Origin of the sequence: Streptomyces sp. NPDC001852 (genome assembly GCF_042891825.1) — a bacterium.
In the GTDB taxonomy this organism is placed as follows: Bacteria; Actinomycetota; Actinomycetes; order Streptomycetales; family Streptomycetaceae; genus Streptomyces.
In genome coordinates this window covers 1-57,671 of record NZ_JBIATN010000030.1, presented here as the reverse complement: position 1 = coordinate 57,671, position 57,671 = coordinate 1, and the positions used below count along the sequence as shown (strand labels likewise).

The window sequence follows — 57,671 nt, the reverse complement described above, 5'->3', positions numbered from 1 at the left end:
GCGGCGACGCAGCTCGCGGCCTGGGCCTCGCTGATGTCGATGCCGATCACCTCGCGGCCCGCCTTGGCGAGGACCTCGGTGATGCCGGTGCCCATGGTGCCGAGGCCGACGACGGCGATCGTCTTGAGCGGGGACAGGCTTGAGTCGGAAAGGGGAGTGGCCATCGCGGGACTCCAGGAATGAGGGTGACGACGAGGAGAACGCGCCGGGTGCGCCGAGGGGCGCACCACGGAGCGGAAAGGGATGCGGGTGTTGCCGGGCTGCGAGCGCACACGCCCGGTGCCGCCGGGTGCCACGGGCGTGGCACACGCCCGCGATCGGCAATCGGCAGGGAATCCGACCGGCCCTGTCCCGGAGCCGGGTCGTACTGCGGTACACGTACGTACCGAACCGACTTCGCCTGCTACGGCTGCGTCACCAAACCGTGGCCGGCGGAAAGCGCGAGTGGGTAACTCGCTCGTCTGAGCTTAACCCGCGGGTAACGAGCACGCCAGACCTGAGTCCGACCGGAGTTTGTGATGTAGCTCCCTCGAGCCCCGCCACCCGCCTACGCTGGACTTCGTGGACGAAGAGTTGCGATCGCTCACGGAGCGCTTACGGCAGGAGTCGCGCGGCTCGGTGGCGTTCGACCGGCTGCTGGTGACCGAGGACCACGACGAACTCGCGGAGGTGCTCACCGCACCCGGACAGCCGCTGTGGGCCAGGGAACTGGCCGCGTTCCGGCTCGGCCTCGCCGGCGACCGGCGCGCCTTCGAGTCCCTGGTGCTCCTGCTCAACCACCGCGACCCCCCGCGCTGTGCCTCCGCCGCCCATGCCCTCGCCCGCCTCGGCGACCCCCGCACGGCCCGCGCCGCGGCGGCCCTGGCCACCAACGAACTCCGCGTCGCCTACGCCCTGCACCCGGTACGGCTCCTGACCGACCTGCGCGCTCCCGAGTCCGTGCCCGCCCTGATCACCACCCTGGAACGCCGGCTGCGCCCGCACGACCCCTACCGCCGCGTCGCCCTGGCCTGCGTCGAGGGACTCGGCACCCTCGGCGACGCCCGGGCCCGCCGCGTCCTGAAGGAGGCCCTGGCCCACCCCTCCCTGGCGGAGGCGGCGGTGCGGGCGCTGGCGCGGATCCCGGAGCCCAGGGAGGTGACCTGACCGGGGTCAGCCGGTCAGTTCCTTCACATAGCGCACCTCCGGCACGGGCACCCCGTCCACGTCGAAGGGCTCCTCCGCGCCGTCGGACCGGAATCCGGCGCGCTCGTAGAAGCGACGGGCGGCGGCGTTCTCCTTCAGGACCCACAGGAGGACGCGGGGGTACGAGGAGCACTGCTCGACCGACGCCGACAGCAACGCCCCTCCGCACCCACGGCCGAGGTGCGCCGGATCCACGTAGATCGCGTACAACTCCGCGTCCGCCGTGCGCACTTCACCGTCCCGGTACGGCCCGAACGCCGCCCACCCGAGGACCTCTCCCGCCCGCTCGGCGACCAGGTGGACGACGGAGCCGTCCCCCTGGTCGAACCGGGCCCGGCGCCGCTCGGCGTCCGCGGCGACGCCGAGTCCGTCGAGGTACGCCTGCGGCATCAGTCCCCGATAGGCGTGCTGCCAGCCACGGATGCGGATCTCGGAGACCCGGTCGCAGTCGGCGAGGTCCATCGGGCGGACATACGTCAGCGGTTCGTCCATGCCCGCACCCTAGTGCTCCATGCCCGCACCCTAGTGCGGCGCCCGCCGGACCGGGACGTCGCAGGGCACGAGGGCGGTCGTCCGGCCGGATCCCGGAGGACCGCCACCTGACGGTGAAACCCCTGCCCGCCTAGTCGCTCACCACCGCGAGTGCCTCGATCTCCATCAGGAACTCCGGGGCCACCAGGGCGGCCACCTGGACCGCGGAGGACGCCGGGAGGCGGTCGTCGGGTATGTGGGTCGCGCGGGCCGCGCGGATGGCCGGGAGGTGGGCCGTGTCGGTGACGAAGTACGTCAGTTTCACCACGTGTTCGAAGCCGGCGCCGGCCGCGGCCAGGCAGCGCTCCAGGTTCTCGAAGACCTGGCGGGCCTGGGCCGCGGGGTCGCCCTCGCCGACCAGCTTGCCGTTCCCGTCCAGGGGGAGCTGGCCGGAGACGGCGACGAAGCGGCCGGTCGCCGAGACGACGTGGCTGTACTGGGCCGCGGGGGCCACACCGTCGGGGGCGGGGATGCGCGTCGGTTCGGTCATGGCTCCATGGTGGACCGTCCCACTGACAACGCCCCGGACGGCGACGGCGTGACGGGCCCCCGGCGCCCGCAGGAGCCGTCGGCGCCCGCCGAGGCTACCGGCGCAAGCCCAGCAGGCCGTGCAGGGCCGAGCCGCGGGACGACGTCGACGCCGCCTTCGCCGCCAGTGGTTTCGGGTCGGGCGACTTCGCGCAGACCGCGTCGGCGCCACCCGAACCCGCGCCGCGCGGCACCCTGCCGTCCGTCAGATACGCCGCGAGGTACTTGTCCAGGCAGGCGTTCCCGCTCAGTGTGATGCCGTGGTTGCCGCCGCCCTCCTCGACCACCAGGCTGGACCGGGCGAGCAGCCGGTGCACCGCGACCCCGCCGGGGTACGGCGTGGCCGCGTCGTCCGTCGCCTGGAAGAGCAGCGCCGGCGGCAGTCCGGTGTTGGCGATGTTCACCGGCCGGCGCCTGGCGGCCGGCCAGAACGCGCACGGCGCGTTGTACCAGGCGTTGTTCCAGGCCATGAAGGGCGCCTTGCCGTAGACCCGCCAGGTGTCGGCGCGCCACCGGTTCCAGCTGCCGGGCCAGGAGGCGTCACGGCACTGCACCGCCGCATAGATGCTGTACCCGTTGTCCCCCGAGCCGCCCACGGCACCGAAGTTCTGGTACGCCTCCACCAGCGGCCCGGTCTTGCCCTCGCGCACGTACGCCGCGAACGCCTCGGCGAGGTAGGGCCAGTAACCGTCGTAGTAGCCGCCGGGGATGAAGGTGTCCTCCAACTCGGCGGCACCCACCTTGCCTTCGGCCGGCTTCTTCGCCAGCGCCGCCCGCATCGCGTACCACCCGGCCTCGATCTCCGCGGGATCCTTGCCGAGGTGGTACGTGGAGTCGTACCGGGCGATCCAGGCCATCAGCGCGCGATGGCGGTCGTTGAAGGCGTACTCCTGGGCGAGGTTGTCCTGGTACCAGACGCCGGTCGGGTCGACGATCGAGTCCAGCACCAGGCGACGCACCCGCTGCGGATACAGCCTCGCGTAGACCGCGCCGAGGTAGGTGCCGTAGGAGTAGCCGAAGTAGCTGATCCTCCGCGCGCCGAGCGCCCGGCGGACGGCGTCCATGTCCCGCGCGGCGCTCACCGTGTCCATGTACGGCAGCAGGTCGGCGTACTTGCGGCCGCAGGCGGCGGCGAAGGACTTCGCGCGTGCCAGGTTGGTCCGCTCCAGCGCGGCCGTGGCGGGCACGGTGTCCGGGCGCACCGTCCTGAAGTGGCCCGGCGCGCAGTTCAGGGCCGGGCTGCTCCTGCCCACCCCGCGCGGGTCGAAGCCGATGACGTCGTACTGCGCGGCCACGTCACGGGGCAGGGCCGAGGCGACGAAACCGGCGAGCGTCAGTCCGCTGCCACCGGGCCCGCCGGGGTTGACCAGCAGCGGTCCCTGGGAGGTCTTCGCGGTGTGCGGGACGCGGGAGAGGGCGAGCGTGATCTGCCGTCCCGACGGGTGCGCCTGGTCCAACGGGACCTTCAACAAGGCGCACTGGAGCGTCGGATAGTCGCCGGTGCCGCACTTCTTCCAGCTGAGGTGTGCCGACGGCGCGGCCCCCGCGGGAACGGCGGTGACCGAGCCGGCCAGTACGGCGGCGGCTGCGCACAGCACGGCTGCGCGTGTTCTCATGCGTTCTCCCGGGACGGAGGTGTCGACGGACCGCGAGGGTCACATCTTTCGCCGGATCGTCCCGGAATCGGTGCTCTGAAGACCGCGTTATAGGCATAGTTGACCCGTTTGGGTTCTCACAGGAGCGTGAGCTGGGTCGGTTCGGCCGCGGCCGGGGGCTCGGCCGGCCGGGCCGGGCGGATCCGGCGGGCCAGGCCCGGACGGGTGGGCCCGATGCCGTACTCCTCGGCCAGCTCGTGCACCTGACGGGTGATCCGGCGCTGGTACCACTTGGGCGCGTAGGCGCCCTCCGCGTACAGCCGTTCGTAGCGCCGCACCAGGTGCGGATGGTGCTGCCCGAGCCAGGCCATGAACCACTCCCGCGCGCCGGGCCGCAGATGCAGCACCAGGGGGGTGACGGAGGTGGCCCCGGCCGCCGCGATCGCCCGTACCGTGGCCCGCAGCCGTTCCGGGTGGTCGCTCAGGAACGGGATGACCGGCGCCATCAGCACCCCGCAGCCGATGCCGTGCTCGCCCAGGGTGCGCACCACCTCCAGGCGGCGTTCCGGCGCGGGCGTGCCCGGCTCCACCGTGCGCCACAGCTCGGGGTCGAGGAAGCCGATGGAGACGGAGATGCCGATGTCCGTCACCTCGGCCGCGCGGACCAGCAGGTCCAGGTCGCGCAGGATCAGGGTGCCCTTGGTCAGGATCGAGAACGGGTTGGCGTGCTCGGTGAGGGCGGAGATGATGCCCGGCATCAGGCGGTAGCGGCCCTCCGCGCGCTGGTAGCAGTCGACGTTCGTGCCCATCGCCACGTGGTCTCCCTGCCAGCGGCGGGAGGCGAGCTGGCGGCGCAGCACCTCGGGTGCGTTCACCTTGACCACGATCTGGGTGTCGAAGCCGATGCCGGTGTCGAGGTCCAGATAGCTGTGCGTCTTCCTGGCGAAACAGTAGACGCATGCGTGCGTGCAGCCCCGGTACGGATTGACGGTCCACTCGAACGGCATGCGCGAGGCGCCCGGCACCCGGTTGAGCACCGAACGCGCCCGGACCTCGTGGAAGGTGATCCCGCGGAACTCGGGCGTGTCGAACGTGCGGGTGGTGACGGCGTCCGCGCCGAACAGCGCCGCCTCGGCGGCCCGGCCGTGTTCGCTCTCGCCCGTGAGGTTCTCCCAGCGCATGACGCCTCCTCGGTAGCACTGCCGCACACAATAGAACATCTGTTCCCATGATCGTGCGACCGGCCGTGCGACCAGCCGCGACCAGCCGGGCGATCCGGCCCTGGCCCGGTCGTGCGACCTCGTTGGCCACCCCGATTTGGGCGGCCGGGCACCGGGGTGGTTGGCTTTCCCCAACCCCGAGAAACACGGTCCTGGAGGAACGCAATGGCGCAGGTCGAGGCCACTACGGAGCGGGTCGTCGCGGCGGACGCGGAGAAGGTGTTCGACGCCCTCGCCGACTACCGCGGCACGCGGCAGAAGCTGCTGTCCGAGCACTTCAGCGAGTACGAGGTCCGCGAGGGCGGCGACGGCGAGGGCACCCTCGTGCACTGGAAGCTCCAGGCCACCAGCAAGCGGGTGCGCGACTGCCTCCTGGAGGTCAGTGAGCCCACCGACGGCGAGCTGGTCGAGAAGGACCGCAACTCCTCCATGGTCACCACGTGGCGCGTCACCCCCGCCGGCGAGGGGAGGTCCCGGGTCGTCGTCACCACCACCTGGAAGGGCGCGGGCGGCATCGGCGGCTTCTTCGAGAAGACCTTCGCGCCCAAGGGTCTCGGCCGGATCTACGACGCCGTGCTCGCCAGGCTCGCCGCCGAGGTCGAGAAGTAGGCCCAAACCCTGCACGGTGAAGGGGTGTTGGCCTTCCGGTTGGCCCCTTCACCGGTTCGAGTGGATATCCATCCCGTCCGGAACGATGCCGTAACTCACCGCAGTTGTTCACAGTTGACGCTTAACGCGGGAAATGTGACAGGTGCGACGAGGGGAGCGGTACGTGGGCGGGACGACTCTGATGCGGGACGAGCCGCTCACGGCGCCCCCCGGGGCACCCGCGGCCCCACCGGCCGGGAGTGCCGGACTCGGCGCGCGCCGCGTGGGGCTGGTGTTCTTCGGGCTGATGCTCGCCCTGCTCCTCGCGGCGCTCGACCAGATGATCGTCGCGACCGCGCTGCCCAAGATCGTCGGTGAACTGCACGGCCTGGACCGGATGTCCTGGGCGATCACCGCCTACCTGCTCACCTCCACCATCGGCCTGCCGCTCTACGGCAAGCTCGGCGACCTCGTCGGCCGCAAGGGCGTCTTCCAGTTCGCCATCGCCGTCTTCGTCCTCGGCTCCGCACTCGCCGGCCGGGCGCAGACCATGGACCAGCTGATCGCCTTCCGCGCGATCCAGGGCGTGGGCGCGGGCGGGCTCATGATCGGCGTGCAGGCGATCATCGCCGACATCGTGCCGCCCCGGCAGCGCGGCCGCTACATGGGCCTGATCGGCGCCGCCTTCGGCGTCGCCTCCGTCGCCGGGCCGCTGCTCGGCGGGTACTTCACCGATCACCTCTCCTGGCGCTGGTGCTTCTACGTCAACGTCCCCTTCGGCCTGGTCACCCTCGCCGTCGTCACCGTGGTGCTGAAGCTGCCCAGGCCGACCGGCCGCGGGCGCTTCGACGTCCTCGGCGCGCTGCTGCTTGCCGCCGCCTCCACCTGCCTGGTCCTGCTCACCAGTTGGGGTGGCACCGAGTACGCCTGGGGCTCCCGGCAGATCCTCGGTCTCGGCGCCGGCGCGCTCGCCGCCGTGGTCCTCTTCCTCGTCGCCGAGCGCTTCGCCGCCGAACCCCTCATCCCGCTCAGGCTGTTCCGCGACTCCGTGTTCAACGTCAGCGCCCTGGTGGGGCTCGTGATCGGCATCGCCCTGTTCGGCGCCGCCAGCTATCTGCCGACCTTCCTGCAGATGGTCGACGGGGCCAGTGCCACCGGGTCCGGGCTGCTGATGCTGCCCATGATGGCCGGGATCGTCGGCGCCTCCGTCATCGGCGGGCAGCTCATCAGCCACACCGGCCGCTACAAGATCTTCCCCGTGCTCGGCGGCGCCGTCTCCGCCGTCGGCATGTGGCTGCTGTCCCGGCTCGCAGTGGACACCCCCCGGCTGCACTACAGCATCTGGATGGCCGTACTCGGGGCCGGCATCGGCATGGTGATGCCCGTGCTGGTCCTCGCCGTGCAGAACTCCGTACGGCCCGCCGACCTCGGCACCGCCACCAGCGCCAACAACTACTTCCGGCAGATCGGCGGCAGCGTCGGCGCCGCGGTCTTCGGCACCCTCTTCGCGGACCGGCTGACCTCCTCGCTGCACAAGGAGCTGCCCCCGCACGCGGGCGCGGCGCTGCCCGACCCCGAGTCCCTCACCCCGCAGCTCGTGCACGCGCTGCCCCCGGCCCTGCGCGACGCCTACATCCGCGCCTACGCCGACGCGATGCCCCGGATCTTCCTCCACCTCGTCCCGGTGCTCGTCCTCGGCCTGGTCATCGCCTTCTTCCTCAAGGAGAAACCTCTGGTGTCCCACCACACCGCCGAAACAGAGCCCGAGACCGTGAACCCCCCGATCCCGCAGGCCCGTTCGCCGCACGCCGCCGCCGGCATCCCCGTCTGCGGCACGGTCCAGCACTCCGACGGCACCGTGGTGCCCCGCGCGGCGCTCACCCTCATCGACGTCGCCGGGCAGCAGATCGGGCGCGGCGCGAGCGGCGAGGACGGACGCTACGCGCTCAGCACGCCGGGCTCGGGGTCGTACGTGCTGATCGCCGCTGCCGGCGGCCATCAGCCGCAGGCCGTCACCGTCACCGTCGGCGAGCGGCCCGTCGAACTCGACGTGGTCCTCGGCGGCGCCGGACGCCTCGCCGGCAGCGTGCTCACCGCCGACGGCAGCCCCGTGCGCGAAGCCACCGTCACCCTCACCAACGTGCACGGCGAGGTCGTCGCCGCCACCCGCAGCGGCCGCGAGGGCGGCTACGTCATCTCCGAACTGGTCGCCGGCGAGTACACCCTCGCCGCCAGCGCCCCCGCCTTCCGCCCGGCCGCGCTCCCGGTCACCGTGCAGGCCGCCCGGGAGACCCGGCAGGACGTCGAGCTCGCGGGCGGCGCCGTGCTGCGGGGCACGGTCCGGGCGAGCGGCGGACGCCCCGTGGAGGACGCGCGCGTGACGCTCCTGGACGCCGCCGGCAACGTCGTCGACACCCTCACCACCTCGGCGGACGGAACCTTCCGGTTCGTCGACCTCTCCTCCGGCGAGTACACCGTCATCGCCGCCGGATACCCGCCGGTCGCCACCGTGCTGCAGGTCGCGGGCGGCGGCCGCACCGAACGCGACCTGCAGCTCGGTCACGAGGACTGAGCGCGCGTCAGGGGCGAGGTGCCCATAGGGCGCTGAGCTGCGCGCCGGTGCGATCCGGTGCAACCAATTCCAGGATTGCCACACATCGCGACCGACGGTCGCCGTACCGTGGTGACGGGCGGCACAGATCGTTTGCGTACCGTGGGGAGAGAGGGCCGGGGCCATGGACCGTGGCAGCGAGCGGGACACACCTCCCGGGCGCGGCGCCGGCGGCGCGGCGGGTCGGATTCCGCTGGCCGTGGTCGTCGTCGACCGCGACGGCCTGGTGTCCCACTGGAGCAGCGGCGCGCGCCGTCTGTTCGGCGTCGGCCGGGAGGAAGCCGTGGGGCGTGCCGCGGCCGACCTGCTGCCCGTCTCCGGCGCCCTCCCCGAGGATCTGCACGGCAGCGCGATGCCGGACGCCTACGAGGAGTACGACGGACTCGGCCCCGACCTGGAGGCCTCCCTCGGCGGGCACACCGCCTACGCCACCGCCGGCCGCGCCCGCCTGATCCCGCACGGCCAGGAGCCCGACGGCGAGCGGCTCGACGTGCTGTGGTGGGCCTACCCACTGGTCGGCCCCGGACCGTCCCGGCTGCTGGTGCTCGCCGCCGACGCCGGCCGGCTGCGCGAGGAACGCGGCTACGACGACGAGACCGCCGAACGCATCTCGCCCGGCTTCGCCCGCCACACCGAGCTGCCCGCCTCCGACGAACTCGAACGCCGGCTGCCCGAGATCCTGCCCAACATGGGCCCGGGGCTGAGCGGCCGTATCGTCTCCCAGGTGCTGGAACTGGGCTATCCGGTCCTGGAGTTCAGCCAGTCCGACCGGGTGCCCGTCACCCCGTACTGGGGCGTGCCCCGCCGCCCGGGACGCACCCGCGCCGAGGCCGTCGTACCCCAGCAGCGGGTGGCCCCGGTCGTCGTCCCGGCCGGAGCCGAGCAGGATCTCGAGTACGCCGCCGTGCGCGAGCGGCTGGAGTTCCTGAACGAGGTCAGCTCCCGCATCGGCTCCTCCCTCGACCTCGGTGAGACCATCCGCGAGGTCACCAGCGCCGCCGTCCCCCGGTTCGCCGACTTCGCCGGCACCCACCTGCGCGCGGCCGTCCTCGCCGGTGAGGGCTTCCCGGACGGCCCGCCGGACGCGCAGACCGTGATGTTCCGCGTGTGGGTGGAGCACAACGACGAACCGGGCCGCTGGGACGACACCGTGCCGGTCGGCGAGGCCTTCGCCTTCCCCGAGCACACCCCGTTCTACAAGTGCATGGTCACGGGCGAACCGGTGCTCGTCCCACGGGTCACCGAGGAGCTGTCCAACCGCATCGCCGGCGAGTTCGAGAAGCGCGACCTCAGGCCGCTCATCGGCGGCCGGTCCCTGCTGATCGTGCCGCTCAAGGCGCGCAACGTCGTCCTCGGCTTCATGGTGCTGATGCGCCGCCCCGACCGGCCCGGGTTCGACGACATGGACCGCACCACCGGCGCCGAACTCGCCGCCCGCGCGGGCCTCGTGCTCGACAACGCCCGTATGTACACCTACCAGGAGAACGTCGCCGACACACTGCAGGACAGCATGCTCCCGCAGGTCACGCCGCGGATGGCCGGCTGTGACATCGCCACCCGGTATCTGCCGGGCACCCGGCTCGGGCGGATCGGCGGCGACTGGTTCGACACCATCAAGCTGCCCGGCTCGCGCACCGCCCTCGTGGTCGGCGACGTCATGGGCCACGGCCTCAACTCGGCCGCGATGATGGGCCAGTTGCGCACCGCCGTGCAGACCATGGCCACCATGGAGACCCCGCCCGCCCAGCTCCTGCGCAACCTGGACGACCTGGCCCGCCGGCTCGGCGACAACTACCTCGCCACCTGTCTGTACGCGGTCTACGACCCGATCCGCGGCGAGTTGCACCTGGCCAACGCCGGGCACATCCCGCCCGTGCTGGTCCGCGCCGAGGACGGCAGCAGCGAACTCCTCGACCTGCCCACCGGCGCCCCCATAGGCGTCGGCGGCGTGCCGTTCGAGGCGACCCGGGTCGAGGTCTCGCCCGGCGACCGGCTGCTGCTGTGCACCGACGGCCTGGTCGAGGTGCGCGGCTCCGACATCGGTGAGGGCCTCGCCGCGCTCTGCGAATCCGCCGCCCACCCCGCCGCCTCCATGGACGACGCCTGCGACACCATCATCCGCGCCCTGAACACGCGCGGGGGCCGCAAGGACGACGTCGCCCTGCTCATGGCCCGCCTCAACGGCATCCCCGCCGACCACGTCGCCGAATGGCGGCTCGACGCCGACCCGCGCGAGGTCGGCCGGGCCCGCCGCCTGGTCCGCGAACGGCTCCTCGAGTGGGGTCTGCCGCAGGCTGTGGAGGTAGCGGAGCTGCTGGTCAGCGAGGTCGTCACCAACGCCGTACGGCATGCCGTGAGGGAGCCGGTCGGGCTGCGCGTGGTCCGTACCGACGCCCTGCTGTTCGAGGTCACCGACGACGAACCGGGGCTGCCCGAGATGCTCGGCGCCGATCCCTGCGACGAGTCGGGACGCGGCCTGCGGGTGGTCAGCCGGCTGGCCCGGGAGTGGGGTGCCAGCGCCACCGGGCACCGCAAGACCGTCTGGTTCGAACAGGCTCTCGCCGGAAGAGGATGACCAGGGGGCGTGCGGGCTTGCGGCGTGCGCCCCCGGAAGTTGTCCGGGGTCCGTACATCCGGTGAAGGTGCCTTCAGCCCCTTGCCCCGCTCCGGGCCCTCGCGATATCCCGATCACGGAACCGAACCGTGGGGAGATGCGCATGAACGTCTCGGACAAATACCGCAGCAACTGGGAGAGTTACTGGAGCGAGACCTCCGACGAGGCGGGCGAGGCGATCTGGGACTGTGATCCCGCCCTGTCCGCCGAACCGCACACCGCCCTCCTCCTGCCCCACGCGGACCCGGCCCGCACCATCGTCGACCTCGGCTGCGGCAACGGCACCCAGACCCGCTACCTCGCCACCCGGTTCGCCCACGCCGTCGGCGTCGACCTCTCGCACGCCGCCGTCGAGCACGCCCGGCGGGCCACGCAGGACGACGCCGTGGAGTTCCAGCAGCTCGACCTCACCGACACAGGTGCCGTGCGCGCCCTGCACGAGCGTCTCGGCGACGTCAACGTCTACCTGCGGGCCGTCATCCACCAGAGCGAACCCGAAGCGCGGCCCGCGGTCGCCGCCGCCGTCGCCGAGCTCATCGGCAGCGAGGGCCGCGCCTTCGTCGTCGAACTCACCTCGGGCTCCCGGGACGTGCTCAGGCGCGCCGCAACCCAGGCGGGCGGCCCGGGGCCCAAACTGCAGCGCGTCTTCCAGCACGGGCTCAAGCCGGCCGATGCCGACGACCAGGAGATCCCGCGCCTGCTCGGCGAGGCCGGTCTGAAGGTCCTCGCCGAGGGCGAGACGTTCCTGCCGCAGACCGAGGACCTGGCCGACGGCACCCGCATCGACCTGCCGGCCCGCTGGTTCGTCCTCGCCGGCGCGTAGACCCCACGCCCGTGGGAACGGACGGGCCCCCGGCCCCTCCTTCGGGAGCGGCCGGGGGCCCGTGGCGGTTGGGGTGCCGGTCAGTGCAGGGCGCTGACCTCGGTCGCCGAGAGGGTCCGCGGGTAGACGTGGACGTCGGCGACGGAACCGGGGAACGCCAGGTACGGGGTCGGGGCAGAGGCGCTGTTGACGCAGCCGCCGACGGTCAGGGGCAGGGACGAGTCGTACTGGGGGCTGAGGTTCTTCGCCGTTCCCATCAGGGTGCCGTCCTGGTAGAGGGACATCGTGCCGGTGCTGGAGTCTCCGGCGACGGGTGCCTGGTAGGTGGCGACCAGGTGGGTCCAGACCCCGACGACGCCGGTACCGGCGCCGCCCTCCGCCGTGGGGAAGTCGGAGCTCGGATCGTTGCTGGTGGTGGTCTGGAACATCCAGCCCTTGTTGCTGTTGTCGTAGGAGAGGTAGAACGCCTGGTGCGTGGTGGTTCCCTGGCATATCGCCGCGGTTCCCAGCGCTGTGTTGATCTTCACCCAGGCCGAGACGGTGTAGTCACCGAGTGTGTTCACCGCGCTCTGCTTGCTCTTGAGGAAGCCGGTGCTGCCGTCGAAGGCGACGCTGCCGGACAGCCCGCTCGGCGCGTCCGCGCCGAAGGTGGCACTGCCGGCGGCGGTCAGCGGGTTCAAGGAGCCGGTGTCGATGCCGTCCGTGGACAGCTTCCACTCGTCCTCGGGCATGCCCTTGTCCCAGCCGGCCGGGACGATCACGCTGTTCGCGCCGGCCTCGCTCGCGGTCATCGCGTACGGGTAGACCTGCACGTCGGAGATGGAGCCGGGGAAGGCGTTGTACGGCGAGGTCGCGTCGGGGCTGTTGACACAGCCGCCGACAGTCAGGGGCATGGAGGAGTCGTACTGAGGCGTGGGGTTGACCGCGGTGCCCATCAGGGTGCCGTTCTGGTAGATCGACATCACTCCGGTGCTGTCGTCTCCGTCGACGGGAGCGGTGTAGGTGACCAGCAGGTGCGTCCAGGTGCCGACGACACCGGTGCCCGCGTCTCCTTCCGCGGTGGGGAAGTCGGAGTTGGCGTCATTGGTGGTCGTGGTCTGGAACATCCAGCCCTTGTTGCCCCGGTCGTACCCGACGTAGAACGCCTGGTGCTGACTGGTTCCCTCGCAGATGGCCGTGGCGGGATTGTCGGCCGAGTCGAGCTTCACCCACGCGGAGAGGGTGTAGTCGGCGAGGGTGTTGACCGCGGTGTGGTCGCTCTCCAGGAATCCGGTGCTGCCGTCGAAGTGGGTGGCCGTGGCCGGTGCGTTGATCGCGTCGGGTCCGGCCGCGTCGAAGGTCGCCCCGCCGACCGCGGTGAACGGGTTGTCCCCACGTGCGTCGGAGCCGTCGGTGGCCAGCTCCCACGCGTTCTCGGGGTTGTCGCCGGCGGTGGCCTCCGGGACGATCAGGTTAGGCGCGATGCTGACGACCTGGGTGTTGGTGTCGTTGAGGTACCGGGTGCCGAGGTCGGCGTAGTACGCGTCGGACGGGTCGCCGCCCGAGAGGTCCGCCGCCTTCACGGTCGAGGAGGTGGCCGTGCCGTCGGTGGAGACCGCCGAGGCGAAGTCGATCACCTGCGTCGGGAAGTTCTGCAGCAGGTCGCTGTTCACCTGCTCTCGCGCGGACTCCTGGGTCGCGGTTCCCGGGTGGGCGGCGGTGAACGGCGGGATGGTGGTGAGGTAGACGGTGATGTTGGAGTTCTGCGTGACCGGCTGCCCGTTGACGTAGGCCTGTCCGTCGTCGGTCGCGTACGAGCTCAGCTCGCTGTTGAGCGCGGCCAGTCCGTTCTCGACCTTCGTGGCACAGGTGTTGGCGTCGCTGGTGCAGTTGAGCAGGTCGGTGGCGCCGGTGGAGACGAGAACGGTACGCACGTTCCCCTGGGCCAGCACACTGCGGTCCACGGGATTGAGCGCGTTGGTCGGGGTGTCGCCGCTGGTCTGCGGCAGCAGGTTGCTGTTCAGGCTGGTGCTGTTGGTGCCGGCATTGAGTACGCCGTAGTCCACGGTGCCGTCCCCGTTGGGGTCGCCCACGATGGCGTCGGTGACGGCGTCGCTGAGGTGGTGCCGGCCGTCGCCGCTCGCTGTGTCCCCGTTGACGCTCTGGTCGCCGTAGAGGACCAGCGAGCCGGTGGGGGCGGAGGTGGGCGTGGTGACGTCGATGCTGGCCAGGTACGGCAGACCGGTGTACGTCGTCTGGGTGAACCTGGTGGCCGCGGTGTCACCGGTGCGGTTGGCCGCGTCGCTGACCCACACCGGCGTCCGGGCCGTGGCATGACCGGGCATGGCGGACACCGAGCCGTGTGCGAGGAGGCTGACCAGGACGGTCGCCTGCTGGTCGACGTGCAGGGTGACCGGGTCGCTGGTGACGTCGCCGCCCGCCGGGATGGTGACGGAAGCCGCGCCGCCGAAGGCCAGTGGCACCGGTGCCGCGGCCGCCGTGGCGCCGCCCGCGGTGCCGTCCTGCAGGGCGACGGAGACCGCGTCGAAGGTCACCGGGCTGGTGCCCGTGGCGTTGGACAGGTGGATGCGCACACCGTCCCCCGCGTCGGTGCCGATACTGACATGGGCCGGTATGCGGAGCGTCTGCCCGTTGACGGTGGCGGTGGTGCCGCCGGACTGCTGCACCTTGGCGGTGTCCGGTACGGAGGACCAGGTGCCGACCCAGTGCTTGTCGCCGGCGACGCTCAGCGGCCGCACGCCCATCCCGAGAATGTGCAGGCTGGGCTGTCCGGACTGGACGCCGTTGGTGAACAGCGGCAGGGAGATGCTGCTGACGACCGAGCCGGGGCAGGCCAGCGGAACGCTGATCGCGTAGATCTTCGGGCCGCTGCTGGGGCTGGTCTGGGTGTTGTCCTTGTGGTTCTCGTGGACGAGGGTCAGCGTGGCCGCGGAGGCCGGTCCGCTGATCCAGTCGGGCACGGTGTCCAGCTGGTAGGACTGGTCGGCGGGGTTGCCGTCGGGATCCAGGCAGTTGTTCTTGCCATAGGTGATGGTGCCCGTGGCACCCTTGGCCGCGCCGCCGGTGGCGAAGGCGAGGAAGACCACGGCGTCACCGGTGTTCACCACACCGCTGCCCGGCACCGTGAGCGTCTGTCCGGAGGCGAGCATGTTGTCGTAGGTACCGGTGCCGAACTTCGGCAGCGTGATGGCGGCCCCGTCGACGGTGACCGTCTTCCCGCTCTGCCAGCCCGATGTGCCCGTCAGATCGGCCGAGTTGATGCTGTTGCCGTAACCGTCCGCGTCGGCCGGGCCGGTCGTGGTGGTGAAGGTGCTGGTGGCCGTGTTGTTCTGGCAGCTGCCGGTCGAGTTGATCGCGCAGGACAGTGCCGGCGCGAGCCGCAGTACGTCGATGCCCGCCTGGTAGCCGGTGGACGCGGTGTTCTTGCCGCTCAGGCTGAGCGTCAGGGTGTGCACCCCCTGCTTGAGGGTGAGCAGCTGACCACTCGAGTCCCTGGGGATGCCCAGGTCCATGTACCGCGTGGTGACGTAGGAGCTGTATGCGTCGAAGTCGCTGATCAGGGTGGCCTGGGTGGACTTGCCCGCGTCCAGGACCAGGCTGTAGACGCCGTAGTCCTTGGCCTTGGTCAGGTTGGCCCCGAAGCTCCAGGGGCCGTCCTTGGGGACGTCGAAGCCGAAGGTGGCGCTGTCGCCGCTGATCACCTTCGAGGTGCTGCTCTTGTTGGCCAGCATGGCCTGGTAGCCGTCGGCGAACTCGTAGCCGCTGCCGGCGGCCTGGGTGATCAGCTGACCGCCCTTGGTGGCGGTGGTCGCCCTGGGCACGACGGTGGTCGTGCCGTCGCTGTTGGTCGCCGTCCAGCCGTTGACCATCTTGTCGCCGTAGGCGTACGTCGGTGTGCTGGTGCCGGCGTAGAAGGCGTAGGCGGTCTGGGTGACGGACGTCGAGCCGGCCTGGTCGACGGCCTTGGCGTACAGGGTGTGCGGTCCTGCCGTGCCCGGGGCGACTTTGGGGGAGGCGCTGCCGTTGACGACCGAGGTGCCGGTACCGGCGGCGTTGTCGGAGGTCACGTAGTACACATGGCCCGCTGTGATCTTCGTGCTCGACGTCACGTGTGTGACATTGGTGCTGGTGTACACCGTGTTGCCGAGCGTCGCGTCCAGCGAGAACAGGTAACCGGTGATGTTGTTCGTGTGGTTGTTGCTGAGCGTGAACGTGCCCGTGTCACCGAACGCGGCGCCGATCTGATTGGCCGGGAACTGACTGGAGGTCACCGTCGGCGCGGGCGGTGCGCTGGTGTCCACGGTGAAGGTCTGGGTCTTGGTCCAGACGCCGGAGCCGCTGTTCGTCCAGTAGCCGGCCGCGTTCTGCGCGGTGGCCTTCCACGTGTAGGTGCCGTCCGGCAGGCTCGGGGTGGTCCAGTCGCTGCCGTTGGTGTTGTACCGGGGACGCTTCTTGGAGTCCGTGCCGGGACCGTAGCCCGTACCGACCAGGGTGCCGGAGGAGTTGTAGACGTCGTACAGGATGTGCACCAGCTCACTGCCGCCGGCCAGGTCGGGGTCGACCGCACGTGCGGACAGGGTGGGGGTGTGGGTGGTGGTCATCGTCTTGCCCATGCTCACCGTGGACGGCTTGAGGGCCGGGGTGCCGGTGCCGTTCTTGAGCTTGGGCCGGTAGGTGTAGGTGACCGACATGGTCGCGCCGCCGCCGTAGGCGAGCTGCTTCCACTGGTGCGGGTCGTTCATGTCGGGGGATTGGACCATCAGCGTCATGCTCTTCCAGCCGCCGGCCGCCGCGCTCTTCGCCCGTGACGTCACGTCGAACTCGAGCGACGGCGGGCTGACCCAGGAATTGGAACCATCGGTGACCGGGCAGGTGCCGGCTTCGTGGCTCTTGGGATCGGTGCCGAGCGAGCCGGTACGGCCTCCGGGCTCGTGGCCCCAGTACAGTGACGAGGAGCTCCACCCGGCGGGGCGGTCGGTGCCGTAGACGGTGGCCGGGGTGTCGTCACAGGAGGCTGCGGAGAGCTGCTTCACGTACAACGACGCCTGGGTGACGACCGCGCCCTTGATACCGCTGGTATTCATCTGGTAGTAGGTGCGGGCTCGTTCGCCGTTGCCGGGGTAGGAGTTGTCCCATCCTTCGCGGGCGTTGGTGGAACCCGACGTGGACGTCGAGTTGTAGACGTTCCAGCCGTTGTCGGAGATCCGCGCCCAGTCCAGCTGGGACGGTCTGCCGCTCCACTCCGGGTCCACGTACACGGGGTAGGCGGTGCTCTTGGCGGTGAGCAACTCCTTGTCCAGGCCCAGGAGTTGTCTGCCTTGCCGTAGGGTCACGCGGACCTGGGAGCGGTGCTCGCCGACCTTCGCCGCCGCCTGGTGCTCGACCTGGGCGGCGGAGGCGTTCGTGGTGGGGGCCAAGGGCTTGCCAGGGGCCTTGTGGCCGGCGCTGTCCCACATGAGCGCGGTGTCGCTGTGGAAGACCGTCCTGCCCGTGCGCTTGTCCGTGGCCTGGGCACCGCCGTCGCGGGTGCCGGTCAGCGTGAGGTTGGCGGAGGTGGTGTTGAGCGCGAGGCTCCGCAGGCGCGGATCGGCCGCCGCCTTCGGCGACTTGATCACGAGGATCGAGGAGTATCCGGAGGCGTCCGCGGTCAGCTGCAGGTCGACCTGGGGCAGCACGTCCGGGTAGGTGGCGGTGTCACCGGAGACCACCGGCTTCGGCAGTGCGTCCGGCCAGGAGAATCCCAGCCTGTCCTTGCCGCTGTGCATCGTGACCAGCGCACCGGAGCCGCCGCCGGAGAAGGCCACGTCGGTCACGGCGGCCTTGGGCGCCCAGCTTCCGTCCGCCTGCCGCACCAGTGTGGTGTCGATCGGCACCCACTTCCCGTGCTGTCGCGTGCGCTCGGGCATCGAGGAGTCGGTCAGCGTGAAGGTGCCGTTGGGGTTGGCCACCACCAGTGTCCCGACGTCGGTCAGTTGATCGACCGTCACCGGCTTGCCGGTCGCCTTCGCCCGGGCGGACGCGGCCTCCGTGGGGTTGAGGCGCCTCGGGGAGCCGGAGCGCGGCCCGTGCGACTTCGACTGGGACGCGTGGGCGGGGGCGGCGGTTGCCGCGTGGGCCGTCACAGTGGCGGTCAGGGAACCCGCGGCCAGAGCCGCGACCACGGTGAAGGCGATGGGTCTGGACGCGGGCCGTCTGGACGCGCGCGGAGGTGTGCGGAAGGCGGACATCGGCGTTGGGAATCCTTCGCATGTCTCAGGCGGTCCCCCCGTGGGTCCGCGCCGCTGTGCATTCTCGGCACCTACCGAGGCGGGGTCGATCGTCTGGTGCCGCATCGAGGTCCGTTTTTGACGGATGCGCGTCAAGTTGGGTTCCCGCCTAGGTGATTCCTTTGCCGTTCGTGTGGAGACCCTTTGCAGGTTGTGTCGATCTCAGGCCCTAGCGTGAAGCTTCCACGGGGGATTCGGACGGCTGCGCCTCCCCTTTGACGTGCCCTCAATTGCCTTTGCTCTCAGGCAAATTGAGTGTCCATGGTTCGGGGAGGGGAACGCACACCATGGTGCGAAGAACGGGGTTTCGTCGTACGACACTGGCCGCGGCCGGTGCTCTTCTCGCGGCGTTGCTGCCCACAGGTGTGGCCACGGCGGCCACCCCGGCACAGCACCACGTGTCGGCTCCCGCTGTGCCCCACGACAAGCGGATCCCCTTCACCCGCAGGACGCCCAAGCAGGTGCCCCCGCACAAGGGCTTCAAGCACTACGACCCCACCGCACACGCCGAGTTGCCCGCACCGGGCAGCGCAGTGGTCACCCTGCCCGTCGCGGCCGCCACCACACGACTGACCGCCGAGGCGACCCGGGTGCGGGCCGGAAGGACGCCCGTCCTGCTGGGCGCCGGCGTGGGCGTGCGGCCGCAGGCGACCGCCGTCACCGGAGCACAGCGCGTGCGGGTGACCGTGCTGGACCAGAAGACCGCACGTGCCGCCGGCGTCCACGGCCTGCTCTTCACCCTGCGGCGCACCGGCCCCGGCAGCGGGAACGTCTCGTTGCGGGTGGACGACTCCTCGTTCCGTTACGCCTTCGGCGGTGACTTCGCCGCGCGCCTGCACCTGGTCCAGCTGCCCGCGTGCGCGCTGACCACGCCAAAGCTGGCCAAGTGCCAGGCCGGGACCGCGGTGCGGACCGCACCCGGAACGCCGCTCTCCGCGCAGGTCTCCGTGCCCGCGGCAGCGCCCGCCGGTCCGGGAGCCGGCGTCCCCGCCCGCTCGGCGACGGCGTCGTCCACCGGCATGGTGGTCATGGCGGCGACCTCCGGCACGTCGGGCTCCTCCGGCGACTACTCGGCGACCAGCCTGTCGCCGGGTGGCTCCTGGTCGACCTCGGGGAACACCGGTGCCTTCACCTACAGCTACCCCATCTCGGTGCCCCCCGCGATCGGCGGCGCGGCACCGAACGTCGGTCTGTCCTACAGCTCCTCCACCCAGGACGCGCGCACCGAGGGCACCAACAACCAGTCCTCCTGGCTGGGAGACGGCTGGAGCACCACCGAGAACTACATCGAGCGCACCTACAAGCCCTGCAAGGACGACTCCTCCTCCGGAGCCCCGGACAACGACGGCGACGAGTGCTGGGCGGGACAGATCCTCACCCTCTCGCTCAATGGCAAGTCCACCGACATCGTCTACGACGACGCCACCAAGACCCTCCACCCCGCCGAAGACGACTCCACCACCAAGATCGAGGACCTGACCGGTGCCACGAACGGCACCGACAACAAGGAGTACTTCAAGGTCACCGAGGCCGGGACGCAGTACTTCTTCGGCCTGAACCGGCTGCCGGGGTGGTCCAGCGGCAAGGACGAGACCAAGTCCGCGTGGACCGAGCCCGTCTACCACGCGCACAGCGGGGTGTCGGCGTGTCCGGACACCACGACCTTCGCGGACACGGCCTGCACGCTGGGCTACCGGTTCAACCTGGACTACGTGGTGGACGCGCACGGCAACGCCACCGCCTGGTACTACAGCCCGGAGACCGGCTACTACGGCGCCGACACGAAGGACACCGCCGTCGCCTACACGCGCGGCGGCACCCTGTCCCGGATCGACTACGGCATGACGTCCTCGACGATCTACTCCGGCACCGCACCGGAGCAGATCCTCTTCGACACCGCCGAGCGCTGCATCCCGGGCACCCCTTCGGGCAACACGTGCGCGGACAGCCAGTTCGACGCGGCCGACGCCGCCTACTGGCCGGACGTGCCGATCGATCTGAACTGCACATCGGGCTCCAGCTGCACCAACCACAGTCCCAGCTTCTGGTCCCGTAGGCGCCTGACCGCCATCACCACGCAGATCCAGACCGGCGGGGTCACCAGGCAGGTCGACAAGTACACCTTCACCCAGTCCTTCCCCGACGGCGGCGACCACGCCCCCACACTCTGGCTGGACTCGGTCCAGCACACCGGCCTGGACACCCAGGGCGGTGCGTCGGGCAGCGCTTCGACACCGGCGGTGAGTTTCGACCCGCCGCTGCAGCTGCCCAACCGGGTCGGCACGATCCCGCAGATGCCGCTGATGTACCACGACCGGATCCAGACGGTCACCACCGAGACGGGCGCCGAGACGACGGTCACCTACGACCGGCCCGACTGCGCCGGCGCCCCGGCCAGCGACCCGAACGACCCCACCGACGCGGCGGCCCGGACCTTCGCCTCCACCAACACCCTGTCCTGCTTCCCGGTGTACTGGACCCCCGACGGGCAGCCGGCGCCGTGGATGGACTGGTTCTACAAGTACAAGGTCGCGTCGGTCGTCACCACCGACCCGCACAACTCCTACCAGGACGGCACCCAGCCGGAGCTGGAGACCGACTACGCATACAAGGGCAACCCCGGCTGGCACTACGACGACAACGAGGTCGTCAAGGCCAAGAACCGCACCTGGGGTCAGTTCCGCGGCTACCCGGAGGTGGACGTCACCACCGGAGACCCGAACGTCTTCCACTACACCGACGGCGCCAAGGTCCACGACCAGAAGACGCTCGCGAAGACGTACTACTTCCTGGGCATGAACGGCGACACGCTGCCCGGCGGCAAGACCCGTTCGGTGCCGGATCTGACCAGCCAGGACGGTGCGACCTCGGTCGCGGACGACGACGCGCTGGCCGGACAGACCTTCGAGACCGACACCTACTCCGCCTCCGGCGGCAGCCTGAGCAAGGCCGTCGTGAACGTGCCCACCATCATCGGTCCCACGGCCGGCCGCAACCGCAGCGGTCTGCCGGACCTGACGGCCCAAATGGTGCGTCCCACCAAGACGCTGACCCGCGAGGCCGTGTCGTACGGCTGGCGCAGGACCGAGAGCGACACCTTCTACGACCGGACGCTGGGCAAATCGACCACCGGCATGCCGGTGCAGGTCGACGACCGGGGCGAGACCACCGACAGCGCCAACGTCTCGAAGTGCACCTACACCCGCTACCTCACCGGCAGCCCCAGCACCCTGGTTCTGCCCGCGGAGGTCATCTCCACCTCTCAGGACTGCTCCGGTGCCGGCGCCACCCCGAGCGGCACCCTGCTCTCCGACGTCCGTACCTCCTACGACCACAACGCCTTCACCTACGACGGCGACGGCCAGCAGAACCCGGCACTTCCCAAGATCGGCGACGCCACGCTGGACCAGCAGGCGTCGGCCGCCAGCGGTGCCACCGCCACCGCGTTCGTGGACCAGGCCGCCACCACCTACGACTCCTACGGTCGCACCACCAAGGCCACCCGTACCCCCCACTCGGTGTCCCCCGACGGCAAGAGCCTCGCCCAGACCGTCTTCACCTCCTACACCCCCGCCACCGGCGCGCTCCCCACAAGCAGCACCACCATCACCCAGGTCACACCCGGTGTGGACTGCTCCACGGTGACCGTGTCGTCCAAGGACTGCCAGCTCGCGAGCAACACCCTGGACCCGGCACGGGGGCTGCCCACGGCCAAGACGGACGCAGCAGGCCTGCTCACCTCGCTCACCTACGACGCGCTCGGCCGGATGACCGGTGTATGGCTGCCCAACGAGATCAAGGCCAACGGCGCCCCGGCGAACACGACCTACACCTACGCCCTGTCTCAGTCGGCCCCCTCGGTGGTCTCCACCAACGCATTGCTGGACAACGGGGGTTACGGGACCAGCACGGCCCTGTACGACGCGATGCTGCGCCCGCTGCAGGTACAGGCGACCGCGGAGAACTCCACCACGACGGTCTCCGACACCGAATACGACTCGCACGGCTGGACGGTCGCCACCAACAACGCCTACAACGTGGCCGGCAGCCCCGGCAACAGCCTGATATCGGTCTCGCAGGTCTCCATCCCCGACACCACCGTCACGGACTACGACGGACAGGGCCGGGCCGACCTGGTGACCGAGGAACACGACGGGGTCAAGACCTGGACGACGGCCACCGCCTACACCGGGGACAGGACCACCGTCCTGCCGCCCAAGGGCGGGGTCGCCACCACCACGGTCGTCAACGCGCGCGGTCAGACCACCGAGCTCGACCAGTACACCGCCGCACCCACCCTGAGCGGGTCCGCGGCGGCGGGCTTCACCGCCACCGGCGGCAGCCCCTCAGCCACCACGTACGGCTACAACGGCGCCGGACAGCAGACCCGGGTCACCGGTCCCGACAAGGCCGTGTGGACCTTCGGCTACGACCTGCTGGGCCACAAGAAGTCCCAGAGCGACCCGGACGCGGGCGGCAGCAGCTACGGCTACGACGACGCGGGCAACCTGACGTCCACCACGGACGCCAAGCAGGTCGAGCTCGACTACACCTACGACCTGCTGGGCCGCAAGCTGACGGCCACCGACAAGTCCAAGTCGGACTTCGAGTTCGCCTCCTGGACCTACGACACCCTCCGGATCGGCCTGCCGACCTCGTCGACCCGCTACGTCCAGGGCACGACCGGCGGGTACACGGTGGCCGCCACCGGCTACACCACGCTCGGCAAACCGACCGGCACCAAGATCACGCTGCCGGCGTCGGAGGCCCCGCTGCCCTCGACGTACACCACGACCTACACGTACACCACCAACGACCAGCTGCCGAAGACCCAGACGGACCCGCGCACCCAGGGCCTGAACAGCGAGACCATCACCTACGGCCGGGACGCACTGGGCAACCCGACGACCACGGCCAGCAGCATCGGCACCTACGTCGGCGCGACCGTCTACACCGACTACGGTGAACTCTCCCGGGTCACCTTCGGCCCGTCGACGAACCCCGCCTGGGCGACCTACAGCTATGACGACCAGACCCGGCGACCGACCGACCGTCTCGTGGAGCGGACCCAGGCCCCCGGCCCGACGGTGGACGACACCACGTACACCTACGACGCCGTCGGCAACCCCACCTCCACCACCGACCAGCAGTCGGAGACCGGCAACACCGTCACCGACCAGCAGTGCTACGGCTACGACACGCTCGACCGGCTGACCGACGCCTGGACCGCCAAGGACAACTGCGCGGCCAACCCGCCGACGAGCAGCACCCTGTCCACCACGGCCGGCTCGTACTGGCAGTCCTTCAGCTACGACGCCATCGGCAACCGCAAGCAGAGCGTCGACCACGCCATCGGCGGATCGGGCACCACCAGCACCACGACCTACACCGACGGCTGCACCACCGGCTGCAACTCCACCGGCGCCCAGCCGCACACCCTCACCGCCACCACGGGCGGCACCAACCCGACGAGGTTCGGCTACGACGAAGACGGCAACCTGCACACCCGCACCCCCAGCACCGGACCGGGCCAGACCCTGAACTGGGACGACGAAGACCATCTGACCGAGGTCGACACCGGCGGCACCAGCCCCACCACCACCAAGTACCTCTACGACGCCGACGGCAGCCAGCTCATCCGCCGCGACCCCGGCCAGACCACACTCTTCGCCGGGGACACCGAGATCGTCGTCAACACCAGCGTGACCCCCAACGTTCTGCTCGGCGCCGTCCGCACCTACAGCCACGGCGGCTCGGGTACCCCGGTGGCACTCCACTCCAGCCTCACGGGCGGGGGCACGAAGTATCTCTTCAACGACCCGCACGGCACCGCTTCCCTGGCGATGGACACCACCACCCAGCAGGTCGCCCGACAGCAGTACACCCCCTACGGCCAGCCCCGTTCCAGCGCCAACACCGCCGGCTGGCCCGACCCCACCCACTCCTACCTGGGCAGGCCACAGGACACCTCCACCGGCTACACCGACATCGGCGCCCGCAAGTACGACCCCGCCCTGGGCAGCTTCATCAGCGTCGATCCCGTACTCGAAGCCGCCAGCCCCCAGCAACTGGGCGGTTACACCTACGCCGCCGACAACCCCGTCACCGGCAGCGACCCCACCGGCCTCGAATCGTGCTACCCGTCCAGCTACTGCTCCGGCAGCAACGGCACGTACGGCGACTACCACTCCGAGAACGACCCGGAATCCGGCAACTACAAGGGCTCCAGCCACTACTGCGACACGCACTGGTGCAACCCTGACGTCAACAACACGCACTACTGCGACGGATGCCACGGCCTCGGTCCGGCCCCTGTTCCGATCCCGCCGCTGAAAACCGTCCAGATGTTCCAGCCGAAGTACCCGAGCGTGGCGCAGATGGCGGACCAGGGCGACTACAACCCGCTGTACACCTATGCGGTCAATGTCGAGCTCTACTTCCGCGGGAGGTGCAGTCAGGACATGACCCAGGGCGGGTGCCTGGAACTCTCGCACTTCTACCACACCTGGGCGGATGTCCACGACATACCTGAGAACCCCTGCGCGGCGGGCACGCTCTGCGACATGGCGCCGTTGGTTCTGTCCGTGGCCGGCCTCGAGGAGGGGTGCAGTTTCAGTCCCGACACCCCCGTCCTCATGGAGGAGGGAAAGACCAAACCCATCGGAAAGATCAAATCCGGTGACAAGGTCGAAGCCGCAGATCCCGAAACCGGCAAACACAAGGGTACGCGCACCGTCCAGCACGTGTGGATCAACCACGATGACGACCTGCTCGACCTCACCATCCGAGCCAAGGACGGCCACACCGCCACCCTCCACACCACCGCCAACCACCCCTTCTGGAACGACACCACCCACAAGTGGGTCCAGGCCGGCAACCTTCACCGCGGAGATGCTCTCAACACAGCCGCCAACGGCCACGTATATGTCGTCGCCACCCGCCACACACCGGGCACCGCCAACCGCTGGAACCTCACGGTCCAGCAACTGCACACGTACTATGTACTCGCTGGGGCCACGCCGGTTCTCGTCCATAACTCAAACGGGCTTTGTGGAGTAACCTCAGCTATCCACGATGACCCGTATCTCGTGAAGGCGGCAGAGGCGGCCGGAAAGAATCAGCGAATCCAGAAGGAAATGGACGATCTGGTCATGCAGTTCCGGGGTGGTAACACGAACCCTGGTCTCGGAAATAAGTCCCTTGCGGGCACGGACGTTTCCTATCTGCGAGGCCGCAACGGCGGTCGCGTCTTCTTCCGGAATACCGACGATGGAATGCAGATCGTCGGTAAGGCAGATAAGTCGAATGAGTCCAAGGTCATTAGTCGCCTAACGGAGATGTACGGAAACTAGGTATGTACGAGATCAGCGAAGAAGGCCTGACCCTCCAGGTGGAGCTGGGTGAGGATGCGCCAGATGAGATCGAGAATGCAGATGGTTGGATCCTGCTCCCCGGTGGGGAAAGATGGTCTGTGACCTTCTTGACCTACCTAGAACTGGGTCGAATCCTGGATAGATGGCAGGCGACTGGCGAATGCCTTAGCGGATCGTATTTCGCCTGCCCTGATTTGGTGTTGACTCGCCGTCCAGGGGTTCGTGAAATGTTCGCAGCTGTGCGTGAAATGGTTGCTAACGGCGACCATGAAATGTCCCTCAAGCGAGTCGAGTAACTGCGGCACAGGGAATCCTGTTCCTGAGCACCTTTCGCAAGAAGGCCCTTGCTCGTGGCAAGGAGAGGCCCCGCCGAAAAGGGGCGGCCGAGGATGCCTGACTCTTCGAACGCCGGCGCGCCAGTACGCAACTCCTCCTGGGGGCGCTACCGCTTCCGCGAATACCACATGACCACCGTCCCTGCCCCCCTGGCGCTGCCAACGTTCGAGGCGGTCTGCGTCACCGGCGAAGAGCACAACTGTGGTGCCACGTCAGGCACGCTGCACACCTCAAACGAGCTGACCCGTTGGATCGCCGGACCCTGCGCCCAGAGCCGCCACCAGCTCTAAGAGCAGACCGTCCGCGCTCTCGTCCGTGCCGAGCCTGGCGCGTGGCAGTAGAGTCCCCGCTGCACTGACACCGGGCCAGCGGCAGGCGACCGCGTGGCCGTCGCTCCTGACGGCAGTAGCGACGGCAACACTCACTGATTTCCACGCACAACCACGGACACCAGTGGAACGCAAATCACGTGCTGACCTGCGAAGAAGCAGGTAGAGGGGTGCCGCGTAGCACACGTGCTATGTACTGGCTGGACACACGCCAGTTCTGGTACATAACAATGGCTGCGAGCTTTTCCCCAATACGATGCCGGGAGCTCTCGACAGAGAACTGGCTCTGGCGGACAGGCTGGGCGTGACACCCGCCAGCCCTGGAACTGCTGGGTTTGATTCCGCAATCAGTTCTGGGGCCATTAAGTGGGCAGTCCGAGAGGACGGGAGCCTCGTGATCATGCCGAAGTTTGTCAATGGCCAAGAGATCTCGCACTCGGTTCTGACCCGAGGGGCTCCGGTGCGGGCGGCTGGTGAGGCCGATATCGCAGGATCGGCGGGGGACGGCTACTTTGGACTGGATATCAACAACCACAGTGGTCACTTCCTGCCGTCGAGTGAGAGCCTGGAAATCGGCAAGGAAGCGTTTGCGGCAGCGGGGGTTGACTTCGGATGAACAGCTTCGATGATCTGACGTCGCTCGACCTGCGATCTCTCGCTGAGGTCCTGGCCTCGCACGCTCCCACCCAGGCTGAGCTGGTGTCCGGCCAGTGGCTAGGTGTTGTCGAGCTGCTGACGATGCGCCTGACTGACGGTTTCGGCGACCTGCCGACGGAGCTCTGGGGTACGTGCTCGGAGGCATTCGGGTACGCCCTCGATACCGCCGTCGCCTCGGGTGCAATCGATTACCGCGAGAGCGTGATCCGCCGCCTGAATCTTTCACTAACCCTGCTTCAGAAGGTTCCGCCGAACATCGAATTTGATTTTCTAAATCCGGCCTACCTGATCGACCTTTTGCTTCGGGAGGTTCCGATGTCGGCCGAAGAAGCGCGGACCCTATCGGTCGATTGGCGCAGTCTCGACATTTCGCAGATCAGACTTCTGCGAGGCGTCAAGAATCTCGTATCGCCCGGCCTGGCGATCTCTAGTCTGGTCTCTGGAGAAGAATTTGATCCGCGTTTGAAAGCGTGGGAGGAAATTCTTCCATCACTCCCTTGAGTGAGTAGCCAGGAGGCCCCACCGGATGAGAATTCCGGTGGGGCTTCCTGCGGATCACCGGAGGCGCGGAGAAGGCAGGACGCGTCCGCCCGACGATCGCCAGGCCGACGGCGAGGCGACGGCAGGGAGTTGGCCAGCCACTCGTTCACATTCCGGGCAGGAACACGGCCTGCCCGAGTTGCCGGGCCAGCGTACGGCTCCCTGACCATGCCGGACCCCAACCCGCGCAGGACACCGGCCAAAGCCCACTCCACCAACCTCACGCACGCAGCATGCGAGGCGAATCCAGAATGCTGCCGACAAGACAGCTCAGACGATCATTGTGGTAGGAAGTCGTCAAGAACTCCCTGCCTCAGGGGATGGGTGATGGAGAGGGCGGAAGTGGGCGTGGCCGGGACTTCTACCAGAGCTACAATCCAAACGCCAAGCGGTACACGGAATTGGACAGGGATAGGCCTTACGTGGTCTTCGAGCCCAGGGGGTAGGTGACGTGACCGAATTGCGGGCCTCAGAACGGATGATCAACGAGGTGGCCCAGGGGTTGCACAGTCTGGAGGAAGGCGTGGCGTGGTTCTCCGCGCTCGCTCCAGAAGAGCAGAAGTCCGTTCTGCATGAGATCGCCCTCTACCTGATGCAGGCGCATGTCACTGTGGAAGACGGGCGTAAGGGCCTCGAGAAATCAGGGGTGAAGGCGACCATGACTCCCGCGGTTCTCATTGTTCGGGAGCCGATCCTCGAACAAATAGGGAAGATTGAAAGGTTGCCGCAGCAGGAATACTTGAAGGCGTTCCGTGTCCTCATGTCCACGTTCGTGGTGGCTGATACGCGACGAAGAGAAACGGAGTGCCGAGGAACTTGTAGCCACGCCTGGCACAACCTCTCGTAGGCGCCGACGTCACCGGCGCACCGAAGGGTGGATTGCCGAGGATTCCTGAGCTCACTCGGGTGCGCATCGGGAGCCCCCGTCGCGTCGGCTTCCGTTCTCATGGTCGTCGGCTGGAGTGCGATGACCGGCAGCTCGCCCAGGTCAGGGAGATCGTCGAGCGGGACGATCCCGACCGGACGTACCGGGGCTCGGATGCGCGCTCGGTCCGTCGGCATGAGCGAGTGGCAGGTCCGCGACGGCACCGTGGTGATCCGGGCCGCGAGCGAGGCGTATCAGTTCCTCGACGAGTAGAGCGTTGTCTCCGAGCGGGTGGAGCCGGGAACACCACGCGGCGGCGCGGACCGTAGCCCGGTTCGCGCTCGGCGCGTAACGTGACACGGCATGAAGATCCTCATCAGTGCCGACATGGAGGGGGCCACCGGCGTCACCTGGCCGGCCGACGTGCTGCCGGGGACGCCGCAGTGGGAGCGGTGCCGGTCGATGTTCACCTCGGACGTGAACGCCGCCGTGGAGGGCTTCTTCGACGGCGGCGCCGACCAGGTGCTCGTCAACGAGGCCCACTGGACCATGCGCAACCTGCTGCTGGAGCGGCTCGACGAGCGGACCGAGATGCTCACCGGGCGGCACAAGACGCTGTCGATGGTGGAGGGCGTGCAGCACGGCGACGTCGACGGCATCGCGTTCGTCGGCTACCACGCGGGCGCCGGCATGGAGGGCGTCCTCGCCCACACCTACCTCGCCAACCAGATCACCGGGGTGTGGCTGAACGACGTCCGCGCCAGCGAGGGGCTGCTCAACGCGCATGTCGTCGCCGAGTACGGCGTCCCCGTCGTCCTCGTCACCGGGGACGACGTGGCCTGCGAGGACGCGCTCGGGTACGCGCCGGAGGCCCTGAAGGTCGCGGTGAAGGACCATGTGTCCCGGTATGCGGCCGTGTGCCGGACACCTGCGCGCACCGCCGCCGACATCCGCGCCGCCGCCAAGGAGGCCGCCCGGCTCGCGGTGCGTCATGCACCCGTTGAGGCCGGGCCGTTCACCGTCGCCGTCGAGTTCGACGCCGAGCACCTGGCGATGGCCGCGACCGTCGTGCCCGGGGTCGCGCGGATCGGGGAGCGGAAGGTGGCGTACACCAGCGCCACGATGTACGAGGGGATCCGGACGTTCAAGGCGGTCACGACGATCGTCTCCGCCGCCGTGGAGGAGCAGTATGGCTGACCAGCAGGCCGACGAGACGGCCCTGGCCGAGGTCGTGGAGTTCACCTCCGGGCTCATCCGCATCGACACCACCAACCGGGGCGGCGGGGACTGCCGGGAGCGGCCCGCCGCGGAGTACGCGGCCGAGCGGCTGGCCGGGGCCGGACTGGAACCGGTGCTGCTGGAGCGGACACCGGGACGCACCAACGTCGTCGCGCGGATCGAGGGCACCGACCCGTCCGCCGACGCGCTGCTGGTGCACGGTCACCTCGACGTGGTGCCCGCGGAGGCCGCCGACTGGAGTGTGCACCCGTTCTCGGGGGAGATCCGGGACGGGGTGGTGTGGGGGCGGGGCGCCGTCGACATGAAGAACATGGACGCGATGATCCTCGCGGTCGTCCGGTCCTGGGCCCGGCAGGGCGTACGGCCCCGCCGGGACCTCGTCATCGCGTTCACCGCCGACGAGGAGGCCAGCGCCGAGGACGGCTCCGGGTTCCTCGCCGACCGGCATCCGGAGCTGTTCGAGGGCTGCACCGAGGGCATCAGCGAGTCCGGCGCCTTCACCTTCCACGACGGCGCCGGCCGGCAGTTCTACCCCATCGCGGCGGGGGAGCGGGGCACCTGCTGGCTGAAGCTCACCGCGCGCGGCCGGGCCGGGCACGGCTCCAAGGTGAACAGGGAGAACGCGGTGACCCGGCTCGCCGCCGCCGTCGCCCGCATCGGCCAGCACGAGTGGCGCCCGAGACTCACCCCGACCGTACGGGCCTCGCTCACCGAACTGGCCGCCGTGTACGGCATCGAGCCCGACTTCACGGACGTGGACCGGCTGCTGGAGAAGCTCGGCCCCGCGGCCGCGCTGGTCGAGGCGACCGTCCGCAACAGTGCCAACCCGACCATGCTGGACGCCGGTTACAAGCTGAACGTGGTTCCCGGCGAGGCGGTCGCCTACGTGGACGGGCGCTGTCTGCCGGGCGCCGAGGAGGAGTTCACCGCCACCCTCGACATGCTGACCGGCCCGGACGTGAGCTGGGAGTTCGCGCACCGGGAGGTGGCCCTCGAGGCGCCGGTGGACTCGCCGACGTACGCGAAGATGCGGGCCGCCGTCGAGGCGTTCGCTCCCGACGGGCACGTGGTGCCGTACTGCATGTCGGGCGGCACGGACGCCAAGCAGTTCTCCCGGCTCGGCATCACCGGATACGGTTTCGCCCCGCTGAAGCTGCCCGAGGGTCTGGACTACCAGGCGCTGTTCCACGGCGTGGACGAGCGTGTGCCGGCCGAGGCGTTGCACTTCGGCGTCCGGGTGCTGGACCGCTTCCTGCGGACGGCCTAGGGGATGGGGGACAAGGTGCTCAAGACGCCGTACGGATCCTGGCCGTCGCCGGTCCACGCGGCCCTCGCCGCCGCGCACGACGGCCGGCCGGAGCGGACGGGCTTCGTCGGGGACGAGACCTGGTGGACCGAACCCCGGCCGGCCGAGGGCGGCCGCCGGGCCCTGGTACGACGCCGGGCCGACGGCAGCGAGGAGTCGGTCCTGCCCGCGCCCTGGAACGTGCGCAGCCGGGTCATCGAGTACGGTGGCCGGCCCTGGGCCGGGGTGCTTCTGGACGGTCAACCCCTCGTCGTCTTCGTGCACTTCGCCGACCAGCGGCTCTACCAGTACGAACCCGGCGGCGAGCCGCGTCCGCTGACCCCGGTGTCCGCCGTGGGCGGCGGGCTGCGCTGGGCCGAACCGCGCGTGGACCCGGAGCGCGGGGAAGTGTGGTGCGTGCTGGAGGAGTTCACCGGCGACGGCCCCGGTGACGTGCGGCGCGTGCTCGCCGCCGTACCGCTGGACGGCTCGGCCGCCGAGGACCGCGGCGCCGTCAGAGAACTCACCGACGGCCGGCACCGGTTCGTCACCGGGGCGCGCCTCGCCCCCGACGGCCGGCGCGCGGCCTGGCTCGCCTGGGACCATCCCCGCATGCCGTGGGACGGCACGGAACTGCTCGTCGCCGACGTCGGCGGCGACGGCACGCTGCGGGACGTGCATACGGTCGCCGGTGGACCGGACGAGGCCGTCGCGCAGGCCGAGTGGTCCGCGGACGGCGGCATTCTGTATACGAGCGACCGCAGCGGCTGGTGGAACCTCTACCGCGACGGCACCCCGCTGTGCCCGCGCGAGGAGGAGTTCGGCGGGCCCCTGTGGCAGCTCGGGCTGCGCTGGTTCGCGCCGCTCGACAACGGGCTGATCGCGGTCGTCCACGGCCGAGGGTCGACCGTACTCGGGATACTGGATCCGGAATCCGGGGAGATCGTCGACGCCGCCGGACCGTGGACCGAGTTCAGCGCCGGCCTCGCGGCCCACGGCACACGGGTGGTCGGGGTCGGCGCCGGCCCGCGCACGGCGTACGAAGTGGTCGAGCTGGACACCGCCACCGGGCGGGCCCGCGCGATCGGCGCCCGGCACCGGGACGCCGTCGACCCGGCGTACTACCCCGAGCCGCGGATCCGCGTCTTCACCGGACCGGACGGCCGCGAGGTGCACGCCCACGTCCACCCGCCCCACCACCCCGAACGCACCGCACCCGACGGTGAGTTGCCGCCCTACGTCATCTGGGCGCACGGCGGCCCCACCAGCCGGGTGCCGCTCGTGCTGGACCTGGAGATCGCCTACTTCACCTCGCGCGGCATCGGCGTCGCGCAGGTGAACTACGGCGGCTCCACCGGATACGGCCGGGCCTACCGCGAGCGGCTGCGCGAGCAGTGGGGCGTGGTCGACGTCGAGGACTGCGCGGCCGTCGCCCGTGCCCTCGCCGACGAGGGCACCGCCGACCCCGCACGGCTCGCGATCCGGGGCGGCAGCGCCGGGGGCTGGACCACCGCCGCCTCCCTGACCACGACCGACGTCTACGCCTGCGGCACCATCCTCTACCCCGTGCTGGACCTGGCCACCTGGGGGCCGGAGGAGACCCACGACTTCGAGTCCCGCTACCTGGAGTCGCTGATCGGCCCGTTCGCCGAGGTGCCCGCCCGGTACACCGAGCGCTCGCCGAGCACCCACGCCGACCGGCTGACCGCGCCGTTCCTGCTCCTCCAGGGCCTGGACGACGTGATCTGCCCGCCCGCCCAGTGCGAACGCTTCCTCGCCCGGATCGCGGGCCGGAACATGCCGCACGCCTACCTCACCTTCGAAGGAGAGGGGCACGGGTTCCGGCGGGCGGAGACCCTGGTGTGCGCCCTGCAGGCCGAACTCTCCCTGTACGCCCAGGTGTTCGCACTGGACGTGCCCGATGTGCCGAGGCTGGAGCTGCACACATGAGAGAACTGACGCGCCCGGAGCGACTGGCCCCGGGCGCCCGGGTGGCCGTCGTCGCCCCCAGCGGGCCGGTGCCGGAGGAACGGCTCCAGGCGGGGCTGGACGTGCTGCGCGGCTGGGACCTGGATCCGGTCGTGGCGCCGCATGTGCTCGACCGGCACGGCGAGTTCGACTACCTGGCCGGCCGGGACGCCGACCGCGCCGCCGACTTGCAGAACGCCTGGTGCGACCCGTCCGTGGCGGCGGTGCTGTGTGCCCGCGGGGGCTACGGGGCGCAGCGCGTGATCGACCTGCTGGACTGGGACGCCATGCGGGCGGCGGGGCCGAAGGTCTTCGTGGGGTTCAGCGACATCACCGCCCTGCACGAGGCCTTCGCCACCCGTCTCGGGCTCGCCACCCTCCACGGGCCGATGGCGGCCGGTGTCGACTTCATCAAGAACGCCCGGGCACAGGAACATCTGCGGGACACGCTGTTCGCCCCGGAAAGGGTCCGGACCATCGTCTCCGGCGGCCGGGCCATGGTGCCCGGCCGGGCCCGAGGGGTCACCCTCGGCGGCTGTCTGTGCCTGCTCGCCGCGGAGCTCGGCACCCCGCACGCCCGCACCTCGGCGGCCGGCGGGCTGCTGTGCCTGGAGGACGTGGGCGAGGAGACCTACCGGCTGGACCGCTACCTCACCCAACTCCTGCGTGCGGGCTGGCTGGAGGGAGTGCGCGGCGTGCTGCTCGGCTCGTGGGAGGGGTGCCCGGACCAGGCCGGGGTGCGGCGCCTGTTCGCCGACCGCCTCGGCGGCCTCGGGGTGCCCGTGGTGGAGGAGTTCGGCTTCGGGCACTGTGCGGGCGCGCTGACCATACCGTTCGGCGTGTCGGCCGAACTCGACGCGGAGGCGGCCACGTTGACGCTGGAGCAACCCGCGCTGCGCTGACCACCTCTACTGAATTGCCGTCAATAAACCACACGCGCAGGGGATTGACCCCTGCCTGACACGTGTCACAGCATTCTCTTCGGCCAGACCTACTGGTCGGTACTCGCGTGCCTCAGTGTGGAGGTCCCCGTGCTCCGACGTGCGCCCCGACGTGCGCCCCGGCGCCTGTCCCGACGTGTGTCCCGTTCCCGTACCGCCCTCGCCGCCCTCCTCGGCGCGGCTCTCACCGCGCCCCTCACGCTCACCGCAGGCCCGGCTCACGCGGGCGGCCGGTACACCGTCACCCCGCTGACGTTCACCGTGCGGGCCGGCGACCGCAGCTGCGCCGTCGACGCCGACCTGTACCGGCCCGCCGGGGTGGACCACGCCCACCCCGCGCCCGCCGTGCTCACCACCAACGGCTTCGGCGGCAGCAAGTCCGACGGCTCCACCGACGCCATCGGCAAGGCCTTCGCCGAGCGCGGTTACGTCTCCCTCGTCTACTCCGGCCTCGGTTTCGGCCACAGCGGCTGCCTGATCTCCCTCGACGACCCCGGCATCGACGGCGAGGCCGCCTCCCGGCTGGTCGACTTCCTCGGCGGGACACGCCCCGCCGACGACGGCACCCGCGCCGACTTCGTCACCCTCGACGCCCCCGGCGACCCGCGCGTCGGCATGATCGGCGGCTCCTACGGCGGCGCCATTCAGCTCGCCACGGCATCCGTCGACCACCGGGTGGACGCCCTCGTCCCGCTCATCACCTGGAACGACCTCGTCTACTCCCTGGACCCGAACAACGCCGTCGGCGCCCGGGACGTGCCGGGAGCCTTCAAGTGGCAGTGGACCAACGGCTTCTACCTGGTCGGCGAGAGCCAGCCGCTGACCACCCCGAGCCTCGACCCGTCGCGGATCAACTCGCTGGCCTGTCTGCACTTCGTCCGCGACGCCTGCGACACCGTGCACACCCTCGATTCCGGCAGCTACCCGGCCGGCCGCACCGGCCGGCTGCTCGCCTACGCCCGCAGTGTCTCCCCGGCGAGCTACCTCTCCCGCGTCCAGGCACCCACCCTGCTCGTCCAGGGCCAGGCGGACACGCTGTTCAACCTCAACGAGGCGACGGCCAGTTACCGCACGCTCCGGGCCCAGGGCACCCCAGCCGCGCTGATCTGGCAGTCCTGGGGCCACAGCGGCGGCCTCACCGACCCGGCCGCCGGTGAACTCAACCTCACCCAGGGCAACTTGGAGAGCAGCTACGTCGGCCGGCGCATCCTCGCCTGGTTCCACCGCTATCTGAACAAGGACAGGAGCACACGCACGGGCCCCGCCTTCGCCTACTACCGGGACTGGATCACCGATCCCGACCGCACCTACGCCACCGCCGACCGGGTGCCGGCCCTGAGCCGCACCCTCTACCTCTCCGGGGACGGCACACTCGTCGACACCAGGGCGAAGGTCGTCCGCGGCAGCCGCGGCTACACCAACTGGCTGGTTCCGACGAGCCATTCGGAGAGCTCCCTGGCCGGTGCCGTCGGCGTGCCCGACCCGGCGCCGTACGACACCAAGGGCACCTACCTCGCCTGGACCGGTGCGCCTCTCACCGGGAACCTCGACGTCGTCGGCGCCCCGCAGGTCACCCTCAGGGTCGTCTCCCCGAAGGCCGAGCGCACCCAGGGCTCCGGCGACGCCGCCGACAGACTGGTGCTGTTCGCCAAGCTGTACGACGTCGCGCCCGACGGCACCCGGACGCTCGTCCACCGGCTGGTCGCGCCGGTCAGGGTGCCGGACGTGACCAGGAGCTTCACCGTGACCCTGCCGGGCATCGTGCACCGGTACGCGGCCGGGCACCGGCTGCGGTTCGTGATCGCGGCGAGCGACGACGCCTACTTCGGCAACCGGGGGATCAAGCCGGTGACCGTGGTCAGCGCGCCCGGGGACACCGGGGTGCTGCGACTCCCGGTCGTCGGCGGCTGAGGCCCCGGGCGGAACCCAGGAGCCGCGGCACGGGAGGCTTCAGGACCCGGCACGTGCGCGGGCTTCTGGGGTCGGCTCGGGCGCGCTGGCCTCTGGGGTCGGCTCGGGTGCGCGGATTCCTGGGGTCGGGCCGGGCGCCCTGGCTTCTGGGGTCGGCTCCGGGAGCCTGCCCGGGCGCGGCCTCCCGCAGGCGGTGTGCGGCGGATGGCCGGAACCGGTGCGGGTGGATCGGCTGCGGGCGGCGCGGGCGGGGACGCCGTACGCTGGCTGGATGCCGCACACCGCACCCCACTACCTCGCCGAGGGCCCCCGCGTGGCCATCCGTCACTTCACCCTCGAAGACGGTCCCGAGTTCACCGCGCGGACCCGCGAGAGCAAGGACCTGCACCGGCCCTGGCTCTTCCCGCCGGACAACGACGAGGCCTACACCGCCTACGCGCGCTCGCTGATCGAGGACCCGACGAAGGCCGGCTTCCTGGTGTGCGAGAAGGACAGCGGGGACATCGCCGGGTTCATCAACATCAACAACATCGTGCGCGGCGGCTTCCAGTGCGGTGCCCTCGGCTACGGGGCCTTCGCGCACGCCGCAGGGCGCGGCCTCATGCGCGAGGGCCTCGACCTGGTCATCGGGTACGCCTTCGGGCCGCTCGGGCTGCACCGGCTGGAGATCAACGTGCAGCCCGAGAACACCGCCTCGGTCGCCATGGCGCGCGGCGCCGGCTTCCGGCTTGAGGGGTTCTCCCCGGCCATGCTCCACATCGACGGCGCCTGGCGCGACCACGAACGCTGGGCGCTCACCGCCGAGATGCGCGACTGAAACCGGCCGGCAACAGGACCCGATTCCCGCGGCTTTGCGCAATCCTGACCGGCACATCCCCTGGCCGACCGGGCCCACGCCGGGTTCGATGGTGATCGTGACGAGGATCCGACGTGAGGTACTGACGCTGCCCGCCGCGCAGTTGGGCCCCGACAACCCCCTGCCCCCGCTGCGCCCCCTCGACGAGGTTCACCGCATCGACGACCGCGACCGGGACGGCCTGCCCCGGGACATGGCCCGCCAGCTCGGGTACGAGCCGCTGCGCAGCCTGCTGCCGGTCCGCGTCCGCGACGGGTACGACAGAACCCGCGAACCCCGCGCCCTCGACGCCCTGGTGATCGAGAACGACCGGCTGCGCGCCACCGTCCTGCCCGGCCTCGGCGGTCGCATCGCCTCCCTGCTCCACCTGCCCACCGGACGCGAACTCCTCTACCGCAACCCGGTGTTCCAGCCCGCCGACTTCGCCCTCAACGGCGCCTGGTACTCCGGCGGCATCGAATGGAACATCGGCGCCACCGGCCACACCACCCTCTCCTGCTCGCCCCTGCACGCCGCCCGCGTCCCCGCCCCCGACGGCGGCGAGATGCTCCGCCTGTGGGAGTGGGAGCGGCTGCGCGACCTGCCCTTCCAGGTCGACCTGTGGCTGCCCGACGGCTCCGACTTCCTCCATGTGGGCGTCCGCGTCCGCAACCCGCACGAGCGTCCGGTGCCGACGTACTGGTGGTCCAACATCGCGGTACCGGAGGAGCGCCGGGTCCTCGCGCCCGCCGAGGAGGCCTGGCACTTCGGGTACGAGCGCCGGCTGCGCCGCGTCCCCGTGCCGTCGTACGACGGCATCGACCGCACCCACCCGCTCAACAGCCCGTACGCCGCCGACTACTTCTACGAGGTGCCGGACGGCCGCCGCCGCTGGATCGCCGCGCTGGACACCGGCGGCCACGGGCTGGTGCAGACCTCCACCGACGTGCTGCGCGGCCGCAAGCTCTTCGTGTGGGGCAACCGGTCCGGCGGCCGGCGCTGGCAGGAGTGGCTGACCGAACCCGGCACCGGCGGCTACTGCGAGATCCAGGCCGGACTGGCCCGCACCCAGCTGGAGCACGTCCGGCTGGAGGCCGAGAGCGAGGTGTCCTGGCTGGAGGCGTACGGCCCGCTCGACGCACCGCCCGAGGGGGAGTGGACCCGGGCCGTCCAGGACGCCGAGGAACGGCTGGAGTCCGTACTGCCGCGCGCCCGGGTGGAGGAGGCGTACGCGGCCTGGCTGCCGTGCGCCGACACCGAACCCGGTGAGACCCTGGCCGTCGGATCCGGCTGGGGCGCCCTCGAAGTGCTGCGTGCCGACTGGAAACTGCCCGGCACCCCGTTCCCCGAGTCCACCCTCGGCGAGGCCCAGGCGCCCTGGCGGGAACTGCTGCGCACCGGCTCCCTGCCCGAGCCGCGCCGGGTACGGCCGCCCGGTGAGACCCTCGTCGCCCCGCACTGGCGGGACATGCTGGAGACCGCGCCCGCCACCCCGCACACCGAGTACCACCTCGGCGTCGCCCAGTGGCACGCCGGCGACCGCGCCCAGGCCGTCCGCAGCTGGGAACGCGCCCTCGAACTCGCCCCGTCGCTCTGGCCGTCGCTGCGCTGCCTCGCCGTCGCCGACCAGGAGTCCGGCCACCACGAACGGGCCGCCGACCGGTACGCCGACGCCTTCGACGACCTGTGCCGCGAACGCCGTGACGACGGCGAGACCTGGACCGCGGCGGTGGCCGCGCTCGGCCGGGAAACCCTCGAGGCACTGCTCCGGGTGCGGCGGACGGCGGACGCCCGGGCGCTCTGGGACCGGTTGCTGCCCGCCGTCCGCCGCCGCGGCCGGTTCCGCCTCCTGGAGGCGGAACTGCTGCTCGCCGAGGGCCGGCCCGCCGACGCACGGGCCGTCTTCGACGCGGGCTTCGAGGTCGCCGACCTGCGGGAGGGGGAGGAGACGCTCGGCCGCCTGTGGGCCCGGCTCACCGACGAACCCCTCCCCGCCCGGCACGACTTCCGGATGCGGCCCGACCTCGCCTGACCGGCTCAGCCCCGCTGGTCGACGTACTCGAACACCGAGCCGTCCGGATGCATCGCGATCAGGTTCCGGCCCACCGGCGTCGGCACCGGCCCCGCGATGATCCTGGCGCCGAGCTCGGTCAGCAGCCGGTGCGCCTCGTCCACGTCCTTGACGGCGATGGTCGCCGCCACCCTGCGCAGCACCTCCAGTTCCTCCTCCGGGCCGCTCATCAGCAGAAAGGAGCCGATCGCGGCGACCTGGACCCCGCCGCGCCCGAAGCGCAGGGCTCTGCCGCCGGCCAGACGCTCGTAGAAGGGGATCGCGGTCTCGAGGTCATCGACGCAGATGCGCAGCGAGGCGCCCAGAATCTCCATGCGCCCGAGCCTAGTTGGGGCGGCCCGGGCCGTGCAGGGCGCCCGCGTTACCCGCCGCGTCCGCCGGGTACCCGCAGGGTATGGACCGTTCGGAACACCTGGATCACCTGGAACATCTCGACAGGCACCTGGTCGAAGAGCTGGCACAGGTGGCACGCGAGACGGTACGTGACGAGCTGCGCGAACAGACCCGCAAGCAGCGCCACGCCGCCCTGCTCTACGCCGCGTCCGGCGCCGCCGCCCTGTACGCGGGGGCCGCGCTCGCCCTCGCCGTCGGCCTGGCCCTGGCGACCGGCCTGCCCGGCTGGGGCGCCGCACTGATCACGGCGGCGATCATGGCCGCAGTGGCCTACGTGCTGCGGGGGGCCGCCCACCCGAAGCACGCCCACCCCTCCCCGCCGGCCCGCGTCATCGGCGGCTCCGCCCCGGCAGGCCCGCCGAGCGGCCTGGGCCTGCCCTACCCGCCGATGCCGACGGAGCCCCCCGAGACCCCGGACCACAGGGCCTGAGGTCACCCGAGCCGCGGCAGCACCCTGGTCCGGTAGAAGTCGAAGAACCCCTTCTGATCGGCCCCGATCTGGTTCACGTACACCCGGTCGAAGCCGGCGTCGGCGAACGCCCGCAGTGTGGACACGTGCTGGTCGGCATCGTCCCCGCACACGACCTTCTCGCGCACCATGTCCTCGGTGACCAGCTCCCGCAACTGCTCGAAGTGCCGCGGCGACGGCAGCACCTGCCCCATCTCGCCGGGCAGCAGCTCGTTGTACCAGAGCGAGCGCACCGTACGGACGCACTCCTCGCGATCGGTGCCGTAACAGACCTTCGTGCCGCCGCTGACCGGCTTGGTCCCGCCGCCCTTGCGGAACTGCGTGACCATCTCCTCCTCCGGCGCCATCGTGATGTACCCGTCGCCCACCCGGGCGGCGAGCGACGTCGCCTTGGGTCCAAAGCCGGAGATGTCGATCGGGACGGGCTCCTCGGGCACGGTGTAGAGGCGGGCGTTCTCCACGGTGTAGTGCGTCCCGTGGTGGTTGACCTCCTCGTCGGTGAACAGTCGGCGCATCACCTGGATGGCCTCCTCCAGCATCTCCAGGCGGACGTGCAGCGGGGGCCAGCGGTCGCCGAGGATGTGCTCGTTCAGCGCCTCACCCGTGCCGACGCCCAGCCGGAAACGGCCCTCGGCCATCACCGCGCTCGTCGCCGCGGCCTGCGCCGTCACCGCCGGGTGCAGCCGCACGGTCGGACAGGCCACCGCCGTCTCGACGGGCAGCGACACCGCCTCCGACAGGGCCCCGATCACCGACCACACGAACGCGCTCTGCCCCTGCGCGTCGTTCCACGGGTGGAAGTGGTCGGAGATCCACAGCGCCCGGAAGCCGGCCTGCTCGGCCATCCGGGCCTGCTCCACGAGCGCGGCGGGGTCGTGCTCCTCGCTCGCCAGGAAATAGCCGTACTCGGGCATGGGGAACCTCCGCGCAGGCGACGCCGTCGCCGTGTCATCCGGTCCCGCGCCGGGTAACCGGTGCCCGGCGGGCGAAACGCCTTGGGCCCGGCGAGGCGTTCGGGTGCTCCGACCGGCGTACGGGTGACCCGCCCGGCGTTTGGGTGCCCCGGCTCCGGTTACGCGGAACACCTCGGACGAGCCACACCGCCGGAGGCGCACCGTGAGCCGACCTCACGTCGTGATCGTCGGCGCCGGTTTCGCCGGGTACCGGGCTGCCCGCACGCTGGCCCGGCTGACCCGGAACCGGGCCGATATCACCCTGCTGAACCCGACCGACTACTTCCTGTACCTGCCGCTGCTGCCCCAGGTCGCCGCCGGCATCCTGGAGGCCCGCAGGGTCACCGTGTCGCTGCCGGGCACCCTGCACGGGGTGCGCATAGTGCTCGGCGAGGCGGACCACGTCGACCTCGACGGCCGTACGGTCCACTACTCCGACCCCGAGGGCGGTATCGGCACCCTCACCTACGACCGGCTGGTGCTGAGCGTCGGCAGCGTCAGCAAGCTGCTGCCCATCCCCGGGGTCGCCGAGCACGCGCACGGCTTCCGCGGGCTGCCCGAGGCGCTGTACCTGCGCGACCACGTGACCCGGCAGGTGGAACTGGCGGCCACGGAGGACGACCCGAAGGCCTGCGCCGCCCGCTGCACCTTCGTCGTGGTCGGCGCCGGCTACACCGGCACCGAGGTGGTCGCGCAGATGGAGTTGCTCACCGACCGGCTGGCCCGCCGGCATCCGCTGCCCGCCGGGGTCCGGCCGCGCTGGATCCTGCTCGACGTGGCGCCGCGGGTGCTGCCGGAGCTGGCCGAGCGGCTGTCCCGTACGGCGGACCGGGTGCTGCGGTCGCGGGGTGTCGACGTGCGGATGGGGACGTCGGTGAAGGAGGCCACCCATGACGGGGTGCTGCTCACCGACGGGGAGTTCGTCGCGTCCCGGACGCTGGTGTGGTGTGTCGGGGTACGGCCCGATCCGCTGGTGGAGGCGCTCGAGCAGCCGCTGGAGCGGGGACGGCTGATCGTCGACCCGTATCTGCAGGTGCCGGGTCGGCCGGACGTGTTCGGCTGCGGGGACGCGGCCGCCGTACCGGACCTGGAGCGGCCGGGGTCCTTCACGCCGATGACGGCCCAGCACGCGTGGCGGCAGGGCCGGGTGGCCGGGGAGAACGTGGCCGCCTCGCTCGCCCTCGGCCGGCGCCGGCGGGTCTACCGTCATCGCGACCTGGGTTTCGCCGTCGACCTCGGCGGGATCCGGGCCGCCGCGAATCCGTTCGGCATCCCGCTGTCCGGACCGGCGGCCGGTGCGGTCACCCGCGCCTACCACCTGGCCGCGCTGCCCGGCAACCGCGTCCGGGTGGCCGCCGACTGGCTGCTGGACGCCGTACTGCCGCGCCAGGGCGTGCAGTTGGGCCTCGTACGGTCCTGGTCGGTCCCCCTGGACACGGCCTCCCCGGAGCTGGCACGCGTACCGGGCGGACCGGGCCGCGCGGACGGACCGGCACCGCCGGACCAGCCGCGCAAGGCGGAGGAAGCGGAAGTACCGGAACGCGCGGGAGAACCCCGCGCGCATCAGCCCGGTGACCACCCCGCCCCCGGCCCGGTCAGGCGCACCGACCCTCCGGACCCCGCCGCCGAGTGACCCCGCCGCCGAGTGACCCCGCCGCCGAGTGAGCCCCCGGCCGCACCCCCTCGAACGACTGCAAGGAGAATCATGAACACCGCCGAACTCGCCGAGCTGGGACAGCAGTTGCGCGTGGACAGCGTGCGGGCGTCCGCCGCCGCGGGATCCGGGCACCCCACCTCCTCGATGTCCGCGGCCGATCTGATGGCCGTGCTGCTCGCCCACCACCTGCGCTACGACTTCGAACGCCCCGAGCACCCCGCCAACGACCGTTTCGTGCTGTCCAAGGGGCATGCCTCGCCCCTGCTGTACGCCGCGTACAAGGCGGCCGGTGCCATCGAGGACGGCGAGCTGCTCACCTTCCGCAGGCTCGGCAGCCGGCTCGAGGGACATCCGACGCCCCGGCGGCTGCCCTGGGTGGAGACGGCCACCGGATCCCTCGGTCAGGGCCTGCCGGTCGGGGTCGGCATCGCCCTCGCCGGCAAGCGCCTGGAGCGCACCGGTTACCGGGTGTGGGTGCTGTGCGGAGACAGCGAGCTGGCGGAGGGCTCGGTGTGGGAGGCCGCCGAACACGCCGGGCACGAACACCTGGACAACCTGATCGCGATCGTGGACGTCAACCGGCTCGGCCAGCGCGGCCCCACCCGGCACGGCCACGACCTCGACGCCTACGCCCGCCGCTTCCAGGCCTTCGGCTGGCACACCATCGAGATCGACGGCCACGACGTCGACGCGGTCGACCGGGCCTACGGCGAGGCGCTGTCCACGGCCGGGCAGCCCGTGGCGATCCTCGCCCGCACCCTCAAGGGCAAGGGTGTCGCCGCCGTGGAGGACCTGGAGGGCCACCACGGGAAGCCGCTCGCGGACGCCGAGGAGGCCGTCGCCGAGCTCGGCGGACCACGCCGGCTGCACGTCCGGGTCAACGAGCCGCCGGCCGCCGCCGCGCTGCGCGACCTGACCACCGAGGTGCTGCAGCTCCCGCGCTACGACGAGGGCGACGAGGTCGCGACCCGGGACGCCTTCGGCGCGGCCCTCGCCGCGCTCGGCAGCGCACGCGGCGATGTCGTCGCCCTGGACGGCGAGGTCGGCGACTCCACCCGCACCGAGGAGTTCGCCAAGGCCCACCCCGACCGGTTCTTCGAGTGTTACATCGCCGAGCAGCAACTGGTCGCGGCGGCCGTCGGGATGGCCGCGCGGGGCTGGCTGCCGTACGCCTCGACGTTCGCCGCGTTCCTCACCCGCGCCCACGACTTCGTGCGGATGGCCTCCATCAGCGGCTCCGGCATCAACCTGGTCGGCTCGCACGCCGGTGTCGCGATCGGCCAGGACGGGCCCTCCCAGATGGGCCTGGAGGACCTGGCGATGTTCCGTGCCCTGTACGGCTCGACCGTGCTGTACCCGTGCGACGCCAACCAGACCGCCCGGCTGGTCGCGGCCATGGCCGGCCTCGACGGGATCCGCTATCTGCGCACCTCGCGCGGCAAGACACCGGTGATCTACGGCCCCGAGGAGGAGTTCCCGGTGGGCGGCAGCAAGACGCTCGTGGCCGGTGAGGACGACCGGCTGACCGTCGTCGCGGCCGGGGTCACCGTGCCCGAGGCGCTCGCCGCCGCGGACCGGCTCGCCGAGGACGGCATCGCGGTGCGGGTGATCGACCTGTACTCCGTCAAGCCCGTCGACGTGGCGACCCTGCACCGGGCCGCCGAGGAGACCGGCTGTCTGCTCACGGTGGAGGACCACCGCGCCGAGGGCGGCCTCGGCGACGCCGTCGCGGAGGCCTTCGGCGACGGCCGGCCCGTGCCCCGGCTGGTCCGGCTCGCGGTGCGCACCATGCCGGGCTCGGCCGCGCCCGACGAGCAGCTGCACGCGGCCGGCATCGACGCCGTGGGCATCGCGGCCGCGGCCAAGCTGCTGATCGAGGAGGCGGTCGTGCGATGAGCGGCGAGCCGCGGTCCATACGGGCCGGCCGCCGCGCGGTGGAGATCCAGCGGCCGGGGAAGGTCCTCTTTCCCGGCGGCGGGGGCGCCAAGGAGTACACCAAGGGCGATCTCGCCGACTACTACCGGTCCGTGGCCCCCCACATGCTGCCGCATCTGCGGGGGCGTCCGCTGATGCTGGAGCGCTATCCGGACGGTCTCGACGCACAGCGGTTCATGCAGAAGAACATCCCGGAGCACTATCCGGACTGGATCACCCGCGCCGAGGTCGCCAAGGAGGGCGGCACGGTCACGCACGCCGTGTGCGACGACACCGCCACCCTCCTCTACCTCGCCGACCAGGCGTGCATCACCCTGCACCGCTGGCTGTCGCGCACCGACCGGGCCGGCGGCGCCGACCACCCCGACCAGCTGGTCTTCGACCTCGATCCTCCGGGCGACGACTTCGCTCAAGTGCGCGCGGCGGCCGTCTGGTTGAAGGAGCTGCTGGACGAACTCGAGCTGCCCGCCGCACCGATGACCACCGGTTCGCGCGGACTCCACCTCGTCGTCCGTCTCGACGGCCGCAGCGACTTCGACGAGGTACGCCGATTCGCCCGCGCCGTGGCCGAGTTGCTGGCGTCCCGGCACCCGGACCGGCTCACCACCGCGGCCCGGAAGGAGGACCGCGGCGACCGTCTCTACCTCGACGTCCAGCGCAACGCCTACGCGCAGACCGCCGTCGCCCCCTACACCGTCCGCGCCCGCCCCGGCGCGCCCGTCGCCGTTCCCCTGGCCTGGGAGCAGCTGGACGACCCCGGGCTCGACGCCCGCCGCTGGACGATCGCCGACGCCCTCGACCAGGCGCGTACCGACCCCTGGTCCGGCCTGCCGGGGCGGGGTCGCGCCCTCGGCCCGGCCGGGCGGCATCTCGCGGACATTTCCCCCTGAAGGTTTGGCCACGGGATGAGGGGCCACCCGCAGAAAGAGGTGGCCATGTCGAACACAAACCACACACCAAAGTCTCAAAACTCACAGAAAACACATAACTCACAGGAGTCACGCGGCGACGACACGCACAGCAAGGCGGAGGAGCAACGGCCGGCACCCGTGGAGGTGCTGCGCCAGGCGCGCGCCCAGCTCACCGAACTCACCGGGCTCGCCCCCGAATCGGTGACCTCTTTCGAGCAGACCGAGGACGGTTGGGTGCTCGAGGTGGAGGTCCTCGAACTCGCGAGGGTCCCGGACACCATGAGCCTGATGGCGAGCTACCAGGTCGAACTCGACCAGGAGGGCCGGCTCACCGGCTACCGGCGCGTTCACCGATATGAACGCGGTCGGTCCGACGCGCGCCGGCCAGGCGGCCGCTAGGCCGCCCCACCGCCTGCCCCGCCCACCGTGACACCGAACCACTCAGGAGGAGGAACGGCCGGTATGACTGTTGTCCCGGCACAGCAAGCCGGAGGCGGAGGCGGCACCAGCGGCCTCTACGACGTACTCGAGCTGGTCCTGGACAGGGGACTCGTGATCGACGCGTTCGTGCGCGTCTCCCTGGTGGGCATCGAGATCCTGAAGATCGACGTCCGCGTCGTCGTGGCCAGCGTCGACACGTATCTGCGCTTCGCCGAGGCGTGCAACCGTCTCGACCTGGAGGCCGGACCTCACAAGAGCCCCGGCCTGCCCGACCTCGTCGGCGAGGTCACCGAGTCCGGTGCCCGCGGCAAGTCCAAGGGTGCGCTGACCGGCGCGGCGGAGACCATCTCCGACGCCTTCAAGCAGGCCCGCGAGGAGGGTGAGGGCCGGTCCCGCGCCCGTAAGGCCCCGGTCCGGAGGAAGGAGGAGCAGGAGTGAGCACCTACGTCTACGGGATCACCGCCCGCTCGCATCCCGCCCTCCCCGAGGGCATGACCGGCGTGGGCGAGCCACCGCACCCGGTGCGGGTCCTCACCGCCGGAGAGCTGGCCGCCGTGGTCAGCGACGCTCCCGAGGGGCTGCGGCCCAAGCGGCGTGACCTGCTCGCGCACCAGAACGTGCTCGCCGAGACCGGCGCGGCCGGGTGCGTGCTGCCCATGCGGTTCGGGAACGTGGCCACCGACGACGACACCGTCACGCAGGTGCTCGGTGAGCGCGCGGACCACTACCTGGAGCGACTGAAGGCGCTGGACGGCAAGGTCGAGTACAACGTCAAGGTCAACCACGTCGAGGAGGCCGTCCTGCACCGCGTGATGGCCGAGAACACCGAGCTCCGCACCCTGGTTGAGGACAACCGGCGGGCGGGTGGCGGCAGCTACGACGACAAGCTGCGCCTCGGCGAGATGGTCGCGGCGGCCGTGAAGGCCAAGGAGGCCGAGGACGCCGCCGAGGTCCAGGCCCGGCTGGAGCCCGTTGCCGCCGCGGTCAGCGCCGGGCCGCAGTCCACGGGCTGGCTGCTCAACGTCTCGTTCCTGGTTCCCCGGGACGAGGCCGAGGGCTTCCTGGCCGCGGTCGAGCAGGTCCGCGTCGACCGTCCGCACCTGGAACTGCGGGTCAACGGCCCGCTGCCCCCGTACAGCTTCGTCGAGCCCGGCCCCGCCGAGCCGGCGACCGGCCCCTCCGCCGCGGACAGCGGAGCGCGGTGACCTGGCGGGCCCGGATGGAAGGAGGAGCCCATGGGACTGATCGGTGAAGTACTGCTGCTGCCGTTCGCACCGGTGCGCGGCAGCGCGTGGGCGATCCGGCAGGTGCTCCGCGAGGCGGAGCGGATCTACTACGACCCCGCCACCGTCCGGGCCGAACTCGCCCGTCTCGAAGAGCAGCTTCAGGCGGGAGAGATCACCGAGGAGGAGTTCGACCGGCGCGAGGACGAACTGCTCGACCGGCTGGAGTCAGGCATGCGCTCCGGGCGTACCACTGGCGAGGAGACGTGAAGATGAACCGAACCGCACTGGGCCTCGCCATAGGGGCCGGATACCTCCTGGGACGTACGAAGAAGCTGAAAATGGCGCTCGCGGTCGGCTCCCTGGTCGCGGGCAAGAAGCTGAACCTGGGCCCCGGGGCGCTCGCCACGATGGCCCGGCAGCAGCTGAGGGACAATCCGCAGTTCAAGGAGATCGGCGACCAGCTGCGCGAGGACCTCCGGGGCGTCGGCAAGGCCGCGTCCGGGGCCATGGTCGAGCGGCAGATGGGTGCGCTTGCCGACCGGTTGCACGACCGTACCGCCCAGGTCCGCGACGGCCTGTCCGGGGCACTGCCCGAGGCCGGCTCCGATGAGGAGCCGGAGGACGACGAGCCGGACCGCGAGACGCGGGGGGAAGGCGGCGGCAACGAGCGGGAGGAACACGACCGCCAGGCCCGCCGGCGGCAGTCCTCCGGCAAGAAGGCGACCGGCAAGGCCCCGACGAAGGCCTCCGCCGCCCGGAAGACCGCGGTGAAGAAGACGGCCCCCGCGAAGAAGGCGGCGGCCCGGAAGACCGGCTCGGCCGGGAAGAAGACGGCCGGCAGCCGTGGGGCGGGCTCATCGAAGGGCGGCGATGACCGATGACCGACATCCTTGAATCCGCGACCTCGTCGGCGGGCCGGGCCGGGAAAGCCGCGCAGGACAACCCCCTCACCGACCTCGCGCACAGCGAGGCCGCCGACCGGCTGAAGGCCGAGGCCCAGGAGTACCTGGCCGCCCAGGCCGAGCGGCTGCTCTCGGGCCTGGGCCACAAGCTCGGCGAGACCACCGTCAAGCTCAACGACATCGCCGAGGGCAACAGCCCCGGCTTCGCCAAGCTGGCGCTCGACGCGGGCCGCAAGTTCGCCGAGGGCAAGGGGCCGCTGCGCTCCGCGCTGGAACTGGGGGCTTCGAAAGTCAAGGACAACGTCACGGAGGCGGTCAAGAACCTCGGAGGCGGCAAGGGCAAGAAGAAGGGCAGGGCCGGTAACAAGCCGACCGTCATCATGGAGTCGGTGGACGTCGGCGTGCCGCTGCGCACCGCGTATGACCAGTGGACCCAGTACCAGGACTTCTCCACCTTCGCCAAGGGGGTCAAGAGCGCCAGTCGCGCCACCGACACCGACTCCGACTGGCAGGCCAAGATCTTCTGGTCCAGCCGGAGCTGGAAGGCGCACACAACCGAGCAGATACCCGACTACCGCATCCAGTGGACGTCGGAGGGCGCGAAGGGCAGCACCAAGGGCGTCGTCACCTTCCACCCGCTCGGCGAGAACCTCACCCGGGTGCTGCTGGTCATGGAGTACTACCCGAGCGGCCTGTTCGAGAAGACCGGCAATCTGTGGCGCGCCCAGGGCCGGCGGGTCAGGCTGGATCTGAAGCACTACGCCCGGTTCATCACCCTGAAGGGAGAGGCCGAGGACGGCTGGCGCGGCGAGATCTCCGACGGCGAGGTCGTCCGCAGCCACGAGGACGCGGTGGCCGAGGAGGAGTCCGAGGAGGAGTCCGAGGAGCCCCGCGGCGAGGACGAGGGCGAGGAGCCCTACGAGGACGAGGAGGAACCGGAGGAGTACGAGGCCGAGGAGGAGGAAGAAGGCGAAGAGGAGGAGCCCGAGGAGGACGAGGACGAGGAGCAGGGCCGGTACGAGGACGAGGCCGAGGGGGATGAGGAGTACGAGGACGAGGAAGAGGAGCCCGAGTACGCCGAACGCGGGAGTCGTCGATGACGACGCCCAGCCGGTTCCCCGAGCCGTACGGTCAGGGCGGTGGAGCCAACCTCGCCGACATCCTGGAGCGCGTGCTCGACAAGGGTGTGGTGATCGCGGGTGACATCCGGATCAATCTGCTCGACATCGAACTGCTGACCGTCAAACTGAGGCTGATCGTCGCCTCGGTCGACAAGGCCAAGGAGATGGGTATCGACTGGTGGGAGAGTGACCCGGCTCTGTCCTCCCGGGCCCGCCGGGACGAGCTGACCCGCGAGAACGCCGAGCTGAGAGAGCGGCTGGCCCGGCTGGAGGAGCTGGAGCCGGGCCGCGCGCCGAAGGAGGCACCATGACCGGACTGCGGTACGTGTACGCCGTCTGCCGCCCCTTCGACACGCCCCTGCAGTCCCAGCTCACAGGGGTCGGCGGCGCGCCGCCGGCCCTGCTGCACCACCATGGTCTGGTCGCGGTCGTCAGCCAGGTACCGGAGGGGGACTTCAGCGAGCAGGCCCTCAAGGCGCACCTGGAGAATCTGGACTGGCTGTCCGCCACCGCCCGCGCGCACCAAGGCGTGATCGACGCGCTCACCACGGTCACCACGCCGCTGCCGCTCCGCCTCGGGACCGTCTTCCGGGACTGCAGCGGGGTGCGCACCATGATCGAGGCCCGCGAGGACGACTTCCGGCGCACCCTCGACCGGCTGGAGGGCCGGGTGGAGTGGGGCGTGAAGCTGTACCTGGAGTCCGAGCCCGCCGAGCCGGTGCCCGCGGTCGCCGAGAAGCCCGCGAGCGGCCGGGACTATCTGCGCCGCCGCCGCGAGAGCACCCACGCGCACGAGGAACAGTGGCAACAGGCCGAGGCGTTCGCCCGGTCTCTGCACGAGCGGCTCTCCCGGCACGCCGAGGATTCCCGGCTGCACGCCCCCCAGAATTCCGCGCTTTCCACGGAATCCGGCCGAAACCTTCTCAATGCGGCTTATCTGGTACCGCGCGCGCATTCCGAGGAATTCGTGGAAATGGTGGACCGCACAAAGGACGAGGCACCCGGAATCCGAGTGGAACTCACCGGCCCCTGGGCCGCCTATTCGTTCGTCGGGGAGGCGGCGCCGTGACCGTCGTCGAACGGCGCGAGGTCGCACTCGTCGACCTGCTGGACCGGCTACTGGCCGGCGGCGTCGTCATCACCGGCGACATCACCCTGCGGATCGCGGACGTCGACCTGGTCCGCATCGATCTCAACGCGCTGATCAGCTCGGTGAACGAGGCGGTGCCCTCTCCCTTCGAGGTGCTTCCCGGCCCCTTCGCGAAGGGCGTGACGGAGGAGGACAGGTGACCCCGCGCAACCGGCTCGACCTGGAGCCCGACACGGTCGAGCGCGACCTGGTGAAACTGGTGCTCACGGTGGTGGAACTGCTGCGGCAGCTCATGGAACGGCAGGCCGTGCGCCGCTTCGACACGGGCGGCCTGACCGAGGAGCAGGAGGAGCGGATCGGGCTCACCCTGATGCTCCTGGAGGAGCGGATGGCCGAACTGCGCGAGCGCTACGGACTGCGGCCCGAGGACCTCAATCTGGACCTCGGGCCGCTCGGACCGCTGCTTCCCCGCGAGTAGTGCCCCAACAGGCAACGTTCGCCCCGTCGCGACGCCCGGCACGCACTCTCGCCGCACCGGGCACAAGCCCAAGTACGTCCAGTACGAGGACTTGCACCCGGCACGCCGAGAGCACGCACCGGACGCCGCTCCTTGACGGGCAAACGTTGCCTGCCGGGGCACTAGCTCACGTCACCATCGGTACCAACGGCCCCTGCCGCCGGCGGCGGTGGTGCTGCGGACCAGGAATCCCAGCAGCCAGACGACCAGCACCGCCAGTGCAATCCACCATAGAACCTTCACTGCGAAACCGGCCCCGAAAAGAATCAGCGCCAGAAGCAGTACCAGCAGAATGGGAACCATAATTCCACCTCCTGCAATCCGGGTTTCCCGAATTTCCCGGATCAGGCTTCCTTGCGGCACAGAATCTCGCCGTGGAGGACGGCGAACCAGCCGGCCTCCCGCCGCCCCCACTCCCGCCACGCCCCGGACACGGCCCGCAGTTCCTCCTCCGTCGCGTGACCGCTCCGCACCGCCCGTTCCGCATAGGTGGACGCCAGGGTGCGGTCCGCCCACAGACCGCTCCACCAGGCCCGCTCCTCGGGCGTGGCGAAGGTCCAGGTGCTGGAGGTGGCGGTGATGTCGGTCAGCCCGGCGGCCAGCGCCCACGCCTTCAGCCGGCGTCCGGCGTCGGGCTCGCCGCCGTTGGCGCGGGCCACCCGCTCGTACAGGTCCAGCCAGTCCTCCAGGCCTTCCACCGCCGGGTACCAGGTCATGGCCGCGTAGTCCGCGTCACGTACCGCGATGAACCCGCCCGGCTTCGTCACCCGGCGCATCTCGCGCAGCGCCCTCACCGGGTCCCCGACGTGCTGCAGCACCTGATGGGCGTGCACCACGCAGAAGGTGTCGTCCGGGTAGTCCAGGGCGTGCACGTCGGCGACCGCGAAGTCCACGTTGGTCAGACCGCGCCCGGCCGCGGTGGCCCGGGCCCGCTCCAGGATGCCCGGCGCGTGGTCGACACCGGTGACCCGGCCGTCCGGAACCCGTTCCGCCAGATCGGCCGTGATGGTGCCCGGCCCGCAGCCGATGTCCAGGATCCTCATGTGCGGCTTCAGGGAGCCGAGCAGATAGGCCGCGGAGTTCTCGGCGGTCCGCCAGGTGTGCGACCGCAGCACCGACTCGTGGTGCCCGTGCGTGTAGACGGCGGTCTCCTGCGCTTTCGGCATGGCTGTTCCCCTTCAGCTTCGTCGCCGCTGTTACGGATCACCGTACGCGCGTATGCCGAATAATGAGACCGGTGTTTCGAAATGTGGACTGACGCTACGACGGGTCCGGTCCTGGCCGGCCGTCAATGTGCGGAGCGCAGCGGGCGGTAGACCGTCAGCGCGCCGGGCAGCTTCTCCAGCGTCACCTCGCCCGACGCGGCCGTCACCTCGCCGTCGTACGCCAGCGGGGTGCCCGGCGTGACACCGGTCAGCCGGAGCCGGTTCACCTGCACCGCCGCGTGCGCCGGGGAACGGGTCAGCGGGCCGGCGGCGGCCGCGGCCAGCAGCCGCAACGCGGGCCGGCGGCTGCCGTGCACCACCCGCACGTCCAGCAGCCCGTCCGCGAGATCGGTACGGCGGCCGGGTGCGAGCCCCATGCGGTGGTAGACGCCGTTGCCGACGAACAGCAGCCACAGTGGCCGCCGTGCACCACCCAGCTCCACCTCCAGCGGATGCCCGTCGGCGCGCAGCACCCGCAGCGCGCCCAGCAGCCCGGCCGGCCAGCCACCGATCCGGTGCGACCAGCGGTCGCGCACGCGCACCAGCTCCGGATAGACGCCCAGGCTCAGGGTGTTCAGGAACAGGCCCTCGCGCTCACCGGTGACATACCGGGCCGCGTCCACCCGCACCGCCTCGCCGTGCCGGACCGCACGGGCCAGATCCCGCTCGTCCTCCACGCCCAGGTCGAGGGCGAAGTGGTTGAGGGTGCCGCCGGGCAGCACCGCGAGTGGCAGACCGTGCCGCAGGGCGATCCCGGCGGCAGTGTTCACCGTGCCGTCGCCGCCGCACACGCCGAGGACGCGGGCGCGGGTCGCCGCCTTCGCCAGCTCCTCGCCGACCTCCTCCGGCGCGCACTGGACGATCTCCGCCCGCGGCAGGGCGTTGTGCAGCGCGCGCACCCGGTCCGCCGTCCCCGAGGCCCGGTTGGCGACCATCACCAGACCGTCCCCCTCCGGCAGCGCGGGTGCCTCGGCACGCGCCCGGGACCGGCGCCGCACCTGGGCACGGGTCGGCACCAGCCGCCGTGTCAGGAAGGCCGCACCCGCGCCGAGGGCCGCCCCGGCCAGCACGTCGCTCGGGAAGTGCACACCCGTGTACACCCGGGAGGCGGCCACCGAGAACGCCACCGGCGCCACCGCCGCGCCCCACGCCGGGGACTCCAGCGCGACCCCGGTCGCGAACGCGGCGGCCGACGCGGCGTGCCCGGACGGGAAGGACGTGGTGATCGGCTGCCGCTTCAGCTGCCGCACCAGCGGCACCGGGTCCAGCACCGGCCGGGCCCGGCGCACCGAGCGCTTGCCGATCGTGTTGATGGCCAGCGAGGCCACGCTGAGGGAGGCCAGGCCCCGGACGGCCGCCCGGCGGGCCCTCGGGGTGCGGCTCGCGGCCATCGCGGCGGCCGTCGCGAACCACAGCACCCCGTGGTTCGCGCCGCGGCTGAGACGGGGCAGCACCTGCTCGGCGCCCGGCCAGTGCCGGGCGGCGGCCGCCTCGAACAGCCGGCCGTCCAGGTTCAGCAGCCGGCACAGCACGCTCCGGCCGACCGAGCGGGCGGTCGGGTCCGGGCCGGTCGGGCTCAGGTCGGTCGGGCTCAGGTCGGTCAGGTCCAGGTCCGGGTCCGGGTTCATGAGGTCCGGTTACCCTGAAGTGCCCGTTTCTTGTGCCGGTCTGCGCCGGACGCCCGCCGGCCCGTGAGGAGATTCCCCCGGATGCGCCTCCTTCTCGTCCGCCACAGCGAGACCCCGTCCAACGTGCGCCACCTGCTGGACACCGGCGTGCCGGGCCCCGCGCTGACCCCGCTGGGCGAGGCGCAGGCCGCCGCCCTGCCCGAGGCGCTCGCCGACGAGGACATCGAGGCCCTGTACGCCTCCACGCTGCTGCGCACCCAGCTCACCGCCGCCCCGCTGGCCGCCGCCCGGGGTCTTGAGGTGATCGTCCGCGACGGCATCCGCGAGGTGTCCGCCGGCGATCTGGAGATGCTGCCCGGCGAGTCCACGGAGGGCCGTGCGTACATGCGAACGATCTTCGCCTGGGCGGCCGGCGACACCGCGCCGTGCATCCCCGGCGGGGAGAGCGGCGACCAGGCCCTGGCCCGGTACGACGCCGTGATCGCCGAGGCCGCCGCGAGCGGCGCCGGCACGGTCGCCATGGTCAGCCACGGCGCCGCGATCCGCCTGTGGACCGCCGCCCGCGCCCACAACGTCGACGTCCCCTTCGCCGCCGCCCGCCCCCTCGGCAACACCGGCGTGGTCGTCCTCGAGGGCTCCCCCTCCGACGGCTGGAAGGCGCTGTCCTGGGAGGGCACTTCGGTGGAGCCGACGGGAGAGGCGGGGCCGACGGGGGAGCCGGTGGACACGGCGGGGCGGTCATAACCGTTTGCCCGTCACCCGGGCCGCCCCGGAGAATGCCTTCCCATGGGACATCTGGAAGCCGCGCACCTCGAGTACCACCTCCCCGACGGGAGGACCCTGCTCGGGGACGTGTCCTTCCGGGTCGGGGAAGGCGCCGCCGTCGCCCTGGTCGGCCCGAACGGCGCCGGCAAGACCACCCTGCTCCGGCTGGTCTCCGGCGAGCTGAAGCCGCACGGCGGCACCGTCACCGTCAGCGGCGGCCTAGGCGTGATGCGCCAGTTCGTGGGCTCCGTACGGGACGAGACGACCGTACGGGACCTGCTCGTGTCCGTCGCCCCGCCCCGCATCCGCGCGGCGGCAAAGGCGGTCGACGAGGCCGAGCACGCCATCATGACCGTCGACGACGAGGCCGCCCAGCTGGCCTACGCGCAGGCCCTCGCCGACTGGGCCGAGGCACGCGGGTACGAGGCCGAGACCCTGTGGGACATGTGCACCACCGCGGCCCTCGGCATGCCCTACGAGCGCGCCCAGTGGCGCCAGGTGCGCACCCTCTCCGGCGGCGAGCAGAAACGCCTCGTGCTGGAGGCGCTGCTGCGCGGCACCGACGAGGTGCTGCTGCTGGACGAGCCGGACAACTACCTCGACGTGCCCGGCAAACGGTGGCTGGAGGAACAGCTGCGGGAGACCCGCAAGACGGTCCTGTTCGTCTCCCACGACCGTGAACTCCTCGCCCGTGCCGCCGAGAAGATCGTCTCCGTGGAGCCCGGTCCGGCCGGCGCCGACGCCTGGGTGCACGGCGGCGGCTTCGCCACGTACCACGAGGCCCGGCGCGAACGCTTCGCCCGCTTCGAGGAGTTGCGCCGCCGCTGGGACGAGAAGCACGCCCAGCTGAAGAAGCTCGTCCTGAACCTCCGGCAGGCCGCCGCCGTCAGCCACGAGATGGCCTCCCGGTACGCCGCCGCCCAGACCCGCCTGCGCAAGTTCGAGGAGGCCGGCCCGCCGCCGGAGCCGCCGCGCGAGCAGGACATCACCATGCGCCTGAAGGGCGGCCGCACCGGCGTGCGGGCCGTCACCTGCAAGGGACTCGAACTGTCCGGCCTCATGCGGCCGTTCGACCTGGAGGTCTTCTACGGCGAACGGGTCGCCGTCCTCGGCTCCAACGGCTCCGGCAAGTCGCACTTCCTGCGCCTGCTGGCCGGCGAGGACGTCGCGCACACGGGGGAGTGGAAGCTCGGCGCACGTGTCGTACCCGGGCACTTCGCGCAGACCCACGCGCACCCCGGACTCCACGGCCGCACCCTGCTCGACATCCTGTGGAAGGAGCACTCCCAGGACCGCGGCGCCGCCATGTCCCGGCTGCGCCGATACGAGCTGACCCTGCAGGCCGAGCAGACCTTCGACCGGCTCTCCGGCGGCCAGCAGGCCCGCTTCCAGATCCTGCTGCTGGAGCTGGCGGGCGCCACCGCGCTGCTGCTGGACGAGCCGACCGACAACCTCGACCTGGAGTCGGCCGAGGCCCTGCAGGAGGGCCTGGAGGCCTTCGAGGGCACGGTCCTCGCGGTCACCCACGACCGCTGGTTCGCCCGCTCCTTCGACCGCTACCTGGTCTTCGGCGCCGACGGCCGCGTCCGAGAGACGCCGGAACCGGTCTGGGACGAGCGCCGGGTGGAGCGGGTCCGCTAGGCCCTGCCGGGCGGGCTCGGCCGGAGCGCGTCTCGCCGTGGGGGTGCGGGCCGTACTGAGTCGGTCACCGCCAGCGAAGCAGTGCCCCCATACCGCCCGGCGCGACCTCCGCGCCCGTGTCCTGGAGCACCGGAGCCAGCGACACCACCGGTGCGTCCGTCACCACGGCCGCCCGCACCAGCGCGTCGTCGGCCCGGGCCGGCCACGCCTGCTGCTCGCCGAGGGCCCGCAGCTCGTCACGGCGGGCCGCCAGCTGGTCCGGGTCCTCGCCGATCCACACCTCGCGGCGCGTGTCGGGCGCGTCCGGGCGGATCAGCAGCTCGGCCAGGCGGTGCTCACGGGCCGCCTCGATCAGCTGCGGCAGCCCATCGACGGCCGCCGCCCGGCGCTCCTCGTCCGGCCGTCCGCGCCGCCCGGAACCGGTCCACCTCCGCCAGGATCCGCTGCCGTACGTGCTCGGCGCGTATCTCCTCCACTTCCTGCGGCAGCAGCTTGCTGTCCTTGCCGCGCGACGTCTCCACCGCACGGTCCTGCAGAGCTTCCCTGGTCCTCCGTGTGCAGCGAGGTGTCGGCGTATGCGGAGGCCCAGGACCCCGGATGTTCGTACAGTGGATTCAGGAACGCGAGCAGCATGTATTCCTCCCGGAAACCCCTCGGGCAGTGCCTGCGGGGCGGGTACCCGGGCCGGGACCCGAGGACACGGACACGACGAGCGGGGCACCACATGACCGGAGTCGACCCCAGCGGACTGGACGACCAGCAGCTCATGAAGGAGCTGGAGACGATCCACCGCACGCGCCACGACACCCTCCTGTACGGCTCGAACGACGCGCTGCGGACCCACAACGAGCGCATGGCGCAGCTGGAGGGCGAGTATCTGCGCCGCCACCCGCGCCGCCTGGTCAGCGCGGGCCGCACCCGAGAGGGCGCCCGGGAACGGCGGTGCGGCGAGGCGGCTACTCCGGAGACGTCCGGCACCTGAGCCGCCGGGCGGGCACACGGAACGGCCGGCCCGCGCGGGCCGGCCGTCCACGGGAACGGGCGGGCTCAGCCGGGCTCGCCGGCGAACACGTGCAGGAACGCGTCGCAGAACGCCTTGAGATCGTCCGGCTTGCGGCTGGTCACCAGCTGGTTGGAGCCGTGGTCGCAGATCTTCACCTGCTCGTCCACCCAGGTGCCGCCCGCGTTGCGGATGTCCGTCCTGAGGCTGGGCCACGAGGTCAGCACCCGGCCCCGTACGACGTCCGCTTCCACCAGCGTCCAGGGCGCGTGGCAGATCGCCGCGACCGGCTTGCCCCGTTCGAAGAAGTCCTTCACGAACGCCACGGCCTTGTCGTCCATCCGCAGGAAGTCCGGGTTGGCCACCCCGCCCGGCAGCACCAGGGCGCCGAACGAGTTCACCGACGCCTCTCCCACCACCTCGTCCACGTCGAACGTGTCGCCCTTGTCGAGGTGGTCGAACGCCTGGACCTCTCCCGGCTTCGTGGACACCAGCACCGGCTCGTGCCCGGCGTCGGAGGCCGCCTTCCAGGGCTCGGTCAGCTCGACCTGCTCGGCGCCCTGCGGTGCCACCAAAAACGCGATCCGCATGATCCTCGATCTCCTTTCCGTTCCCGGGCCGCCCGCCGGCAGCGCATCGGCTCCTCGCCGTACGGCAGCACCTCGCACAGCCGATCGCGAGGCCGATCCCGGCCGGACAGTCGGGCGACGGCGGGCGCCGGCGCTGTCGCAGCCGCGCCGGCCCCCCGCGCGACATCGGCTGCCCGGCCCCGCCTCATGCCCCTCCCGCCAGCGCCTCGGCCAACTGCTGCACGTTCTCGTAGCGCGCCGAGTGCGGCAGGGTGGCCACCGCGTCGACCAGTGGGGTCGGCGCGCTGTGCCGACGCAGCGTCCGGGCCAGGTCACGGGCGGTCGCCGGGAACGAGCCGCGGCTCAGGGTGCGGGCCAGCTCGGACCGCATCCGCTCCAGCGACGCCGGTGAGCCCAGGCCGCCGACGGGTCCGCTCCACACCTCCGGGTCGTCGTCCGCAGCCGGCTCCGGATCGTGCCACTCCTCCACGCGCGTCGGGTGTCCGGACCTCAGCAGGCCCCTTAGCTCGTGCTTCATCTCGTCGTCCCGGTGGACGCTCAGCCGGTCACTGCCTCGCTGCATGTCAACCTCCACAGTGTCGGAGGACCGAAAGAGTTCAGTTGCCGAGTCCGTGACCTGGGGACTGAACCCTTTCCCGCGCTCTCGTGAGTGCCTGTCCGCGCACTTATCCGTTCAGTGCGCAGACGCGTACCCGGATGGGCCGTCGCGTAACAGCCGGGGCCGGCCAGGTACGGCAATGGACGGATCGCTCAGGCCGGCGAGATGGCCGACGCCGTGGTCCGGCTCCGGCCTCCGTCGGGGGCTCTGGCGGCTGCGCTATGTCCGGCCGACCATGGTGGCGGGTTTGACGATGCGGTCGAAGTCCTTGGCACTGATGTAGCCGGAGTCCACCGCTGCCGCGCGCAGGGTGGTGTC

General features: G+C 71.1%; 47 protein-coding genes and 1 pseudogene (1 of these 48 running past the window's edge). 34 read left to right on the top strand and 14 right to left on the bottom strand.

Annotated features, from left to right (window positions below):
• Positions 1-164: the 5' portion of a 3-hydroxyacyl-CoA dehydrogenase family protein gene (locus tag ACFYZB_RS37060; protein WP_388765975.1), read on the bottom strand. It extends 1,642 nt beyond the left edge of the window; only the first 164 of its 1,806 coding nucleotides appear in the window; the start codon lies at positions 162-164; the stop codon falls past the left edge of the window.
• A gap of 397 nt (positions 165-561) precedes the next feature.
• Here ACFYZB_RS37060 and ACFYZB_RS37055 point away from each other — a divergent pair, with 397 nt between their 5' ends.
• Positions 562-1,146 (top strand): adenylosuccinate lyase, encoded by a 585-nt coding sequence (locus ACFYZB_RS37055; protein WP_351214833.1) that lies wholly within the window; start codon positions 562-564, stop codon positions 1,144-1,146.
• A gap of 6 nt (positions 1,147-1,152) precedes the next feature.
• Here the strand turns inward: ACFYZB_RS37055 and ACFYZB_RS37050 are convergent, their stop codons facing one another.
• From ACFYZB_RS37050 to ACFYZB_RS37035, 4 genes are all read right to left on the bottom strand, one after another.
• Entirely contained in the window at positions 1,153-1,677 is a 525-nt protein-coding gene (locus ACFYZB_RS37050) for a GNAT family N-acetyltransferase (RefSeq protein ID WP_388765973.1), read from the bottom strand.
• Between the two features lie 130 nt (positions 1,678-1,807).
• Positions 1,808-2,206: a RidA family protein gene (locus ACFYZB_RS37045; RefSeq protein ID WP_351214829.1), complete on the bottom strand. Its 399-nt coding sequence runs from the start codon at positions 2,204-2,206 to the stop codon at positions 1,808-1,810.
• 94 nt (positions 2,207-2,300) lie between these two features.
• Entirely contained in the window at positions 2,301-3,860 is a 1,560-nt protein-coding gene (locus ACFYZB_RS37040) for an alpha/beta hydrolase (protein ID WP_388765971.1), read from the bottom strand.
• A 116-nt stretch (positions 3,861-3,976) separates the two neighbouring features.
• On the bottom strand, positions 3,977-5,020 hold the full coding sequence (locus ACFYZB_RS37035) for an Rv2578c family radical SAM protein (RefSeq protein WP_388765969.1): 1,044 nt from the start codon (positions 5,018-5,020) through the stop codon (positions 3,977-3,979).
• A gap of 204 nt (positions 5,021-5,224) precedes the next feature.
• Here ACFYZB_RS37035 and ACFYZB_RS37030 point away from each other — a divergent pair, with 204 nt between their 5' ends.
• From ACFYZB_RS37030 to ACFYZB_RS37015, 4 genes are all read left to right on the top strand, one after another.
• Complete coding sequence (locus ACFYZB_RS37030) at positions 5,225-5,668, top strand: SRPBCC family protein (protein ID WP_351214823.1); 444 nt, start codon at positions 5,225-5,227, stop codon at positions 5,666-5,668.
• A 163-nt stretch (positions 5,669-5,831) separates the two neighbouring features.
• Complete coding sequence (locus ACFYZB_RS37025; protein WP_388765966.1) at positions 5,832-8,219, top strand: MFS transporter; 2,388 nt, start codon at positions 5,832-5,834, stop codon at positions 8,217-8,219.
• Between the two features lie 163 nt (positions 8,220-8,382).
• A complete protein-coding gene (locus tag ACFYZB_RS37020; protein ID WP_388765964.1) occupies positions 8,383-10,833 on the top strand; it encodes a SpoIIE family protein phosphatase in 2,451 nt (816 codons plus the stop codon).
• Positions 10,834-10,975: 142 nt separating this feature from the next.
• Positions 10,976-11,695: a class I SAM-dependent methyltransferase gene (locus tag ACFYZB_RS37015; RefSeq protein WP_388765962.1), complete on the top strand. Its 720-nt coding sequence runs from the start codon at positions 10,976-10,978 to the stop codon at positions 11,693-11,695.
• 80 nt (positions 11,696-11,775) lie between these two features.
• On the opposite strand, the gene ACFYZB_RS37010 is transcribed toward ACFYZB_RS37015, so the two are convergent.
• Positions 11,776-17,922, bottom strand: coding sequence for a LamG-like jellyroll fold domain-containing protein (locus tag ACFYZB_RS37010; RefSeq protein WP_388765960.1), 6,147 nt, complete (start codon positions 17,920-17,922; stop codon positions 11,776-11,778).
• A 326-nt stretch (positions 17,923-18,248) separates the two neighbouring features.
• On the opposite strand from ACFYZB_RS37010, the gene ACFYZB_RS37005 reads away from it, so the two are divergent.
• From ACFYZB_RS37005 to ACFYZB_RS36950, 12 genes are all read left to right on the top strand, one after another.
• Positions 18,249-25,313: a polymorphic toxin-type HINT domain-containing protein gene (locus tag ACFYZB_RS37005; RefSeq protein ID WP_388765958.1), complete on the top strand. Its 7,065-nt coding sequence runs from the start codon at positions 18,249-18,251 to the stop codon at positions 25,311-25,313.
• Positions 25,314-25,315: 2 nt separating this feature from the next.
• A complete protein-coding gene (locus ACFYZB_RS37000; RefSeq protein WP_388765955.1) occupies positions 25,316-25,630 on the top strand; it encodes a hypothetical protein in 315 nt (104 codons plus the stop codon).
• Positions 25,631-26,399: 769 nt separating this feature from the next.
• On the top strand, positions 26,400-26,615 hold the full coding sequence (locus tag ACFYZB_RS36995) for a hypothetical protein (RefSeq protein WP_388765953.1): 216 nt from the start codon (positions 26,400-26,402) through the stop codon (positions 26,613-26,615).
• Entirely contained in the window at positions 26,612-27,157 is a 546-nt protein-coding gene (locus tag ACFYZB_RS36990) for a hypothetical protein (protein WP_388765951.1), read from the top strand. The genes ACFYZB_RS36995 and ACFYZB_RS36990 overlap by 4 nt, the downstream gene beginning before the upstream one ends.
• Before the next feature lie 490 nt (positions 27,158-27,647).
• Positions 27,648-28,043 (top strand): DUF5958 family protein, encoded by a 396-nt coding sequence (locus ACFYZB_RS36985; RefSeq protein WP_388765949.1) that lies wholly within the window; start codon positions 27,648-27,650, stop codon positions 28,041-28,043.
• Positions 28,044-28,424: 381 nt separating this feature from the next.
• A complete protein-coding gene (locus ACFYZB_RS36980) occupies positions 28,425-29,258 on the top strand; it encodes a M55 family metallopeptidase (RefSeq protein ID WP_388765947.1) in 834 nt (277 codons plus the stop codon).
• Complete coding sequence (locus ACFYZB_RS36975; protein ID WP_388765944.1) at positions 29,251-30,567, top strand: M20/M25/M40 family metallo-hydrolase; 1,317 nt, start codon at positions 29,251-29,253, stop codon at positions 30,565-30,567. The genes ACFYZB_RS36980 and ACFYZB_RS36975 overlap by 8 nt, the downstream gene beginning before the upstream one ends.
• Before the next feature lie 3 nt (positions 30,568-30,570).
• Complete coding sequence (locus tag ACFYZB_RS36970) at positions 30,571-32,535, top strand: prolyl oligopeptidase family serine peptidase (protein WP_388765942.1); 1,965 nt, start codon at positions 30,571-30,573, stop codon at positions 32,533-32,535.
• Positions 32,532-33,455 (top strand): LD-carboxypeptidase, encoded by a 924-nt coding sequence (locus ACFYZB_RS36965; protein ID WP_388765940.1) that lies wholly within the window; start codon positions 32,532-32,534, stop codon positions 33,453-33,455. Before ACFYZB_RS36970 ends, ACFYZB_RS36965 begins: the two co-directional genes overlap by 4 nt.
• A gap of 165 nt (positions 33,456-33,620) precedes the next feature.
• Positions 33,621-35,405 (top strand): alpha/beta fold hydrolase, encoded by a 1,785-nt coding sequence (locus ACFYZB_RS36960; protein ID WP_388766049.1) that lies wholly within the window; start codon positions 33,621-33,623, stop codon positions 35,403-35,405.
• A 271-nt stretch (positions 35,406-35,676) separates the two neighbouring features.
• Positions 35,677-36,222: a GNAT family N-acetyltransferase gene (locus tag ACFYZB_RS36955; RefSeq protein WP_351214801.1), complete on the top strand. Its 546-nt coding sequence runs from the start codon at positions 35,677-35,679 to the stop codon at positions 36,220-36,222.
• Positions 36,223-36,310: 88 nt separating this feature from the next.
• Positions 36,311-38,272: a DUF5107 domain-containing protein gene (locus tag ACFYZB_RS36950; protein ID WP_388765938.1), complete on the top strand. Its 1,962-nt coding sequence runs from the start codon at positions 36,311-36,313 to the stop codon at positions 38,270-38,272.
• A 5-nt stretch (positions 38,273-38,277) separates the two neighbouring features.
• Here the strand turns inward: ACFYZB_RS36950 and ACFYZB_RS36945 are convergent, their stop codons facing one another.
• Positions 38,278-38,625 (bottom strand): VOC family protein, encoded by a 348-nt coding sequence (locus ACFYZB_RS36945; protein WP_388765936.1) that lies wholly within the window; start codon positions 38,623-38,625, stop codon positions 38,278-38,280.
• Between the two features lie 80 nt (positions 38,626-38,705).
• Here ACFYZB_RS36945 and ACFYZB_RS36940 point away from each other — a divergent pair, with 80 nt between their 5' ends.
• Entirely contained in the window at positions 38,706-39,134 is a 429-nt protein-coding gene (locus tag ACFYZB_RS36940) for a phage holin family protein (RefSeq protein WP_388765934.1), read from the top strand.
• A gap of 2 nt (positions 39,135-39,136) precedes the next feature.
• Here the strand turns inward: ACFYZB_RS36940 and ACFYZB_RS36935 are convergent, their stop codons facing one another.
• Positions 39,137-40,087, bottom strand: a complete 951-nt coding sequence (locus ACFYZB_RS36935; RefSeq protein WP_388765932.1) for an LLM class F420-dependent oxidoreductase — start codon at positions 40,085-40,087, stop codon at positions 39,137-39,139.
• A 202-nt stretch (positions 40,088-40,289) separates the two neighbouring features.
• Between ACFYZB_RS36935 and ACFYZB_RS36930 the strand changes: the two genes are divergently transcribed.
• The 13 genes from ACFYZB_RS36930 to ACFYZB_RS36870 all read left to right on the top strand — a co-directional run bounded on the left by ACFYZB_RS36930 (position 40,290) and on the right by ACFYZB_RS36870 (position 49,887).
• Positions 40,290-41,759, top strand: a complete 1,470-nt coding sequence (locus ACFYZB_RS36930; RefSeq protein ID WP_388765930.1) for an NAD(P)/FAD-dependent oxidoreductase — start codon at positions 40,290-40,292, stop codon at positions 41,757-41,759.
• A gap of 72 nt (positions 41,760-41,831) precedes the next feature.
• Positions 41,832-43,679 (top strand): transketolase, encoded by a 1,848-nt coding sequence (locus tag ACFYZB_RS36925; protein ID WP_388765928.1) that lies wholly within the window; start codon positions 41,832-41,834, stop codon positions 43,677-43,679.
• Complete coding sequence (gene ligD / locus ACFYZB_RS36920; protein WP_388765926.1) at positions 43,676-44,608, top strand: non-homologous end-joining DNA ligase; 933 nt, start codon at positions 43,676-43,678, stop codon at positions 44,606-44,608. Before ACFYZB_RS36925 ends, ligD begins: the two co-directional genes overlap by 4 nt.
• A gap of 45 nt (positions 44,609-44,653) precedes the next feature.
• Complete coding sequence (locus tag ACFYZB_RS36915; RefSeq protein ID WP_388765924.1) at positions 44,654-45,028, top strand: gas vesicle protein; 375 nt, start codon at positions 44,654-44,656, stop codon at positions 45,026-45,028.
• 63 nt (positions 45,029-45,091) lie between these two features.
• The gene (locus ACFYZB_RS36910; RefSeq protein WP_388765922.1) at positions 45,092-45,508 is read left to right on the top strand and encodes a gas vesicle structural protein GvpA; all 417 of its coding nucleotides are present in this window, start codon (positions 45,092-45,094) and stop codon (positions 45,506-45,508) included.
• Positions 45,505-46,275 carry a GvpL/GvpF family gas vesicle protein gene (locus ACFYZB_RS36905; protein ID WP_388765920.1) on the top strand — a complete coding sequence of 257 codons (771 nt, stop codon included), beginning with the start codon at positions 45,505-45,507 and terminating at the stop codon, positions 46,273-46,275. Before ACFYZB_RS36910 ends, ACFYZB_RS36905 begins: the two co-directional genes overlap by 4 nt.
• A gap of 30 nt (positions 46,276-46,305) precedes the next feature.
• Positions 46,306-46,563: a gas vesicle protein GvpG gene (locus ACFYZB_RS36900; protein WP_388765919.1), complete on the top strand. Its 258-nt coding sequence runs from the start codon at positions 46,306-46,308 to the stop codon at positions 46,561-46,563.
• Positions 46,564-46,565: 2 nt separating this feature from the next.
• The gene (locus ACFYZB_RS36895; RefSeq protein ID WP_388765917.1) at positions 46,566-47,177 is read left to right on the top strand and encodes a DNA primase; all 612 of its coding nucleotides are present in this window, start codon (positions 46,566-46,568) and stop codon (positions 47,175-47,177) included.
• Positions 47,174-48,298, top strand: coding sequence for an SRPBCC family protein (locus ACFYZB_RS36890; protein ID WP_388765915.1), 1,125 nt, complete (start codon positions 47,174-47,176; stop codon positions 48,296-48,298). Before ACFYZB_RS36895 ends, ACFYZB_RS36890 begins: the two co-directional genes overlap by 4 nt.
• Positions 48,295-48,630 carry a gas vesicle protein gene (locus ACFYZB_RS36885; RefSeq protein ID WP_351214775.1) on the top strand — a complete coding sequence of 112 codons (336 nt, stop codon included), beginning with the start codon at positions 48,295-48,297 and terminating at the stop codon, positions 48,628-48,630. The genes ACFYZB_RS36890 and ACFYZB_RS36885 overlap by 4 nt, the downstream gene beginning before the upstream one ends.
• The gene (locus ACFYZB_RS36880) at positions 48,627-49,388 is read left to right on the top strand and encodes a GvpL/GvpF family gas vesicle protein (RefSeq protein ID WP_388765912.1); all 762 of its coding nucleotides are present in this window, start codon (positions 48,627-48,629) and stop codon (positions 49,386-49,388) included. Before ACFYZB_RS36885 ends, ACFYZB_RS36880 begins: the two co-directional genes overlap by 4 nt.
• Positions 49,385-49,609: a gas vesicle protein gene (locus tag ACFYZB_RS36875; RefSeq protein ID WP_351214771.1), complete on the top strand. Its 225-nt coding sequence runs from the start codon at positions 49,385-49,387 to the stop codon at positions 49,607-49,609. The genes ACFYZB_RS36880 and ACFYZB_RS36875 overlap by 4 nt, the downstream gene beginning before the upstream one ends.
• Positions 49,606-49,887, top strand: a complete 282-nt coding sequence (locus ACFYZB_RS36870; protein ID WP_351214769.1) for a gas vesicle protein K — start codon at positions 49,606-49,608, stop codon at positions 49,885-49,887. The genes ACFYZB_RS36875 and ACFYZB_RS36870 overlap by 4 nt, the downstream gene beginning before the upstream one ends.
• A gap of 171 nt (positions 49,888-50,058) precedes the next feature.
• On the opposite strand, the gene ACFYZB_RS36865 is transcribed toward ACFYZB_RS36870, so the two are convergent.
• From ACFYZB_RS36865 to ACFYZB_RS36855, 3 genes are all read right to left on the bottom strand, one after another.
• Positions 50,059-50,229, bottom strand: a complete 171-nt coding sequence (locus ACFYZB_RS36865; RefSeq protein WP_208897785.1) for a hydrophobic protein — start codon at positions 50,227-50,229, stop codon at positions 50,059-50,061.
• 41 nt (positions 50,230-50,270) lie between these two features.
• Positions 50,271-51,092, bottom strand: a complete 822-nt coding sequence (locus ACFYZB_RS36860) for a class I SAM-dependent methyltransferase (protein WP_388765910.1) — start codon at positions 51,090-51,092, stop codon at positions 50,271-50,273.
• Between the two features lie 122 nt (positions 51,093-51,214).
• Entirely contained in the window at positions 51,215-52,759 is a 1,545-nt protein-coding gene (locus ACFYZB_RS36855; RefSeq protein ID WP_388765909.1) for a bifunctional phosphatase PAP2/diacylglycerol kinase family protein, read from the bottom strand.
• Positions 52,760-52,840: 81 nt separating this feature from the next.
• On the opposite strand from ACFYZB_RS36855, the gene ACFYZB_RS36850 reads away from it, so the two are divergent.
• Positions 52,841-53,503, top strand: coding sequence for a histidine phosphatase family protein (locus ACFYZB_RS36850; protein ID WP_388765907.1), 663 nt, complete (start codon positions 52,841-52,843; stop codon positions 53,501-53,503).
• Between the two features lie 42 nt (positions 53,504-53,545).
• Complete coding sequence (locus ACFYZB_RS36845) at positions 53,546-55,165, top strand: ABC-F family ATP-binding cassette domain-containing protein (RefSeq protein ID WP_388765905.1); 1,620 nt, start codon at positions 53,546-53,548, stop codon at positions 55,163-55,165.
• Between the two features lie 64 nt (positions 55,166-55,229).
• Here the strand turns inward: ACFYZB_RS36845 and ACFYZB_RS36840 are convergent.
• Positions 55,230-55,716, bottom strand: a pseudogene (locus ACFYZB_RS36840) (hypothetical protein); the annotation flags it as partial.
• Between the two features lie 173 nt (positions 55,717-55,889).
• Here ACFYZB_RS36840 and ACFYZB_RS36835 point away from each other — a divergent pair.
• Positions 55,890-56,147, top strand: a complete 258-nt coding sequence (locus ACFYZB_RS36835) for a DUF6158 family protein (RefSeq protein WP_351214759.1) — start codon at positions 55,890-55,892, stop codon at positions 56,145-56,147.
• 65 nt (positions 56,148-56,212) lie between these two features.
• On the opposite strand, the gene ACFYZB_RS36830 is transcribed toward ACFYZB_RS36835, so the two are convergent.
• Both ACFYZB_RS36830 and ACFYZB_RS36825 read right to left on the bottom strand, forming a co-directional pair.
• The gene (locus tag ACFYZB_RS36830) at positions 56,213-56,755 is read right to left on the bottom strand and encodes a type 1 glutamine amidotransferase domain-containing protein (RefSeq protein WP_351214757.1); all 543 of its coding nucleotides are present in this window, start codon (positions 56,753-56,755) and stop codon (positions 56,213-56,215) included.
• A 184-nt stretch (positions 56,756-56,939) separates the two neighbouring features.
• Positions 56,940-57,317, bottom strand: coding sequence for a DUF2795 domain-containing protein (locus ACFYZB_RS36825; RefSeq protein ID WP_388765902.1), 378 nt, complete (start codon positions 57,315-57,317; stop codon positions 56,940-56,942).
• Between the last annotated feature and the right edge of the window lie 354 nt (positions 57,318-57,671).

Excerpts from the sequence above, each read along its gene's own strand:
- ACFYZB_RS36860 (WP_388765910.1), bottom strand. The coding sequence starts at position 51,092 with ATGCCGAAAGCGCAGGAGACCGCCGTCTACACGCACGGGCACCACGAG.
- ACFYZB_RS36830 (WP_351214757.1), bottom strand. The coding sequence starts at position 56,755 with ATGCGGATCGCGTTTTTGGTGGCACCGCAGGGCGCCGAGCAGGTCGAG.
- ACFYZB_RS37000 (WP_388765955.1), top strand. The coding sequence starts at position 25,316 with ATGTACGAGATCAGCGAAGAAGGCCTGACCCTCCAGGTGGAGCTGGGT.
- ACFYZB_RS37010 (WP_388765960.1), bottom strand. The coding sequence starts at position 17,922 with ATGTCCGCCTTCCGCACACCTCCGCGCGCGTCCAGACGGCCCGCGTCC.
- ACFYZB_RS36895 (WP_388765917.1), top strand. The coding sequence starts at position 46,566 with ATGAACCGAACCGCACTGGGCCTCGCCATAGGGGCCGGATACCTCCTG.
- ACFYZB_RS36995 (WP_388765953.1), top strand. The coding sequence starts at position 26,400 with ATGCCGAAGTTTGTCAATGGCCAAGAGATCTCGCACTCGGTTCTGACC.
- ACFYZB_RS36975 (WP_388765944.1), top strand. The coding sequence starts at position 29,251 with ATGGCTGACCAGCAGGCCGACGAGACGGCCCTGGCCGAGGTCGTGGAG.
- ACFYZB_RS36980 (WP_388765947.1), top strand. The coding sequence starts at position 28,425 with ATGAAGATCCTCATCAGTGCCGACATGGAGGGGGCCACCGGCGTCACC.
- ACFYZB_RS36825 (WP_388765902.1), bottom strand. The coding sequence starts at position 57,317 with ATGCAGCGAGGCAGTGACCGGCTGAGCGTCCACCGGGACGACGAGATG.
- ACFYZB_RS36990 (WP_388765951.1), top strand. The coding sequence starts at position 26,612 with ATGAACAGCTTCGATGATCTGACGTCGCTCGACCTGCGATCTCTCGCT.
- ACFYZB_RS36850 (WP_388765907.1), top strand. The coding sequence starts at position 52,841 with ATGCGCCTCCTTCTCGTCCGCCACAGCGAGACCCCGTCCAACGTGCGC.
- ACFYZB_RS37030 (WP_351214823.1), top strand. The coding sequence starts at position 5,225 with ATGGCGCAGGTCGAGGCCACTACGGAGCGGGTCGTCGCGGCGGACGCG.
- ACFYZB_RS36965 (WP_388765940.1), top strand. The coding sequence starts at position 32,532 with ATGAGAGAACTGACGCGCCCGGAGCGACTGGCCCCGGGCGCCCGGGTG.
- ACFYZB_RS37050 (WP_388765973.1), bottom strand. The coding sequence starts at position 1,677 with ATGGACGAACCGCTGACGTATGTCCGCCCGATGGACCTCGCCGACTGC.
- ACFYZB_RS37040 (WP_388765971.1), bottom strand. The coding sequence starts at position 3,860 with ATGAGAACACGCGCAGCCGTGCTGTGCGCAGCCGCCGCCGTACTGGCC.
- ACFYZB_RS36845 (WP_388765905.1), top strand. The coding sequence starts at position 53,546 with ATGGGACATCTGGAAGCCGCGCACCTCGAGTACCACCTCCCCGACGGG.
- ACFYZB_RS36835 (WP_351214759.1), top strand. The coding sequence starts at position 55,890 with ATGACCGGAGTCGACCCCAGCGGACTGGACGACCAGCAGCTCATGAAG.
- ACFYZB_RS36970 (WP_388765942.1), top strand. The coding sequence starts at position 30,571 with ATGGGGGACAAGGTGCTCAAGACGCCGTACGGATCCTGGCCGTCGCCG.
- ACFYZB_RS36940 (WP_388765934.1), top strand. The coding sequence starts at position 38,706 with ATGGACCGTTCGGAACACCTGGATCACCTGGAACATCTCGACAGGCAC.
- ACFYZB_RS36885 (WP_351214775.1), top strand. The coding sequence starts at position 48,295 with ATGACGACGCCCAGCCGGTTCCCCGAGCCGTACGGTCAGGGCGGTGGA.
- ACFYZB_RS36880 (WP_388765912.1), top strand. The coding sequence starts at position 48,627 with ATGACCGGACTGCGGTACGTGTACGCCGTCTGCCGCCCCTTCGACACG.
- ACFYZB_RS36935 (WP_388765932.1), bottom strand. The coding sequence starts at position 40,087 with ATGCCCGAGTACGGCTATTTCCTGGCGAGCGAGGAGCACGACCCCGCC.
- ACFYZB_RS36950 (WP_388765938.1), top strand. The coding sequence starts at position 36,311 with ATGGTGATCGTGACGAGGATCCGACGTGAGGTACTGACGCTGCCCGCC.
- ACFYZB_RS36865 (WP_208897785.1), bottom strand. The coding sequence starts at position 50,229 with ATGGTTCCCATTCTGCTGGTACTGCTTCTGGCGCTGATTCTTTTCGGG.
- ACFYZB_RS37020 (WP_388765964.1), top strand. The coding sequence starts at position 8,383 with ATGGACCGTGGCAGCGAGCGGGACACACCTCCCGGGCGCGGCGCCGGC.
- ACFYZB_RS37005 (WP_388765958.1), top strand. The coding sequence starts at position 18,249 with ATGGTGCGAAGAACGGGGTTTCGTCGTACGACACTGGCCGCGGCCGGT.
- ACFYZB_RS36955 (WP_351214801.1), top strand. The coding sequence starts at position 35,677 with ATGCCGCACACCGCACCCCACTACCTCGCCGAGGGCCCCCGCGTGGCC.
- ACFYZB_RS36890 (WP_388765915.1), top strand. The coding sequence starts at position 47,174 with ATGACCGACATCCTTGAATCCGCGACCTCGTCGGCGGGCCGGGCCGGG.
- ligD (WP_388765926.1), top strand. The coding sequence starts at position 43,676 with ATGAGCGGCGAGCCGCGGTCCATACGGGCCGGCCGCCGCGCGGTGGAG.
- ACFYZB_RS36915 (WP_388765924.1), top strand. The coding sequence starts at position 44,654 with ATGTCGAACACAAACCACACACCAAAGTCTCAAAACTCACAGAAAACA.
- ACFYZB_RS37035 (WP_388765969.1), bottom strand. The coding sequence starts at position 5,020 with ATGCGCTGGGAGAACCTCACGGGCGAGAGCGAACACGGCCGGGCCGCC.
- ACFYZB_RS37045 (WP_351214829.1), bottom strand. The coding sequence starts at position 2,206 with ATGACCGAACCGACGCGCATCCCCGCCCCCGACGGTGTGGCCCCCGCG.
- ACFYZB_RS36900 (WP_388765919.1), top strand. The coding sequence starts at position 46,306 with ATGGGACTGATCGGTGAAGTACTGCTGCTGCCGTTCGCACCGGTGCGC.
- ACFYZB_RS37015 (WP_388765962.1), top strand. The coding sequence starts at position 10,976 with ATGAACGTCTCGGACAAATACCGCAGCAACTGGGAGAGTTACTGGAGC.
- ACFYZB_RS36925 (WP_388765928.1), top strand. The coding sequence starts at position 41,832 with ATGAACACCGCCGAACTCGCCGAGCTGGGACAGCAGTTGCGCGTGGAC.
- ACFYZB_RS36855 (WP_388765909.1), bottom strand. The coding sequence starts at position 52,759 with ATGAACCCGGACCCGGACCTGGACCTGACCGACCTGAGCCCGACCGAC.
- ACFYZB_RS36910 (WP_388765922.1), top strand. The coding sequence starts at position 45,092 with ATGACTGTTGTCCCGGCACAGCAAGCCGGAGGCGGAGGCGGCACCAGC.
- ACFYZB_RS36945 (WP_388765936.1), bottom strand. The coding sequence starts at position 38,625 with ATGGAGATTCTGGGCGCCTCGCTGCGCATCTGCGTCGATGACCTCGAG.